Origin of the sequence: Arthrobacter sp. M4 (genome assembly GCF_020251205.1) — a bacterium.
Taxonomy (GTDB): Bacteria; Actinomycetota; Actinomycetes; order Actinomycetales; family Micrococcaceae; genus Arthrobacter.
In genome coordinates this window covers 113,356-169,739 of the sequence record NZ_JAIWYX010000005.1, presented here as the reverse complement: position 1 = coordinate 169,739, position 56,384 = coordinate 113,356, and the positions used below count along the sequence as shown (strand labels likewise).

Sequence of the window (56,384 nt, the reverse complement as noted above, 5' to 3'; positions counted from 1 at the left end):
CGGATGTTGCGGCACATACCGCTAGGCTACGCCGCGCTGACGGACGGGTCGACGGCGGCAGCGGGGCTCCGCCTGCCGCCGTCGGGACTAGGGTGGGGACATGTCCGACGTCGACATCACCTTGCGCCCGTGGCGCCGTGAAGATCTGGACCTCATCAAGCGGCTCAATGCGCCCGAAATGACCGAACACCTTGGTGGGCCCGAGCCCGATACCAAACTCAAGCAGCGATTAGAACGCTACGTTTCCGCCGCCTCCGGGAATACCAGGATGTTCGTCATCGAAGTTTCGGGAATTGCTGCGGGAAGCGTCGGTTATTGGCCGCGCGAATGGCAAGGTCAGCCGCAATTTGAAACAGGCTGGGGCGTATTCCCCGAGTATCAGGGCAAAGGTGTTGCCACGACGGCAATCCGGCTGCTCATGGACGAGGCTCGACGAAATGGCATAAATGCCCCCATTCACGCTTTTCCAGAAATTCATAATGTGGCATCGAATGCATTGTGCCGTAAGGCGGGCTTTAGGCTGCTCGGAACGGAAATTGTCGAATATCCGCCGGGGAACCCGATCACAGTCAATGACTGGGTCGTGGATAACCCCAAGACGTATAGCCCAAACAGGTAGTAACAGGTCCTCCCTGCCGTTCCGGGACGCGCGTAGCGTTGCAGCCAAACGCCAACTTATGGAGAGGACAGCATCATGGAGTACACCCGTCTTGGGGAATCCGGCCTTCGCGTCAGCAGGATCGCCCTGGGCTGTATGAGTTTCGGCGATACGTCCACCGGCTTCAACGAATGGGCGCTCGACGACGACGCGGCCGAGCCGATCTTCCGCCAGGCCGTAGAACTAGGCATCACGTTCTGGGATACGGCCAACGTCTACAGTTACGGAACGTCGGAGGAGATTGTTGGCCGCGCGATCAAGGCTTACACCCGCCGCGAGGACGTTGTGCTCGCCACCAAGGTCCGCTTCAAGATGCACGATGGACCGGGCGGATCCGGTTTGTCCCGGAAAGCAATCATGGAGCAAATCGATGCCTCACTGACCCGCCTCGGCACGGACTACGTGGACCTCTACCAGATCCACCGCTTCGACCCCGAGACGCCGGTTGAGGAGACGATGGAAGCACTGCATGACGTGGTCAAGGCCGGGAAGGCGCGCTACATCGGTGCATCCTCCATGTGGGCTTGGCAATTCGCCAAGATGCAATACACCGCAGACCTGAACGGCTGGACGCGCTTCGTATCGATGCAGAACCAATACAGCCTGATGCAGCGCGAAGAGGAGCGTGAGATGTTCCCGCTCCTGGCCGACCAGGGCGTAGGCAGTATCCCTTGGGCACCGCTCGCCAAGGGCCGCCTAACCCGCCCCTGGGACGACCAACACACACAACGCGCAGACACCGATCCTCTCCAGAGCCGCTATTCCGGCGAACAGGACAGGCCCATCACCGAAGCTGTTCAGCGTGTAGCTGAGGAAAGGGGCGTGCCGATGGCTCAGGTGGCGCTGGCTTGGGTACTGCGAAATCCCGTAGTGTCCGCTCCGATCGTGGGCGCGACCAAGCCGCATCACCTGCCGGATGCCGTTGCGGCCCTTGAACTCGAGTTGAACGAGGACGAGGCCATGACCCTGGAAGAGCCCTACACAACCAGGATGCCGGTCGGTTACTAAAAAGGACTAGCCCCTTCGATTCGACGGTTCCCTGCACGGTCGATGCCGCTCAACATCTGATGCTCAGGGAATCATCGGTCCGGGCGGAGCAGGGGCCGCTGGTACAGGTAATAGCAGGTCCTCCCTCATCATCCGGGGGAGCCGTAGCCTCGAAGTCTGCATCACTAGTGAGCCGACAAGCCAGGCTTGCTTCCGCCCTACAGGAGACTTCCTTGTCAACCGCTTCCGCAACCCAGAATGCCTCTCCCGGAACGTCCAAGAAGTTCCCGTTCACCTTGGCTACGTCCTTCCTGGGCGCCTTTGTTGTCACCCTCGACGCGCTGATCGTGAACGTGGCCCTGCCAGCCATGGGCCGCGAATTGGGCGGCGACATCACGGGGCTCCAGTGGGTGGTGGATGGCTACACGCTGGCGTTTGCCGCGCTTCTTCTGTCGGCCGGTGCCCTTGTTGACAGGCTTGGCGCCCGCCGCGCGTATGGCGTAGGGCTGATTCTGTTCGTGGTGGCGTCGGCTGCGTGTGGCTTCGCTCCGGACATGGGGTACCTCATCGCGGCGCGGATCGTGCAGGGAGCGGGTGCGGCGCTGATCATGCCTGCCTCGCTGGCCCTGATCCGCCAGGCTTACCCTGTGGCGGCGGAGCGGGCCCGTGCCATCGGATTCTGGGCGGTCGGGGCCGCTGTGGCCTCCGCTGCCGGACCCGTTCTGGGCGGATTCCTGACACTCGCAACCTGGCGGGCGATCTTCTGGATCAACCTTCCGGTTGGCGTGGTCGCCCTCGTCCTGCTCGCCCGAACCGCCCATTCGCCGCGCCACGCGGTTCCGTTCGACTGGGCAGGCCAGGCGACCGCCGTCGTCGGGCTTGGAACCCTGACCTTCGGGATCATCGAGGGCGGGGCGGCGGGCTTCGACACCCCGGCGGTTATTGCCTCGCTGGTTACCGCGGTAATTTCTCTCCCGCTGTTTTTCGTGATCCAGGCGCGGGGAAAACATCCCATGCTTCCGTTGGACCTGTTCCGCTCACGATCCGTCGCCGTCGCAGTGGGAGGCGGATTCTCCTTCACCGTTGGGTTCTACGGCATGGTGTTCCTCATCAGCTTGTACCTCCAACAAGCCAGGGGCCTGTCCGCAGTCGAAACGGGCCTGATCTTCTTGCCCATGACAGTGGTAGGGGCTTTCATGAATGTGGCGGCAGCAAGGATCGCTGTGCGGCTCGGACCCCAAAAGACAATCGCTGCTTCGCTGACGCTCATGGCCACCGCGCTGGTGATCCTGAGTCTTGCGGCCGAGGCCTCTCCCCTTGTCATCGCGGGCATCATGATCGTGGTGACCATTGGAGGTGCCATCGGCGTTCCGACCATGACGGCATTAATCCTCGACGGCGTTCCCGCCGAACGCGCCGGCACCGCCAGCGGTGCGCTCAACACCTCCCGCCAAGTAGGTGCGGCTCTTGCGGTTGCTGTCTTTGGCGCCCTTGTAGGGCATGGATCCGACTTCCTCGGTGGCATGCGGATGGGGCTGGTGATCGCTGCGGTTATCCTGCTGACGGCAGCGACGGCGGCAGTCGCCTTGCGCGGCGAGGCTCGGGGCTAACTTCGGAACGGATGGGCACCCCTGCATGGGGAGCCTTCCCCATCGACACCTTCTTTTGGGCCGGGATAGCTTGGAGTCAATGGATCTTCCGGAACCGACCGGAGGCCGCTGGGGACGCCGAACCGCTCGGGTCCGTGAAAGAAACTGAGGAGTAGAACAATGGCTATTTGGGGTGCAGACATTGCCCAGCTCAAGAACCTCGGCAGCAAGCTGCAGGCAGGTTCCAACGAAATCGAGAACCAGCGCAACACGCTGAACAAGGTCTTGGAGGCCACCGACTGGAAGGGCCCGGACGCTGACAAGTTCCGCAACGAATGGCGCGGGCAGCACATGACCGCCCTGAACAAGGTGGCCCAGGCTCTCCAGGAAGCCGGCCAGCGTGCCTCCAAAAACGCCGCGGAGCAGGAGCAGGCTTCCCGCTAAGCCACTCACGGCACTCTACGAAGGTCCGGGCGAATCACTCGTCCGGACCTTCCGGCGTTAAACCGAACCGCCCGACGTCGGACACTCACCGCCCGGCTTACCATCACGATTCGATAGTTCACTTTCACCTTTCCTTTACGGGAGCGCAACGTCCTGTCCCCCGACGGTTCAAGCCGCGGCAGAAGAGTGGTCGGTGCCCTGAACGGGCCCCCAACCACCTTTGGAGATTCAGATGAAGTACGCGAAGCTGCTGACCGCAGCGGCCATCTGTGCAGGCATGACGCTGGGAACATCCCTCCCTGCCTCGGCCGCAGATACCAACCCCAACGGAACCAGCAACCATTTCGACCTGGAGGCCCACCGCGGCGGCCTGGGACTCACGGTTGAGTCCACCCTGCCCGCCTTTGCAAAGGCACTCCGCGTAGGCGTGTCCACGCTGGAACTCGACCTCCAGATCACCCGCGACGGCCGGGAAGTGATCACGCACGACCGGAAGATCAGCGACAAGAAGTGCCGGGACACCGCGCCGGTAACTCCGGGCGACCCCGTGTTTCCTTATGTCGGCAAGTACATCAAGGACCTGACGTTCGACCAGGTGCGCAGCCTCGACTGCGGTTCGCTGCCGCAGGCCAATTTCCCGGGCCAGGAGACGTTCCCCGGCGAGAAGATGCCCACCCTTGCGGAAGTCTTCGAGCTGACCAAGCAGTACAACGCCAGCCAGGTTCGCTTCAACATCGAGACCAAGGTGGAGGCCGGCGCTCCGGAGCAGACCGCACCCCGCGAGGAGTTCGTGAAGGTCGCCCTGCGTGAAATCAACGCGGCCAACATGCTCCACCGCGTGTCCATCCAGAGCTTCGACTGGGGTTCGCTGCTGCTCGCCAAGGAACTCCAGCCCAACGTCCGGACAGTCGCCCTGACCAACAAGGACTTCCTGCAGGTCGGCAAGCCGGGAGCCTCCCCCTGGCTTGGCGGAATCGACGCGGACGACTTCGGCGGCGACCTGGTTAACGCTGCGTCCCACCTGGGCTTCGACGCGATCTCTCCCGTTCACGGCACGCCCCAGAACGGCAAAGTCACCGACCCGGGCTACGTTCCCTACGTGACGGCGGACATGGTCTCCCGCGCCCATGCGGCCGGCATGCAGGTAATCCCATGGACCGTGGACGACAAGCCCACCATGCGTGCCCTTATGGACGCCGGTGTAGACGGCATCATCACTGACTACCCGAACCGCCTGCGCGACGTGATGGCCAAGCGCGGGCTGAAGCTGCCCAAGGCATACACGCCTTAACTGGCCAAGAACAGCGGAAGGGGCCCGGACCACATTGTCCGGGCCCCGCCGTCGGGCCTTCATCGCCAGGCTCCGCCACCACACGTCACCCGGGTCGAAGGCCCTTCCGGGATGCCCCCTAGACCACGCAACCACCCAGCTCAATCTGGCTGTCGATGGCCTTGATCTGGTTCCGGACCGAACTCAGCTGCGCCTGAAGGTTGGTCACGGTAACACGCTGCGCTGCCACTGCATCCTTGTTCGCCTTCTTCTGTGCCTCGAGCGTTCGGAGCACGTTCTGGGCGTCAGTCAACTGCTTGTCGAGGGACGTGAGCTGTTCCTGCAGGGACTTCAACTGCGTCTCAGCAGCGTTGATCTCGCCGTTGAGGCTGTCCAGTTGCGCCAGGAGTGGAGCAACCCTGGTCTGCAGGGACAGGATCTCCGCTTCCTTGGCTGCGATCTGGGCGTTGAGCCCGGCAAGCGTGCCCACCAGCCCATCCATCTGTGCATTCAAGGCAGCAATCTCGGCCTTCTTCGCTGCGAGGGCCGCATCGGCCTGGGTGACCGCGTTCTGCAAGTCCGGTAGCTGTGCGTTCAGCGCAGCGATCTCGGCCTTCTTGTCGTCAACCGCCTTGTTGGCCGCCGCGAGCGCCGCTTCCGCCTGTGCCTGCGCAGCACGTTTCTGGTCCAGGACCACCTTCTGATCCGCTATGGCCTGCTGCGCGGCCTCGACTCCGGACTCGAGCCCTGGCAGGGCCGCCTCAAGGTCCGCAACCACCTTTTCCTGAGCGCTCACTGCTGCATTAGCAGCTGCCAGTGCGTCTTGGAGTGCGGGAAGTTGACCTTGGAGGGTCGCCAACTCGGCCTGCTTGGCGGAAGCAGCGTTATTGGCGGCAGTCACGGCCGCCTGCAATGAAGGCAGCTGCCCTTGAAGCGTGCTGATTTCCGCTTCCTTGGCCGCCACGGCGGCGTTGGCTGCGGTCAGGGACGCCTGGAGGGGCGCGGCTTGCTGCTGAAGGGCGCTGCTTTCCTGCTGCTTGGCAAGCAGCTGCGCGTTCAGCGCGCTTACCTGCGTCTGCAGTGTGTTCAGGTCGCCCGAAAGGCCTGCGATCAGGGTGTTCTTGTCCGCAATCTGGGCGTTGACGCTGTTGAGCTCAACCTGCTTGGCGTCGCGTTGGGCGATTAGGGCCCGTTTGGCGCTGGAGTTCGAATTCGGTGGGAACTGCGTGTTGATTTGATTGGTGAGCGCAGCGATCTCGCTCTCCAGCGTCGACTTTTGCGCTTGGAGCGCGGCGAGGTCACTTTGAGCCGTAGCCAATGCGGCCTGCTTGGCGGCGATCTGCGGGTTGAGCGTGCTGATCTGGTTCTGCAGCCCAACGATGGCGGCCGCCGCGGCATCAATAGCGGCAGTGTTGGCAGCCACAGCGTCCGCAGCGGCCTTCGCCTGCGCCTGCAAGGTGACAAGCTGCGCCTGCGCCTGACTGATCTCCGCGTTCTTGGCAGCCAAAGCGCCAGCGGCCTGCTGGGCAGCAGTTTGGAGAGCCGCGAGCTCACCCTGCGCCTGGCTGATCTGGGCATTCTTGGCCGCCACCGCATCTGCAGCCGCGGTTGCCTCGGACTGACGCTGAGCCAACACAGCCTGGGCATCAGCCACGCGCTGCCGTTGGGCAGCCAACTCAGCCTGAGCGGCCTCGCCCGCAGCTTCCAGCCGAGCCAGCTCAGTTTCTGCGTCGCTCACGGCCTGCTTGGCTACCGCGACATCGGCCGCTGCGGCTTGAGCCTGCGACTCCAAAGTAGCCAGCTCGCCCTCCGCGGTGGCAATCTCAGCCTGCTTCGCCGTAAGCGCATCGGCAGCGGACTTCGCCGCGGCCTCGAGCGTCACCTGCTCGGCCTGCGCTGCGCTGATGCGACCCGCCAAGTCCGAAATCTGGCCCTTGACCGCCTCCGCCTGGGTGCTTAGCTGTGCCGACGCCTGCTGTTCGGCGGTCAGCTGCTCCAGCAACGGCGTCAGCTGGGACTGCACGGCGTCCCGTTCGTGACTGAGGGATGCCAGTGCGGCCTCAGTGTCCGAAATGGAGGTTGCGACGCCCGCACGCGCCTTCTCCAAGGCCGCCAGGTCCGTCTGGGCCGTCGTGAGCTCGCTATTGAGGCGAGCCTCCTCGGCATCCAGAGCGGCGATGGCTTGGTTTGCCGCGTCGATGTCCCGCTGCAGACCATCCGCCGTGGCCTGCAGGCCAGTGCGTTGCGAAGTGAGGGAAGCGATGAGGTCGGCGTTCTTGCGCGCTGCGGCTTTCAGGAGATTCTCCTGAACGGTTCCGCGGTGGGCCATTTGGTTTACTACGCCATTGCAGATGGCGGAAGGTGACGTGGTTGCCGCGTTGGCTGGCTGGCTAAATATCAGCATTCCCGTCACGATGCCCGGAATGAGCACGGCAGCGGCAAGGCGGCGTGGACGTGCAGGGATAAAGGATGAACTGCGCATGATGACCCCCAGTGGCAGGATGCGAGACGGAGCGGTCATCGTTGACCGCTGAGGAATGCCACTGTAGCGACGCAACTACGCAGGTTGCACGGGTCCGGTGTACTCGATTTTGGCCCCCGGACTACTTGTTTTTTGGGCCCCGCAGCCCCGTCAGGAAGGGTTCACTGGGCAGTCACGGTACGGGTTCGACGTCGTTGGCATGGTCGAGCGCGGAACGGGTCAGTTCCGGTTTGTGTCCGCCGTCGGGAAAGTCACCAGCGGTGAGCCGATCGCGCTCCCCCGTACCGCCGTCGTTAATTTCGACGGCGAACGCCGCACGGGAGACGCGCAATTCGTCCACCCGCACCAGTATCACGCCGCCAACGATCAGCACTCCACCCAACAACTGAATTCCGCCCGGGAGTTCACCAAGAAGCAGCCATGCCCAAACCACCGCGAACAACACCTCGGTCAACGAGACGAAGGAGGCGACTTTGGAGCCCAGCGAGCGCGCTGCGACAACGCCGGCAACGTATGCAAGCACGGTGGACATAATCACCAGCCCGGCGAGCGATACCCACCATGGGACAGTCCAGGGACCAAGGCCGGCGTCGGCCGTGTTGAAAGCCATCGGTGCCAGGCCCGCAAACCCGGCAACCCACATGGCCACGGCCCCCACCAGCAGTCCTCCGGAGGCGAGGACGATGGGCGGGAGAGAATCGTTCTGTCGGGCGGTGATAAAGAAGTAGATGGCCAGGCACACAGCTGCGGCGATGCCCCAGATCACCCCCACGACGTCCACTTTGACCGCGCCGGTGAGGTCCAGGACCAGGACCAGTCCAGCCAAGGACAGCAGCGTGCCGGCAATGGTGAGCACGCGCGGGCGTCGGCGGCTCGAAATCCACAGCCACAGCACAATGAGCACCGGAGCTAGGTACTCAAGCAGGAGGGCCACGCCAACGGAGAGCCTGGCCACCGCGTTGAAATAGAAGAGCTGGCAGGCCGCCACTCCGATGAGGCCGAACAAAGTGATGGTCAGCCAGTTGTCCCTGAGCTGGTGCCAGCGGCCCCGGAGGGCAACGACGGCGGGAATGGCCAGTACCAGCGCGGCCCCTGCAAGGCGTGCACCTACGGCCGCCCCCGGCGTCCATCCTGTCTCCAGGAGCGACTTCCCAAAGGATCCAGACAGGCCAAAAACAGCCGAGGAGAACAGCGCTACGCCAAGGCCTGAAGCCATGAAGCCTGCCGCGTCAACCGGCTTCTTAACAGCTGACACTGCAGCCTCCTGTCAGGAGTAAAGTGGGGTAATGCTCATGACAATACGCCCGCGTCATGTAAGGAGTCAACATGATATTTGCCCCTGACACCGAGGTGGCTCTGCGTAGCGTGGTCAATCTCATCAACACTGCGGCCAACGGCGAGGACACACTGACCACCATGGCCGCCTTGGACGCCTTCCTCAAAGCCGAACAGTTCACCGGTTCCCGCACGCGGACGGACCAGGAACTGCAGAGCATCCGCCAACTCCGCAGCCGGCTTGCGACGCTGTGGACTGCCAATGAGGCGACGGCCGCCAAGACCGTGAACACGCTGTTGGCCGACGCCCACGCCCTGCCCCAACTGGTCAAGCACGACCAATGGGACTGGCACCTGCACGCTACGCCGCCGGAAGCTCCCTTGTCGGACCGCATGGGGACCGAGGCGGCAATGGCCTTGGTGGATGTGATCCGCAGCAAGGAACTCGAACGCCTCCGGATCTGTGCCGCGGAAGACTGCGACGCCGTAGTGCTGGACCTCAGCAAGAACCGTTCCAAGCTGTACTGCGACACCCGAAATTGTGCCAACCGCGCCCATGTGGCCGCGTATCGCGCGCGGAAGGCGGCAGCTGGGGACTGACCCGGAACTACCCGAAAATCTGCCGACCGCACTGATCCGCTCCATGTCCCCCACGCCTAGACTGGTGCAATGGAAGAGAACAGGGTTGAGCCGGATTTAAGCGCCAATGCGAACCTTGCCATTGAACCGAGCATCACAGAGGTCCTGCAAGATCTTGTGATCGACAGTGACGACGTCGCCAGCTTCTTGGAAGACCTTTGCCACATTGCGGCCGAGACAGTCAGCTCGTCAATGGAAGCCGCCGTGAATTGCGCCGTCACCCTGCGCCGCCACAGGAAAACCACCACCATCGCGTGGAGCACGCCCGACGCAAAGATTCTGGACGAGGTCCAGCACGCCTACGGCGAAGGACCCTGCCTCCATGCCATGCACACCGGCACCACTGTTCTGGTTTCTGATACTCGGACGGACACACGGTGGCCCGAATACTGCTCCGCTATCGCCACTGCCGGACAACTCAGCGTCCTTGGCGTGCCGCTCACCCTCGATGAAGGCGCCAAAGCCGCGCTGAACGTTTTTGCGCTGGACGCCGACGCCTTTGAACCCGCCATCATCCACAGCACAGAACTATTCGCAGCCCAGGCTGAACGTGCACTCCGCCTTGCAGTCCGGATTGCCGGCAAACAGGAACTTGCCAATGACCTCCGAGAAGCCATGAAGTCCCGGACGGCTATCGATCTGGCCTCGGGCATGATCATGGCGCAAAACCGTTGCTCCCAAAGTGAAGCATTTGAGATGCTCAGCCGGGCATCGAGCAACCGCAACGTCAAACTCCGAGTAGTGGCCGAAGAAATGATCGAGCGGCTAACGAACGCCAGCCCGACTAGTCACTTTGAGGGCTGAAGGGCTCTGGGCCGATACGTCGCAGCGGCCCCCAACAGGCACCGCTGCGACGTCCCTCGACTGCCCCCACAGTTACGCGACCCGTCGGACGGGACCCTCGCAGCATCCCGTAGGACAGCACAACAGAGGGGCACGGCCGGATGCCGCGTAAGAATTCGAGGACTGGTCACAATGGCTGTATCAGCACGCATGACATCCCTCATGCGGCCAGCTTCTTGACCAGGCTCCAATTCTAGGGTCCGGTTTCTTCGCTCCGCTATTTGTGACTTGCATGAGGACGTCATCCATGATCGGCGAGAGTGTGCCTGGCCAGTGTCTTATGTATAGTCGGAAACGCCGCCGCTCCCCTAGCCGGGACCGCGGGCCGGGTGTAGCAGAGCGCCTGGAGGACCCGCTGAAGGTCGATCGCGGCGCGAAGGATTCAAAATATGGCCACGTCGGACGCCCCCACACCCGCCCTCCGCGGCGACGACGGCGCCCTGTTGGGTGGGCGCTACCGGCTTCATGAATCCGTTGGCCATGGAGCTATGGCCACCGTGTACCGGGCAACCGATGAGACTCTGGGCCGCGACGTCGCGGTCAAGCTCTTCCTCCCCGGCTCCGGAGACGACGAATTCCGCATGCGGCAGGAAACGGAGATGCGGGTACTGGCCGGATTCGACCATCCCGGACTCGTCAGCCTCTACGACGCGGGCACGGATAACCGCGAGCCGGACGCACCCCGAGCCTACCTGGTCATGGAACTGGTCCATGGAACCAACCTGCGCCACAGGCTGGACAGCGGCCGCCTCACCCCAGCCGACACCGCCCGCATTGGCGAATGCCTGGCCAGTGCCCTGATCCAAGTACACTCGAACGACGTCATACACCGCGACATCAAACCTGCCAACATCCTGGTCCCGGACTCAATTACGGTAGCGGCAAAACTGGCAGACTTTGGCGTTGCGCGGATTGTGGACGGCAGCCGGCTCACCGCAACGGGAATGACGGTAGGGACCGCCAGCTACCTGAGTCCTGAACAGGCAATGGGTCGTGAACTGACGCCAGCCAGCGACATCTATTCCCTCGGACTGGTCCTCATCGAATGCTTGAGTGGGCTTCCTGAATACCCGGGCACGCCCATGGAATCCGCGGCCGCCAGGCTGCATCGTGCTCCACGGATTCCCGATTCGCTGTCGCCAGCCTTCGCCAGGTTGCTGGCCGAAATGACGGACCTCGATCCCGGCAGTCGTCCCAGCGCCACCGTAGTTGCGGGCATCCTGGGTGAGCTTATGGCATCGTTCGAAGCCTCCGCGCAGGCACCCACAAGCCTTGTGCCGCAGATGCCGGACCACGCACCGGCCCTGGGATCTCGTACCCAGGACGATTCCTCGGCTACGGCGTTCCTGCCGCTCGGACCAGGGGCTGAGGGTCGGGCAGGAGATTACGACGGCGGCACGCGCCTCGCGGGCGCAGCGGCGGATGGTGACGCCGATGCGGGGAATAGCGAGTTCGCGACCCGCCGCAGCCGAAGGCGGGCGGAGGAAGGCGCCAGGATCACTGAAACAGCCAATCTCGCCGATGTCGTCGAAGAACCCGCCCAAAATGATGCTGCCTCGGAAAGCGGCAGTGGGCGCGGACGCCGCGCAGCCACGCCTGCCCGGCATCCCGGGCGCCGTGTCGCCGTCCTGATGGCCCTGCTCCTTGCGGTGGCGGTTGGGGCACCAGTGATTGCAGCCGCCATATTCACAGCGCAGACGCCCCCCGGCACCAACGTCACCACTCCTACAAAAACGCCGGAACTGCTCAGCAACCCTATGAGCAGCCCGTCCCCGTCCAGCACCTCAGTGCCCACAGTGACGCCGACTCCGGCAACCACGCCCGCCGTCGTTCCCGCACAGGAACCGACAACCGTACCGGACCCAACAAGCGACCCGGCCACAAAGGGGCCCGGCAAGGGCACGGACAACGGCAAGGGAAAGAAGCCCACGCCGACTGCCGCACCATAAGGGTCGCAACAGTAAATACGGAATAAATGGTCTCGCTGGATGTGCAACTGGCCTAAGGAAGAGAACGCCGACGACGGGGGCCGGGGTCTGAGCGCCGAAATAGGCTCGGCCAAACCGCGCAGCCGCGGACGGTGCCTTTGAACCCATTACCAAAGAAGACGTGCCCTTGTAGTGTCGGACCATGAAGGGCGAGGAAGGGCCAAAGCGCTTGGCTCCGCGAATGACTCGCGGCAGCTTCCGTTTCTTCTTCATCATCTGGACGGGCATGGCGCTTTCGCAATTGACCATGCTGATCCTTAACCGGCCTCGTCGGTGCTGAACCAGTCCTGGAACGGCGCGAACGACCTCGGATAGTCCAACCTCCGCTCCCACGATGTCAATGGAGCAGCACGATCGGCGCCTCAGAAGTGATTCGTGTACGAGAGGAAGCGCCATCCGGCGGGTGTCGCGAGAACGTGATACGTCGTCAGCGTATCTCGCACTACATTCCCGTCTCCGTCCATCGCATGCCAGCGCACCGTGGTGAAAGCGGCCCGCTCGCCGAGTTGACGAGTATCGATCGCGACCGGAGAGAAGCTGGCATATCCGGCATCTCGATACGCGGCGATGACGGTCGCGAAGTGATCGCGCACAGCGCTGCCGTCAGCGAGATGGGTCGGAACCCCCTCACGGACTGCCAAGAACGGGCAGACGCACAATTCAGTTACGCCCGCTGCGTCGTGGGCGACATACCGGCGCGTGTACTCGTCGATGAGAGCGTTGATGGTGGCAGTCATCAGCCACGATTTTCCCGTGTGGCGCGAAGTCGGTCAATGCTGACGCGGGTCGCAATCGCGAGTGGGTACTTCAGCTAAGCAGATACCCAATATGTAGGAACATCTAATCCAACGCAAACCGTCAGGCCGTAGCTGGCCTGTTCCCCAAACCACCTTTCGAGCAGGCCCCCCACGCTGCCGGAGACCAAAGGGGCTAAAAATGTCAGTGCCTCTTCGTAGGGTGAAGGTACTTCGGGAAGGGGGGGTGGTTTGGATGGTTGTTGGGGCGTTCGTTGACGGCGATGACGCCTGGCCGGTCGAGTTGTTCACCGGCCAGGAGGACTCCCTGCTCTCCGGCACCGTCCGGCTGCCCTTGGCGTCCTGCCTCACCGCGGACGGCGCCCTGCACGTGGCCCTGGCCGCGGACCGGCTGATCGCCTGGGCCACCGCGATGAAACTGCGCGCCCTGGCCCGCGCGGAGGAAGCCATCACCGAGGAACTGAACACCGAGGAATTGTCCCGGCGGCGCGGATCCCAGCCGGTGCGGTTCGGCGGGAACGAGGCCCACGCCCTGGCCGTGTCCGAGGTCGCCACCGCCTGCGCCGTGTCCGAACACGCCGCCGCTCAGGCCCTGCACGACGCAGCGGACCTGGACGGTCCCCGGTGGGAAGTCCTCGAAGCCCTCGAAACCGGTGAAATCTCCCCCGAGCATGCCCGGGTGATCCTGGACCAGGCCCGCACCGTCCCGGACGACCACGCCGACATCTTCACCCGCAGGGCCCTGCACGCCACCCGGACCCGGCACGGCCGGATGCGCACCCCCGCGGAACTGCGGACCGTGCTGCGCCGGATGCGGGAGCGCCTCCACCCCGACACCATCCAGGCCCGCACCACCGCGGCGCGGCGGGAACGCAGCGTCTGGTTCACCCCCGAACCGGACGGCATGTGCACCCTGGGCGCCTACCTGCCCGCCGAAGCCGGCCTGGCCATCTACAACGGCCTGGACCACGACGCCCGCACCGCCAAAGCCCAGGCAGCACAGGCCAGCGCAGCAGAAGCCCAGGCCACCGAGGCCAGCATTACAGAGGGAGACGCGGCGAACACCCAACCCTCCGGCATGCTCACCGAGCCGCGCACGCTGGCAGAACACCGCACCCTGTCCGAGCTCCGCGCCGACGCCCTCATCCAACGCCTGCTCGGGATCCCAGGATTGGGTAATCCCGACGAGCCCGGCACCGCGCCGTTCCAGCCCACTGTCGTGCTCACCATCCCCATCGGACTCGCCCTAGGCGCCGCATCTACAGCCGAAACCGCCGCAGCGGAAGGCACCACCGCGACCGGTGGCACCGCGGCCGGAGGCACCGTGGCGGAAGGCACCGCGGCCGGAGCCAGAGGCACCGCAACGGACCTCACCGCCGCAGCTGAACTCGAGGGCTACGGCCCCATCGACGCGCACACTGCCCGCCGACTGGCCGCTCTCGCGCCCAGCTGGCACCGGCTCTTCACCGACCCCGTCACCGGAGAGGCCCTCGGCGTCGGACGCACCGCCTACCGGCCACCACAAGCACTCCGCAGATACCTCAACCACCGCGACAAAACCTGCCGCTTCCCCGGCTGCACCCGACGCGCCAGCACCTGCGAACCAGACCACACCCTCGAATGGCAAGACGGCGGGACAACAGACCCAGCCAACCTCGCCCTGCTCTGCAAAAAGCACCACGCGCTCAAATCCATCGGCGCGTGGAACTACAGACACACCTCCCCAACCGGCCACCTCAGCTGGACCTCACCCCTCGGCCGCACCTACACCACAGAACCAGCCAGCTTCAGCATGCCCGCCGATCCGCCCACGCTGCTCCAAAACCCGCGGCGGATTGGATTCGCAACAAAACCAACGCAGCCCTCACCCACGCCGCCGGACACCAGGCCACCAGATCACGATCCCTCGCCCGAACTGCCACCGCCGTTCTGATAAAACGGCGGAACTACGCCGACGATCAGCAGCGACCCGGTCTGAATGCACAAATGATCCTGCACCATCCGCCACGGACCCATGCTCACCTCTGGGCGGCAGGATGGATTCCGAAAAGCGAAGATTCCAGAGCAGATTCAGCTGTGCCCAGCAGCCAGAGGCAGGTTTCCGTGCGGCCTACGTGGACCAAGGCGATTCTGCGCCTACCGGCAATAGGCTACTTGTCCTCTTCCGGCTTGTCCTGGTCCAGCGTCACCCGGCGGGAGGGCTTCTTGGAGCTCAAGTTCACGCCGGAACCCTTACCGAGGTGTTCCGCATTCTCCTTGTGGCTCATGGAAAGCATGGCAGCAATCACCAGGCTCACGATGAACGCGATTCCGGCCGCAGTGAAGGCCAGGTCGAACCGAGGCGCGTGTGCGCTGCCGCCGGAAGCGAAAATCAGCACAGCGAAGAACGCCACAACGCCCCAGAAGGCGGAGAAAAGCAGCGGACCCTTGACCGAGGTCCGCAATCCGCGCGGAGCTTCTGGCTCGTGGTTTTCCACTATCAATCCTCCAAGCGCCGGCGACCAGATGCGCACGGCTTTTCAATCAATGTTCTACAAGGCGTAGAACGCACCGTTACTAGTTTACGGCCTCAGCCGGAGCCGGGCGTCCATCGTGTCGAAGGCTCAAGCCGGACAGGACCCAGAGGACACCGGTCAGTACCGCGCCGCCCCCGGCGACTCCCAGCAGGGCGTGCGCGCCAAGGTTGACGAAGAAGGGCAGCAATGCGGCCGTTCCGACCCCAATCACGCCGGAAATGAGCCAGTCCCTGGCAAGCGCGTTGCGCTTGCGGTTGCGAAGTCCCGCAACAATTTCCGTGGCGCCCAGCACCAGAAGTCCGGATGCCGCGGAAGCCGCCACACCGGCGTCGGACTGGGTGACAGCCGAAGCTACGCCGCAAAGACCAACGACGCCGGCAATCACCATCGGGACCGATCGCGCCGCCGCGAGGGTCACGGCCGTCGCCACCAGATAGGCCGCCATGGCCCACGCGAGCACCTGAACCGACGGCTGGAGCCAGAAGATGGTGAGTGCTCCGAACGCCAGGGCCACCACTGCCCGCAGCAGGATCGGCTGCCAGCGGACGTCACGCGATCCAGTGGCCTGCACGGGCAACGGACCCGGCGCACCCTCGGGTTGTGGTTTGGAGGAAAGACTCACCTATCCAGTTTAGTGCGAACCAAGAACCATCCATGAGTCCGTGCGGGCCCGCAACCCAAGCGTCACTCCCCTCGCCACCATGTAGCCGAGCGAAAATGCGACCCACAGCCAAACCAGCCCCGCCGCGCCGTCGGGCTGGACAAGATAGACAGCGGCCAGCATTGGCGCGTAGAAAACCACGTTTACTACGCCGGCAAGCGCCAAATACCGTGCGTCACCCGCCCCGATCAGGACGCCGTCCAGGACAAACACGACGCCGGCAAGGGGCTGGCTCGCGGCCAGCACCCATAGCGCCGGCGTCAATGCCGCATGGACGGCGGGATCCGACGTAAAGAGGATGCCAACAAACGGTGCCGCGGCTGCAAGGACGACGCCCGTCACCACGCCGAAGCCGGCACCCCAGCGCACCATGGTACGGGTCAGCGCCTTCACGCGTTCCGGGTTGCCCGCGCCCAACTCCTTGCCGACCAGGGCCTGGGCCGCGATTGCTATAGCGTCAAGCGCGAAGGCGAGGAAAGAAAAGATCGTCATGGCCAACTGATGGGCCGCCAGGTTCACTGCCCCTTGCGCGGTTACCACAACCACGGTGGCAAGAATGGCCAAGCGCAAGCTCAATGTACGGAGCATCAGCCAGGACCCAACCGACGTCATTCGCCGCACTCCGTGCCAGTCCGGCGCAAGGGGAACACTGTGTCGACGGGCGTTCCGGGCAACCATCACCACGTACACCAGCGCCATGGCCCACTGGGCAATGCTGGTACCGATGGCCGAGCCAGCCACGGACAGGTGGAGTCCGTACACCAGGAACCAGTTGAGGGCGATGTTCACGCCGAAGCCAGCGGTGGCAACAACCAAGGGAGTGCGCGTGTCCTGGAGTCCCCTCAGCACACCGGTGCCGGCAAACACCAGGAGCATGGCAACCAGCCCCGGCATGGACCAGCGCAGGTACTCCACCGCGTAGCCCCGGACGTCCCCGGCGGCTCCCATCAGTCCCGCCAAGGGATCGGCCGCGATCGCGCCGACCACAGCGAGGGCCACGCCCAACAACAAGGCCAGCCACACGCCGTCGCGCCCTGCAGCCAGCGCCTTGCCCAACTGGCCGTCACCGACGGCCCGGGCCACGGCGGGAGTGGTGGAATAGGCGAGGAACACCATCAGCCCCACAGCGGTGTGGAGAACTGTGGTAGCCAGTCCGACGCCGGCAAGTTGGGCCACCCCCAGATGTCCCACGATCGCCGAATCGGCGAGTAGGAACAGCGGCTCTGCCACCAAGGCGCCAAATGCTGGGACTGCGAGGCGGAGAATGTCCCGGGCGTCGGATCGGCGGTCGGAAGCGGTGGTGGTATGCACCCATTCAGCCTAGCGTCGAGGTAAGACACGCAAAGGAAAACTAAACCGGCGCTGCCGGCCACTGAGTACCTTCAGCGACGTGGCCGGCAGCGTGTAAATCCGACGGCCGGAGTGCGGTGCCGCCACAACCTCAAACAGGAAACTACTCGACTTCTTCGATGGCCGGCTCCCTGCGATCGAAGACCAGTCCGCCCGGGACCTGGAAGGTCGGCATAATTTCCAGCATGCCTACATTGACGTGGCGGGGCGTGTCGATGGCGTAGTCAAGCGCATTGACAATGTCTTCCGTGGTCAACGACTCGTAGCCTTCGTAGTACGTCTTCCAGGCTTCCTCCATGGCCTGGGGAGTGCCGCCCAGGTTCCGGCCGAAGATTTCGGTCTCCACACGGCCGGGGCAAATTTCGGTGACCCGGATGCGCTTCCCAACCGTGTCGTTCCTGAGCTGGCGCGAGATCTGGTGCACCGCGGCCTTGGTGGCGTGGTAGACCGTGTGGCCGTAGAAGTTGTAAACACCGGCGATTGAGCTGATGTTGACCACGTGGCCGCGGTCCCGGGCGACCATGCCGGGCAGCACCAACCTGGTGAGCTGCAGGAGTCCGCGGAGGTTCACGTCCACCAGCTCGTCAATGTCCTGCTCGGAGGAATCCAGGATGTTGCCCGGTCGGGACACACCTGCGCAGTTGATCAACACGTCGATTTCCAGGCCTTGGACGTGTTCAGCCAGCTCACGGATGTTGGTCAGGTCGACGGCGTGGGGGATGGCGCCGGTCTTGGCCGCCAGCTCAGCGAGGCGTTCCTCGTTACGGGCAACGGCGTGGACGGTAAGTCCCCGCTTGGCCATCCGTTCTGCAATGGCGGCACCCATGCCGGTGGACGCCCCGGTGACGAGGGCCGTGGAGTAATCGGAAAATGACATCGGTTCTCCAGATTGGGAGTTGGGTGGCACCGGGGCGGTGCCAGGGTCAGGTTAGGGAGGGTTTTCTAGGCGTCGCGCAGGGGCTCGTGTGCCCGGTCCTTGACGGTGCTGACTGCTGCCAGGGTCCCCAGCGCAGTGATGACTGCGTAGAAGGCAGGCATGTAGATGTTCCCGGTGCTGCTGATGAGCCAGGTCATCAGCAGGGGCGCCGTACCACCGAAGATTGCGGAGGAGATGTTGTAGCCAAGCCCGTAGGCGGAATAGCGGACGCGGGTGGGGAACAGCTCAACTATCAGGATGTGGATGACGGCGGTGTGTCCGGCGAAGACAACTGCCATGATGCTGGCGCCGAGGATGGCCAGGCCCATGTTGCCCGTGGCAATGAGTGCGTACGAGGGAATGCCCAGGATAGCCATGGCGATCGCGGAGCCAGCGATTACCTTCTTGCGACCCACCTTGTCGGACAGGGCACCCATGAACGGGATGGCAATGCAGATGGCCACCAGGCTGCAGGCGGTAACAAGCAGAGCCTCACCAATGGAGAAGTTCAACTGCTTGCCCTTGAGGAACGTGGGCATGTAGGAGAACAGGACGTAGTAGCCGGAGCCATTCATTAGGGGAATGAAGAGTGCAAGCAGCATGGCCCGACGGTGTTCAGCCGACTGGAAGGCTTCCTTGAGGGGGTTCTTGGACAGACCGCCCTCTTCCTTGAGCTTCTCGAAGTTCGGAGTATCGCTGATGGCCTTGCGAATGTACCAGCCGATTATGCCCATGGGGATGGCGACCAGGAACGGGATACGCCAGGCGAACGAGCCAAAGCCGCCGCCATCGATCGCTGCCTGGGTCAGCCACGGCGACATGGCGTATGCAACCAGCGTTCCGGTGAGCAGTGCTGCGAAGGAAGCGATCTGCGCGAAGGAAGTGATCACACCGCGCTTCCCCTCGGGAGCGTGCTCGGCGAGGAAGGTCATGGCGCCCGCGGCTTCGCCACCGACGGAGAAACCCTGAAGGAGCCGGAGGAACACAAGGAGGATCGGTGCGGCTATCCCGATGGCAGCGTAGGCCGGCAAAAGCCCGATGCCCGCCGTGGCAATGCTGATGAGCAGGATGACAAAGACAAGTAGCTTTTGCCTGCCGATCCGGTCTCCGAGGTACCCGCAGACCACAGCACCAAGCGGACGGACGAAGAAGGACACGGCATACCCGGCAAATACAAACAGGAGGGCATTGTCAGGGTTGCCCGGGGCGAGGAACACCAGGGCGAGCGTTCCTGCCATAAAGGCAAAGATGCCGTTGTCATAGAGTTCGACGAAGATGCCCACGCAACCCGCCGTGACAACCTTTCGCGTTTGGCGGCCGGTGAGCCGCTCATGCTGCTGCGATGCAGCCTGTGTGGTTGTGGTCATGAAGATTCCTTTACTGAATGGGGCGTCGTGACGCCTAGTGCCTGTGGCGGCAGGTTTTGTTTGGGTTTCAGCCGCAGGCGGCCGCTGCCAGGTCCTGCCAACCAGGTCGGCTTCCGATGCCGAGAAGGTCAAAGACGGTTTGGACGGATTCACGGAGTGTTTCAAGCTGCTGGCGGGACCGGCGATGGGCCGACGTCGCTTCAGCTACAGTGGTCCGCCTGAAGCGGACCTTGTCTCCCGGCCGCGCCTGTGCCAAGATGTCGAGTCCGGTGCTGGTGGCAACGGCCAGGACGGGATAGCCGGCAGTCACGCCGCGCCCCCTGTGAAGAACCAGCAGTTCCTCCCGTGATGGAACTTCGACGGCGCCAACCGGCACGCCGCGCGAAAGGACCTCACCCGTTGAGGTTCTTTCGGGCAGCTGGCCACCCAAACGGAGACCGATGTGGTTGCTCCTTCCGCTGACCGTGTACTCGGAGTTGAAGAGCAGGGCGGCTGAGTCGCCGAACTCCGCAAAGTCCGGACCGTCCGTGACATCAACCAGGAGTGCCGATCCCATGCCAGGGCGTTCCAAGCCCAGACGGAATAGCGGCAGGTCAAAGTACGGCTGCCGAACCGGGTGGACGCTCTTGCGGACGCTCAGCGAAGTCCCCTCGCTGAGCTGCAGGCCGAAACCGATGACCGTATCCGGGGCACAACTGCCAAGCAGGGTGGGCGCCTCAACGGAGCCGTGTATGGCCAGGTAGGCCCGGAGCCCGGTGTGAATGCCTCGAATGGTCACCGTTTCGCCAGCCGACACGGAGACCGGTTCCCATTGGCTACATGGGCGGCCGCCAACGGTAAGAGTCAGCGGAGCGCCAGTCACCGAGATCAGGATGTCCGTGTCCGGCCGCATCCTGAAGTCCAGGGCCGTGATCTCCACCAACGGATCATTGTCCGCGTTCCCCACCAGGATGTTCGCAGCCCGTGCCGAGTATTGGTCCAAGGCGCCGTTAACAGGAAGCCCGAACCGCGGTCCGCGAAAACGCCCAAGGTCCGTCACTACGGATTTGCCGGGCTGCTGGATAGCAATGTGCCCGGTCATGGCCTCGGCTCCAGTTCCCTGCCCGCATAGGCGGCGAAGTCGCCGGCCTCGATTGCGCGGAAGCGAAGGATGTCTCCGGGCTTGTACGGCACCAGCGGTTCCTTTCGCAGGTTGAGGACAGTCAACGGAGTCTGGCCGATGACGCACCAGCCTCCGGGCGCCGACGCCGGTGCGATGACAGCCTGCCGCCCTGCCACCGAAACTGCCCCGGCAGGCACGCTGAGACGCGGATCCTTGAGCCGGGGGACGGGCTTGGGAAACGCCGGACCATCCATCATGGGCGAACCGGCCGGAGCACCCAGGCAGCGAATGGTGTACGTCTTCTCAGAGTGGAGGCGAATCACGTCCGCGGGATCCAGGCCCTGGTATTCGGCAACACGCTCCAAATCCGGCCCATATTCACCGCCGTACACAACCGGAACGTCGAATTCGCGCTGTTCCGTGCTCGAGGCTCCGGTCGCGTCGAGCTCCCGCAGGCCAAGCTGGACGAATGCACGGACCTGGCGAGCCGACACCAGGTAAGGGTCAAACTCCACCAGTACGGAGTCGTACGTTGGAACGGCTCCGTGAATTCCTTCGGCGCCGCAGCCCTCCAGCCAGCCCGCGAGCCGATGGACGGTAAGCCAGTTTTCCTCGCGCTCGTCGGAGATGGCCACGACGCGCAGGGCGGAGTCGCCGGACTCGTAGGTCTCCGTGGAAGCCACGGACAGGGCAGGCATGTCAGGCTGCCTTCCGCTTTGCGTCAAGCACCTCGGCAAGCGGAGCTATGTGTACGCCGGCAGCCACCAGTTCACTCCGAATCAGCCGCGCCAGCTCAACTGCTCCGGGGTTGTCCCCGTGCAGGAGCACAGTGTCGGCAGTGATGTCGATGTCCGAGCCAGTGGCGGTTGCGATCTTCCCTTCGCACACCATACGAACCGTGCGGTCCACGATTTCCGAGGGATTGTGCAGGACAGCGCCGGGCTGGCTGCGGGGAACAAGGGTCCCATCCTCCTGGTAGGCGCGGTCCACGATGCCCACGATCGCGACATCAAGGCCGCGGGAACGGGCCGCACGAGCCAGTTCGCCTTCCTGGGCCACCACAATGAGGTTGGGATCGACGCCGGCGGCTGCTTCCGCTACGGCCTCGCCATAGTCGGCACGGGTGGCGACGAGGTTCCCTAGGCGCCCATGGGGCGCGATGTGTGAGACTTTCGCGCCGTGAAGGGCGGCGAAGGCTGAGAGGGCACCAAGCTGATAGACGACGTCGTTCCTCACCTCGTCCGCGGTGAGGTCCATTGCGCGGCGGCCAAAACCCCTCAGATCGGGGAAGCTGGGGTGGGCGCCGATCCCGACACCCCTGCGGACGCATTCGGCCACCGTCGCGTTCATGATGTCCGGATCGCCGGCGTGGAAACCGCAGGCAATATTGGCGCTAGAAACGATTTCCAGCAATTCACGGTCATCGCCGATGGTGTAGGTGCCGAATCCTTCCCCAAGATCTGCGACGAGATCAATTGTCGGGCTCACGTGCTTCTCTTTTCCTGCTCAGGGATAACGATCTTAAAAGGCACAAATACCAACCAGGGTTTTTGTCGGCAGGTTTTGATTTGCCTGATTTCTTCTACCGGCACTTCTGGCCTCTGTTCAGAATTCTTTCACCGGCCTCTGGCCGGGCACAAAGACCTATTGGATGTCCCGGGATAACCGGTTGTTATGACGTCCACCACGGTGGGCGCCGCCGTCGGGCCTGACCGCATGCCGAAACCCCGCCGGCGCACCCAAGGGCAGCCGGCGGGGCCTGATTCGACAGTTGCTTTAGCGGAGGGCCTTCCTCAGGCCCATGACCCGCTCAACGATCACTACAACCACCAACGAGAAGAGGATCAGGATCACGGACAGCGCGGCGACTGCGGCATCAGCCTGGTTTTCTACGTATCGGAGGACGTTCACAGGGAGCGTCGGCAGCCCTGATTCCGCGACGAACAGCGAGATCACTGCCTCGTCGAAGGAAACGATAAATGCGATGACACCACCGGCAATGACACCCGGCTGGATGATCGGAAGCGTAATCCGACGGAACACAGTCCAGGAATTCGCGCCAAGGATCCGTGCGGCAGCTTCACACGATGTGTCGCTGGTAGCCAGGCTCATCAGCGTGGTTCTAACTACAAACGGAAACGTTATGGCTACGTGTCCAATGACGATTCCAGCATAGGTATTGGTCAGGCGAAGCGGACTGAACAGCAACACGAGCCCAAGTGCCAGGACAATGCTCGGGATAAGCAAAGGCGACAGGAAGAACGACTGGAGGGCGCCCTTGGCCTTGAACTCGAACCGATCCAGCGCCAGCGCGGCGGGCACACCTATGAGCAGCACAATAAGCGTCACAATAGGAGCGACGATCAGGCTGATCCTCAGGCCGTTCATAAAGGTGGTTTCCTTGGGGAGCAATTCATACCACTTGAACGTGAAGCCCTGGGGTGGAAATGACAGGAATTGGTTCGAGTCAAAGGAAACGATAAAAACAATAAGCAGCGGCGCCGAAAGGAAAACGTACATCAGGAAAACGAGGATCCCAAATAGCGGTTTTCCAACCTTGAGTTTTGGCTTGAAAAGAGGTGCCTCAGCCATCACTACCCTCCAATCTTCTTCGTGATCCGCTGGTAAACGGCAATGACTGCGCCGAACAGCACCAGCAGGATCACCGATAGGGCGGCGGCGAAGGGCCAGTTCAGCAGGCCGGTGGTTTGGTCGTAGATCTCAGTGGCCAGTACCTGGACGCTGCCGCCGCCGAGGAGGCGGGGAGTGATGAAGGTGCTGATCGACAAAACAAAGACCATGAGGAACGCCGTCAGGATGCCCGGCAGGCTCAGCGGCAGCGTGACCTTGGTGAAAACCTTGAACTTGTTCGCGCCCAGGGAACCGGCAGCCTCCTCGAGTTGATAGCTCAGACGGCCAAACCCGGAAATCATGGCCAGGATGGCGTAAGGCATAAAGATCTCCACGAGGCCAATGGTCACACCGGTCATGTTGTTGGTCAGTTTGAGCGGTGTATCGATGATGCCCATGCCCTTGAGCGACGAGTTAACAAGCCCGTTGGTCCCCAGGATCACCATCCAGCCGTACGTGCGCACGACGGCCGAGGTCAGCAGCGGGGCAATTGCGATGGCTATGAGAAGGCCCTTGTACTTGCTGGTGGTCCTTGCAAGGAAGAGGGCAACCGGGTAGGAGACCAGCACGCAAAGGATTCCCACAATCACGCCCATCTGGAACGTATCCAGCGTGACGCGCCAGTAGAAGGGGTCGGTCAGGGGCTGGATATAGGTATCCAGCGTGAACGTCTCCACAATGACGCCGTCAGGAGCTCCCTGGTTGAAGGACATCCTGATCATGTACGCCAAAGGCAGGACGAAGCTCACAAAAAGCCCCAGGATGGCTGGCACCAGCAGCGCGATGTAGGTTCGGCGATCCCGTGCGACTTTCGCCTTCTCCAAGGCGCCCGGCTCATGCCCCGGGCGGTCCGCCTGACGTGGCTCGGTCTGGGTAATACTCACGACGCCGGCCCCTGGGGTGTTTTGGGGATGATGTACGCGTCCGCCGCCTCCCAGGACAGGTGCGCGGTATCCCCCTGCCGCGGCATATCAGCACTGGATGTCATCAGCTGGGCATGCAGGAGTCGTTCGCCCGCCCTGACCGAGAAACCAAGGGTGTCTCCGGTGTAGCTCACGCGCTCGATTGTTCCGGTGATGGAGTTGGCGCCAAGCGGGGCGTGCAGCGAGGCCTGCAGGCGCTGCGGCCGGATGACCAGCTCATGCGTTCCTGTAAGCCCCGGGTGGCCCACGGCCCCGAACGTACCAAGACCCTCGATATCTACCTTGTAGTAGCGTTCACCATCAGTCGCGGGACCGTTTTCAGACACAACGTTGGCCGTCAGGAAGTTGGCCTGGCCGATGAAGTTGGCCACGAAGTGGGTGTTCGGCCGTTCGTAGACCTCGGTCGGCGGGCCAAACTGTTCAATAAGCCCGCCGTTCATAACGGCGATCCGGTCCGCCATATCCAGGGCTTCGTCCTGGTCATGGGTCACGAACAGCGTGGTGGCGCCGGTCCGCTGCTGGATGGAGCGAATCTCGGTGCGCATGGTTTCACGAAGCTTCGCGTCCAGGTTGGACAGCGGTTCGTCCAGGAGCAGGAGCGTGGGCTCCACCACCAGGGCGCGGGCCAAGGCGATGCGCTGCTGCTGGCCGCCGGAAAGTTCTCTGACTTTCCGCTTGGCCAGGTGGCCCAGTTGGACCATGTCCAGCGCGGCGGCTACCCGCTTTGCCTGTTCCTTGGCCGGAACCTTCCGCATCTGGAGACCGAAGGCAACGTTCTGCGCAACGTCCATGTGGGGGAAGAGCGCGTAGGACTGGAAGACCATACCCATACCGCGCTTATTCACGGGAGTGTGGGTGATGTCCTTGCCGTCCACAACAATGGAGCCGGAGGTAGGGTCCATGAGCCCCGCCACCATCCTGAGCGTGGTGGTCTTTCCACAGCCCGAGGGGCCGAGGAGGGCCACCAGGTGGCCCTCCTCCACACTCATGTTGAGGCGGTCTACCGCAGGCTCAAGGCCAGGCGCGTAGCGTTTGGTGAGGTCGACAATCGACAACTTTGTGGAATTCACGATGTTAGTTCTCCTGCGGGGACCGCGATGAAAGAGGAGCTACTTGTTGATGATTTGGCGCTTCCAGGTGTCGGTCCACTTGTCGCGCACCGAGGCAAGGAAGGAAACATCCAGCGGGATGATGTTCAGCGAACCATCTGTGGGAACAACGCGGGACTTGACTTCAGCCGGCAGATTCACGTTGGTGACTGAGGGAGCGTAGAAGAGGGCCTTGGCGAAGGCTGTCTGGGCCTCTGCGGATAGCGCGTAGTTGGCGAACGTCTTGGCCGCTGCGGCATTGGGGGCGTTCTTCACCACGTTGACCGTGTTGATCTGGTAGGCCGTGCCCTCCTTGGGGAAGGCAACCCCAATCTTCTTGTTCGTTTGGTCGCTGTAGTACTGGCCGCGGGCGTTCTGGCCCAGGCCCAGGACGGTCTGCCCCGTGATGACGTTCTGGTACTCGTCAGGGTTCGGAGCGAACGTCTGGACGTTCGGTGACAGTTCCTTGAGGCGAGCCGTTGCAGCGTCGATGCTCTTGGTGTAGTCCTCACCCTGCATCTTCGAAGTGATGGCAGTCAGGGTGATGCCAAGCAGCGAAGGCGGGGCGACGACGTTGACCTTGCCGGCATACTGCTTGTCCCACAGGGCGTTCCAGCTCTCGGGAGCCTTCGGGAAGGTAGCAGTGTCATAGACGAGTCCCACGGCGTCAACCATTACAACCGGGCCGTAGCCGTCCTTGTTTTTGAACTTGTCCGGGACGTTCGCCAGATTGGGGATTGCCGTAGCGTCCACCTTGTCGAACAGTCCCTGGTTGTTTCCAGACTCAGAAACAGATTGGTCCATGATGGCGACATCGGTATTCGGGTTGCTCTTCTGTCCCTGCAGTGCACTCAGCATTTCGGCAGAGGAGCGCTTCGAAACGAAGTTGATCTTGATGTCCGGGTACTTCGCCTTGAACGGTTCGATGACGGCCTTGGTGTACTGGTCCTGCCAGACACCCGAATAGGCGATCAGGTTCACTTCACCCGACGTTGCCGCGCCAGTACCCTGAGGAGCGGGGCTGCCGCCACCACAAGCGGTGAGGCCGAGGATTGATGCGGTCACCACCGCAGTGGCTGCGATGCCGGACCGGAGGGAGAATCTCATGGAGCACTCTTTCCTGACTATGAACTAACCGGCTAATCCGCCGGACGGAAATTAGAGTTATTAGTCCAAGAATCTTCAAATGGTCCTTTGGCAGATTATCCATGCCGCTTGATTAATGAAGGTTCGGGATATTCCCAACCAGAAGACTCTTGGCCTCCGGACCCACTAGAATTGCTTGACCAGTAGTGTCCAGAACCTCAAATTATCTGGTGAGTGACCCGCCACACAAAGACGAGTTCTGTGTCCCTACATAGAGTTTGGTTATGGCCCACCGGCACTTCGCACTGTGAGCCGTGAAAGGTAAGGCCTTGGACACACGAAAGCTCGAATACTTCGTGAAAATCGTCGATGCCGGGAGCATCACAAAGGCAGCGGCGGCACTCCACGTCGCACAGCCGGCCCTCAGCCAGCAGGTCTCAGCCTTGGAAAAGGACCTCAAGCAAAGACTGCTCATTCGTAGCAAACAGGGGGTCGAGCCAACGGCCGCCGGCAATACCCTCTATCGCCATGCACAAAGTATCCTCCGCCTTGTAGAACAGGCCCGTCAAGACGTTGCAACGTCTGGTGCCGCACCCTCCGGCCGGGTCTCCATAGCCATTGCGCCGTACAGCATGGCCTCCAGTCTGGCACCGCAGATCGTCCAGGAAGTCGCCAAGAGATACCCTGACATCGTCCTCCACCTGACCGAAATCTTTGGTGGCGTACTCAGCGAATCCATCAAGAACGGCAAGCTGGACATGGCCCTGATCTACGAGCCTGGAGAGATCCGCGGAGTCCGATTCACAACGATGATCGTGGAGGATCTGCACCTCGTAACCCACCCGGACGTGCAAGTCGGGAATGGCCAAACGGTCACCCTGGAGGAAGCGTCAACCCTGGGCTTGTTCCTGCCGGAACGAATTCATACGCTGCGGCAAATCGTGGAGAAGGGATTCCACGACAAGGAGCTGAGCCTGAAGCTTGTCAGCGAAGTTGAATCTGTTCCGTCGCTGATTCGGCTGATCGGGGAGAACCTGGGCGCGGCCATCCTCCCCAAATCCGCAGCTGACGCGCTGTTCCCTGACCAGAATTTCAAGGTGCTGAAGATCGTTGAGCCTGCCTTGCAGAGCAAGATCGCCCTGTGCACGGCCGAGCACGAACCGCTCTCCGAGGCCGCGTCTGCGGTACTGATCCTGATGCGGGAGATGATCAAGAGCCGGCTGCTGACTACATATGGCGGGGCTCCGAAGTAGCTCTGCCCTGAGCCCTGGCATCCATATGATCCGCTTATCCTGGCACGCGACTTTGGTCTTATTCAGCACTGAATTTCGAACCTACCATCGAACTATTAGGTCAATTCGTAAGTTCCACTATTTGTGGGTACGGCATAAGGAAAAGCTGAAAATGAAAAGGATCAATCAGTCCAGCTGGCAGCTGAATGAATCGCGAGGGTCCGTCACCGCCCGGACGGGATTTCACTGCCCTGTGAATGGGCTGTGGAAACCGGTCGAAACAGCTGCCGAACCCCTGTTTGTTTTCGAAGGCAGCATTATGCCGAGCTACGGAGGCAACAGCACGGAGTGGACACTGGTGGCTTCGGGGAGCGGCGCGGCCGCATCGGCCAGCGCTTTGACGTGAACAAGCTATGAAATAGCGTGAACAAGCTATGAAATGACGAGGAAGGGGACCTGGCCGTTAGGCAGGGTCCCTTCCTCGTTCTCCCGGTTCCTGGTGTTCTCCCGGTCCCTGGTTCGGAATAAGCACACCGAAATAAACAGGCCTGAATAAACAGGCCGCAATAAAAGAGGAAGGCGCCCCCTCGAGGGGGCGCCTTCCTCTTTGCTCTTATTCCTCGACCAGGAGTCCCTTGGCCTTCAGCACATCCGTGAGCTTGCAGAGCTCGATGGTTGTACCGCCTGCGTGGTAGGCCTTGATCAGTTCACGCTCTGCGTCATCGCGGGCCTGGCACAGGGCGATGACGTCCTCCGCCTCCTCCTGCCGAACCACCACTACGCCATCTGCGTCCCCGCGCAGGATGTCACCCGGGTACACGATCTCGTCGCCAAAAACGAGCGGGTGGTTGATGGGTCCCAACGTTTCCTTGACCGTGCCCTTGATGCAGATACTTCCGGAGAACACGGGAAGTCCCAGTTCGATCAGGTCCTGTGTGTCGCGCACACCGGAATCGGTGACCATGGCCGCGATCCCCTTGGCGACCATCGCGTTACCAAGGACATCTCCGAAAGTGCCTGCATCGGTGTATTCACCCGCCCCAACCAATACAACGTCACCGCTTTGTGCGTAGTGAATTGCCACCTGCAGCATAAGGTTGTCCTGCGGTGCACACTTGACCGTGACGGCGGGACCGCAGAAGGACATCGAGCGGTCAATCGGCTTGATCCGCGGGCTCAGGGCGCCTTTTCGTCCTTGTGCCTCATGAATGGTTGCCGACGAAAAGGCACCCAGGCGACGGACGACGTCGGGATCTGGGCGGTCAAACTTGGTTTTGACGTGAATCATTTTCTGCATCTTTCTTTCCTGCTTTTTGATCAGAAGGCGGTTAGGACAGGGCGCGAACGGCCTTGTCGATCGCCTCAACTCCGGCGTTGATGGTTTCCAGTGAAGTGGCGAAGGAGATTCGGAAGTAGGGTGCCAGGCCGTACGCGGAGCCAGGAATGACGGCGACGGAAGCCGCATCGAGAAGGTAAAGGACAAAGTCCTGGTCGCTCTGGATCTTGGAGCCACTCGGCGTCGTTTTCCCGATGGCCCCGGAGCAATTCACGTAGGCGTAAAAGGCACCCTCCGGGGTCCTGCAGGACAGGCCGTCAATGGCGTTGAGTCCCGCGACGGCGGCGTCACGCCTGGAGCGGTAAACCTCCACCGACTCGGTGATGAAGCTTTGGTCGCCGGACAGCGCCGCGGCGGCGGCCGCCTGGCTGACCGAAGAAGGGCAAGACGAGATTTGGGACTGGAGTTTGTTGATTGAGGCCACCACGGCGGCCGGGCCCACGGCATAGCCGAGCCGCCAGCCCGTCATGGCATAGGCCTTGGACACGCCATTGACAATCAGGATCCGATCCCGCAGAGCCGGAACGGCGGTGGCGAGGCTTGTGATTCGGCCTTCACCGAAATAGATCTCGTCATAGATCTCGTCAGTGAGTGTGTAAACGTTGGGGTGTTCAAGGAGGACAGCGCCCAACTCTTCAAGCTCCGCGCGGGAGTACACGGCTCCAGTCGGGTTGGAAGGAGCATTCAGGATCAGCCACCTGGTGGCGGGTGTGATCGCGGCTCGCAGCGCCTCAGGGGTGAGTTTGAAGCCTGATTCCTCGCCGCAGGGAACAATCACGGGCGTGCCGTCATTCGCGAGCACCATGTCCGGGTAGGAGACCCAGTAGGGTGCCGGGATGATGACCTCGTCCCCCTCGTTCAGGGAGGCCATAAGCGCCGTATAGATCACCTGCTTGGCACCGCCACCGATGGTGAGTTCCTTGGGCGTGTAACGCAGGCCCGTGCGGCTTTCCACGTAGCTGAGGATGGCTGCCTGCAGCTTGGGGGTTCCGGTGACGGACGTGTACTTCGTTTCACCGGCTTCAATGGCCTCGATCGCCGCCTGCTTGATGTGCTCCGGGGTGTCGAAGTCCGGTTCGCCAACCGTGAGGTCGACGATCTGCCTGCCCTCCGCCTTGAGTTCGCGGACCCGCGCAGCAGCCTGGACGCTGGCTGATTCCTTGATTCGGGTCACTCGCGACGCCGGCTGGTACTCGGGCATGGTCTCCTCCAAGAGCAAGGGCTGTGGGAATTGGGTGGCTTCTCTGAGCCTATGGAAGCAGCCCCCGTCTTGGATAAGACATATTGTGAGTGGACAGATAAGTGCCGCTTATGACACCCCTGACAAAGCATCTGCTTATGGATTCACCGTCATTTGGTATTACCGCGAATCGATGCGGAGGTGAATTAATTCAGGTGGGGAACCATCAACCGTCAGCCAAGCCAAGCCAAGCCAAAAGGAGCGTTGCTATGTACAGCTACCGATCCAGCGCCGGTGGGTCGGAGCTGCGCCGCGGGTCGCGCTTACATTCCGCCTCGCAGCCGGGGAAGGACTCGGAACCCCAGAAGGAAAAGGACAAGCTCTTCAAGGGCCTGGCTCTCCGAAGGCAGTTGATTTCCCAAGTCTCCAGTACGGTGCGAACCCTAACGGCCAGAAGGAACGAGCAGATTGCCCAGGCCCTGGAAGACGGACTGACAGTCGCAAAAATAGCTGCCCTCACCGGAGAGAGCGCGTGGACTATTAGAACAATTGGGCTGTCTTATGAAGGGCTCTTCCCTAGCCGTACCACACGGGACGCGCACCTTAGCGCCATTCAAGCGAGTACAGCCGAACTCTCGGCCGCCGATCGCAAAAGGAAGCTTCTGGAGACACAGCGCGAACGACTGATTGCCAGGGCCTACCAGCTTACCGACGCAGACGTCCTTGATCTGGCAATTGCCAGCGGAATGACTTTAGAGAACGTGCAGAAGACAACGCGCCGGCGCGCCGCGGGGTAGTAGCAATGAAGCGTGCATTGAACATCTCGGACGGAACAGAATGGGACGCCAAGGACTTGGCGGGGGAGGAAGGTCAGTTGCTCAGGCGGCAGAAACCAAGCCTCGTCTGCCTGGGTTGTGGACGGCCGGTTTCCCTCCGCGTGGGCCAGGGTCTTCGCAACCCCTGCTTTGCCGCCCGGCACACAAGCGATTGCGCGCTGGTGAAAGGTTCGTGGACCGCTTTCCGCTACCTGCAATAGACAAGATGACACAAACGCCGAAACACTCGAATGAAAGCAAAACAATGCAAATAGTGCGAACCGTCAGCCTCCCAGATCCAGAACTCCTGGCCAAGCTCCAGCCGATTCCAGAGAACCTGGAAGCCGTTGTGTGGGACATGGTTTCAGAGCCCGGGGACGTGGCACCGGACGGCATTGACGCCGTCGTCCTTCCCTACCTGAACGCGGGCGCCTATATGGGGGCCTTGGCCAAGGTCAAGGACCTGAAGTTCGTGCAGACACAGTCCACCGGCTACGACGGTGTCGCCGAGGCGGCCGGGCCCCACGCGGCGGTGGCAAACGCCGCCGGTGTCCATGCGGCAGCGACGGCGGAGCTCGCCGTCGGGCTTATCCTCGCCAAGCTGCGCGGCATCGATCAGGCGGTCCGCGACCAGCAGCTTCGCTCCTGGCGGCCGGAAAGGCGCCGGTCACTTGCCGACCGGCGTGTGCTGTTGCTGGGAGTCGGTGGGATTGGGCACGAAATCTACCGCCGCCTGGAGCCATTCGAAGTAACCATCACCCGCGTGGGCAGCTCGGCCCGCGAGGACGCCTACGGTACCGTTCACTCCGTTTCAGAGCTTGCAGCCTTGGCGGCAGACCACGATGTGCTGGTCACGGTCCTCCCACTCAGTGACAGCACCAACCAGCTGATCGATGAAAAGATCCTGGCTGCCCTGCCGGACGCTGCCCTGGTGGTCAACGTGGGCCGCGGAGCTGTGGTGGACACCGATGCCTTGACCCGCGAAGTGGTTTCCGGCCGTTTGCACTGCGCCTTGGATGTCGTGGACCCCGAGCCCCTCCCCGAGGACCACGCTCTCTGGGCGGCCAGCAATGCCCTCATTACTCCGCACATCGGAGGTAACGCCTCGGCATTCGAGCCACGAATCATCAAGCTCCTGAAGGAACAGCTGGAAGCCTTGGCCAAGGGACAGACCCCCAAGAACCTGGTGCAGCAGGGGCCTTTCGCATGAGCGCACTCTTTGACCTCACCGGCCGGGTGGCATTGGTGACGGGCTCCAGCCGGGGAATCGGCAACGCCCTTGCCCGTGCCCTTGCAGAGGCGGGAGCCACGGTAGTCCTGAATGGGCTGTCGACCGAAAGGCTGGCGAAAGCTGAGCAGCTGATGTCTGCTGATTTTCCGGAGGGCCGGATCCGCAGCTGCGCATTTGATGTCACTGACGACGAGGCAGCTGCCTACGGGGTCCGCTGGGTGGAGGAGAACGTCGGGCCACTGGATATTTTGGTCAACAACGCCGGAATCCAGCATCGAGTGCCAATGCTGGAACTGGACGTCAAGGACTGGGAACGCGTGGTTTCCACAGACCTCACAAGCGCCTTCCTGGTTGGCCGTGAAGCAGCCCGCCACATGATTCCCCGGGGCCGAGGCAAAATTATCAACATCGCCTCAGTCCAGGCGGATCTGGCCCGCCCAACCATCGCCCCGTATGTTGCGGCCAAGGGTGGGCTCCGAAACCTGACGCGGGCCATGACGGCTGAATGGGCATCTTCCGGTCTGCAGATCAATGCGATCGCTCCGGGATACATCCACACGGAAATGACCCAAAACCTGGTGGACGACGAGGCTTTCAACTCCTGGATCCTGGGCAGGACCCCCGCCAATCGCTGGGGCACCGTCCAGGACCTTGCCGGCCCTGCGGTCTGGCTTGCGTCCAGCGCTTCGGATTTTGTTAACGGCCAGACCATATTCATCGACGGCGGAATGACGGTGGTTGTCTAATGAGCACTACAACGATCCCTACCACTGGACGCGCAGTGGTGGCCCACGGTGCGGGGGATGTTCGCCTTGACGAGGTTCCGCTGCGTCAAGCTGCGGCGGACGAGGTAATCGTAGAAGTGGCCTATGGCGGGATTTGCGGCTCTGACCTCCACTATTGGCTCCATGGCGCCGCCGGGGAGTCCATCCTGAAGGCTCCCATGGTGCTGGGCCACGAGATTTCAGGCGTTGTGGTCCGCGCCGCGGACAATGGCGCGGGTCCCAAAGTGGGTACCGCCGTCGCCGTCCATCCGGCCACACCTGCTCCAGGTGCGGCGAAGTATCCCTTGGACCGTCCGAACCTCTCGCCCGGCTGCACGTATCTGGGCAGCGCAGCACAGTTCCCGCACACTGACGGCGCTTTTAGCCGCTACGTCATCCTTCCGGTTCGTATGCTCCGTGCCCTTCCGGACCAGATCGACCTGCGGACAGCGGCCCTCATCGAGCCAACGAGTGTCGCGTGGCATGCCGTGTCCCGCGCGGGGGACGTGGAGGGCAAGACGGCCCTGGTGATCGGCTGCGGACCCATTGGTGCGCTGACAGTCGCAGTGCTGAAGCGGGCCGGCGCGGCGCGCATTGTGGCGGTTGACATGCATGCAAAGCCCCTGGAAATTGCCAAGGCGGTTGGCGCGGACGAAGTTCTCATGGCCGGCGACGCGGAAGCGATCAAGGCGGTCGAAGCCGATATCGTGGTCGAGTCCTCGGGAAACCACCACGGCCTGGCGTCCGCCATCAGCGGCGCTGCCCGCGGCGGGACGGTTGTCATGGTGGGCCTTCTACCCACCGGACCGCAGCCGGTCCTGATTTCGCTCGCAATCACGCGCGAACTCGAGCTCCGGGGCTCGTTCCGGTTCAACGATGAAATCGACGAAGTCATCTCCGCGCTGGCCGACGGCAGCCTCAACGTGTCCCCGGTGATTACCCACGAGTTCCCGCTGGAACGCGCGATGGAAGGCTTCGAAGTGGCCCGCAATTCGGCGGAGTCCGGAAAGGTGCTCCTCAATTTCGCGTCGGAGGCTTAGGAAGAATTTCATGGGTTGAGCCACGTCACATTACTTGACAGGTCAACTAGTGCTTGGAAAGACTGGGTTTATTGAAGCTTCAATGAATCCAGTCTTTTTGGGCTTCTTAGACCACTGTCCTCAAACGAACGGCGCTTCCATGAACACGTCCACCCTGACCACCACAGCCCTCACCGTCCTGCGCGTCATCGTCGGATTCATTTTCGCAGCGCATGGCTGGCAGAAGATCAACGAATTCACCATCGCGGGTACCCAGGCTGCCTTCACCAAGATGGGAGTCCCGGCCGCGCAACTCGTGGCGCCTATTGTGGCGTTCCTTGAATTGGCCGGCGGCATCGCGCTGATCGCCGGAATCCTGGTCCGCGTCTTCGCCGCCCTGCTGGCCCTGGATATGCTCGGCGCCCTGTTCCTGGTGCACGCTCCCGCTGGCGTTTTCGTGAACGACGGCGGCTACGAATTGGTCCTGCTGCTCGCCGGTGGTGCCGCTGCCCTCGCGCTGACCGGCGCCGGAGCCTTCTCAGCAGACCGGGCCCTCTTCGGACGGACTGCCTCGCCGCTCAAGGTCCTGGCCTAATTCCCAGTCGCTGTATTTTCCCCCACGTGAATACACGAAATTGGCGGGCTGCGCACTGTGAGAATTCCCATGGTGCCCCGCCTTTTGGGCCGTGGATATGATCGCCTCATGAGCGAGCGCCCCTCCCATTCCGTGACCCTTCGCTTCCTGGCAGCCCCCACCGATGTGGGCCACAGCGGATCCGTCGACGCCGGCACCGTCCTTGAGTGGGTGGACAAGGCCGCCTATGCAGCAGCAGTTGGGTGGGCACAGTCGTACTGCGTCACTGCCTACGTGGGAAATATCCACTTTGCAGATCCCGTGAACAGCGGGGACATGGTGGAAGTCGAAGCCACCATCGTCTACACGGGCCGATCCTCGATGCACATCCGCTGCGTTGTTTCTTCCGGTGATCCGAAGGGCGGCGAGGCGACTATGCGCAGCCAGTGCATGGTGATCTTCGTGGCCGTGGGACCCGACGGCAAGCCAATCCCGGTGCCACAATTCGAGCCTTCCACGCCGGACGAGATCGAACAGCGAGAGCATGCATTGGCGCGTATTGAGGTCCGCGACCAAATCGTAAAAGCCATGAAGGAACAGGAATACACGGACGCGGGAACGGCAGAGCGTATAGTCCTGCGCTTTATGGCCGCCCCAACAGACGTGAATTGGGGAGGGAAGGTCCACGGCGGGATTGTGATGAAGTGGATCGACGAGGCCGCGTACGTTTGCGCCTCGCGGTACTGCGGACGGGACACCGTGGCGGTATTCTCGGGCGGCGTCCGCTTCTATAGACCACTCCTGATCGGCCATTTGGTGGAGGTGGAGGCTCGGCTGGTGTACACAGGCCGGAAAGGCATGCACATTGCCGTGCACGTGCGCTCAGGTGACCCTAAGGGGCACCAGATGAACCTGACCACCTACTGCCTCACCGTGATGGTTGCCCGGGATGCGACAGGGACTTCGGTTCCCATCCCACCGTGGACTCCAGTGTCCGATGAAGACCGCCGGCTCCACGCCCATGCCCGCGATCTTCTGGAAATCCGCGGACGCGCCCCGGGCAACCGGCTCCCGGACCACCTGCTTCGCACGGGCGCCAGCGCGGAAGGCTAGGCCGGATCGACCGGGCCCTCATCCAGCAGGGGCCCTCATCCGACGTCGGTCTCTCAGGGCCGCGCTAGAAGCCGCCGCCGCCCGAATCGCCCGCCATATTCGCAAAGCGAGAATAGTGGCCCTGGAACGCCACCACGATGTCCTTGGTGGGGCCGTTACGGTGCTTGGCCACCAGGATGTCCGCCTCCCCGGCACGCGGGGATTCCTTGTCGTAGACGTCTTCGCGGTGCAGCAGGATAACCATGTCCGCGTCCTGCTCGATGGAGCCCGATTCGCGGAGGTCCGAGACCATCGGGCGCTTGTCCTGGCGCTGTTCGGAGCCACGGTTCAGCTGGGAGAGGGCGATCACGGGAACCTGGAGTTCCTTGGCCAGCAGCTTCAAGGCACGGGAGAACTCCGACACTTCCTGCTGGCGTGACTCGACCTTCTTGCCGGAGCTCATCAGCTGCAGGTAGTCCAGCACAACAAGCTTCAAGTCGTGCTGCTGCTTGAGCCGCCTGCACTTGGCCCTGATCTCCATCAGCGACATGTTAGGGCTGTCATCGATGAATAGCGGGGCGTCGTTCATCCGGCCCATGGTGGTGGCGATCTTGGACCACTGCTCGTCCTTGATGGTGCCCTTGCGAAGGTCCTGGAGGCTGATGGTTGCCTCGGCCGACAGCAAGCGCATGGCGATCTCGTTGCGGCCCATTTCCAGGGAGAACATCACGGTGGTGAGATTGTGTTTGATGGCTGCTGAGCGGGCGAAGTCCAAGGCGAACGTCGACTTACCAACGGCCGGGCGGGCCGCAATAACGATCATCTGGCCAGGGTGCAGGCCATGCGTCAGCTCGTCCAGTTCATAGAAGCCCGTCGGCACGCCCACCATGCCTTCACCGCGGTGCCCGGACGCCTCGATTTCGTCGACGGTGGACTCCATAACGTCCTTCAGCGCTACGTAGTCCTCAGCCGTGCGGCGCTCGGCCACAGCGTAGACCTCTGCCTGGGCCTGGTTGACGAGGTCCTCCACCTCGCCGTCCTGGCCGTAGCCGAGCTGGACGATCTTCGTCCCGGCATTAACCAGGCGGCGGAGCACAGCCCGTTCGGCAACGATCTCCGCGTAGTAGCCTGCGTTCGCTGCCGTGGGTACGGTCTGGATCAATTCATGGAGGTAAGCCGGACCACCGATGCGATTGATATCGCCACGCTTGGTCAGTTCATCCGAGACGGTGACGGCGTCCGCTGGTTCGCCCCGGCCGTAGAGGTCTATGATGGCCTCGTAGATGGTTTCATGCGCGGGCCGGTAAAAGTCGTGTCCGCGGACAATCTCCACTACGTCCGCAATGGCGTCCTTGGACAGCATCATGCCGCCCAGGACCGACTGTTCGGCGGCAACGTCTTGGGGAGGCTTTCGGCTGCCTTCCGAGCTGCGAGTCCCCTCGATCGCATCCAGGTGCGTTACTGACAAAGCCGTCCTCCAAGGTCTACCTCAATGCCTCCAGGCAGGGGAGGCCGAAGCCACCTGCCGGGGTGCCGTGCCGTCCACACGTGGCCCGAATACGGCGGAGCGCCGCCGATGCTCAAGGAGTACCAGCAGCCACCCACATTTTTGGGTTCACACAGTTTCCACATGTTATCCACAGGCACACTTATTAGGTGGCTGATGGAGAGGTGATTGCTACGCAAATTGCCCTTTGGGGGGCTCCCAAAAATTGGTTCTCAGCAACGGTAGCGCCCCTTTTCAGCCCTGCAAAGCTGAGTTCCCACGGCCCATGTGGATAAGCTGTGGAATACATGCCCCACCTTGTGCACAGCCTGTGGGCAAATCTGTGGAAACAAAAAATCTTTGCTTCAGAAGTAGCCTATGACCTGCGAAAACGTTATTCACGAGCTGTGAATTAAAGAAACTTTTCCACAGCGATCATCCACAGCCGGGCTCGTCAGCCAAGTCCCAGGAAGCTCTCGGGTGGGCTCCAATGGGGATAAAACATGCCCATTTTGTGATGTGCGCCACGATAAGTATTCCGAACTGGCAGTCTGCTCTCGCAGAGACATGGAGCCGTCGGAATATGCTGTGGATAACTTCGATCTGGATTAAGCTCTAGTCATAGGGCTAAAACGTCCGCCACCTTCACCTAGATCGGCTCAGAAAATGGAAAGCCTCCTGGTCCCATTCGTCATCCTGCTTGTGGTGATTGTGGGCGTGCTGCTGATCAGCAGGACCCTTAGCCGCAGGATCGCCGCCACCAAGGACAAACCAACTGCGTCGTCCCAGGGCAAGGACCCGGCAGAACTGGCGCGCGATTCCGCTGCCAAGCTCAGTGAAGATCAACACCGTCAGCTCTATTCCCTCATTGCCCAGGGTCAGGCGATGGCCGCGATCAAGCTGTACCTGCAGGCAACAGGAGAAGGACTTCGCGCTTCGCGGGATGCCGTGGCAGCGCTGGCAGCCCATCCACAGCCATTCAAGGAGCCAGAGCCGTCCCCCCAGGATCTTTTGGATGACGATGACGAACCCGAACACTTTCCATATCGCTACCGCGCAATTGTCAGCAAAGGCGATGTCACACGGGAAGTCAGCAGCAACATGCTGAACGACGAAATCTATGGACGAATCAGGACCTTGGCCAAGAGTGGAGACATAGAAGGTGCCGCGCTGGCACTGACCAAACATTCCGACATCACCATGAAGCAGGCCCGCGAATTCCTCGAATTGCTTGAGGACTAAGCCAGCGGGCCCTTGGCCGGGATTAGCGGCCCCCTGAAATCCCGGCCAGCAGCTGTTCGAACGGCAACGAAACCTCGGGAGCCTTTCGACCAGGCTGTGGGCCGTCCAGCAGTTGCACCAGTTCGCCGGCTGCTTGGTCGACGCGGGCAGACAGCGAGGTGCCGCCGTCGCCATTTCCCCAGTCCTGGGGACCAGCGAAAACAGCGGTGGACGTCATCCTGGTGCGCAGATAGCTGAAAAGGGGTCGCATAGCGTGGTCAAGCATCAGTTGGTGCCTGTCCGAACCGCCTGTTGCCCCCAGAAGGACGGCTTTGCCGTCCAATGACTTGGGATCCAGCACGTCGATGAAGGACTTGAACAGTCCGCTATAAGAGGCGCTGAAGACCGGGGTCACGGCAATGATGCCGTCTGACTGCTCGACGTCGGAAATCACCTCAGCGAGCCGGGGAGCCGCATAGCCGGTAACGAAGTTATTGGCAATGTCGACCGCCAGGTCGCGCAGCTCTACGACCTCGACCACCGCGTTATAGCCGGCTGCCGTTAGTTCCCGTTCGGTGGCGGCGGCCAGCTGGTCTGCAAGCAGCCGGCTCGACGACGGCACGCCCAGTCCTGCTGAGAGTACGGTGATGCGGCGGGTTTCCATTACGGGCTCCTCGGTTCCTCTGGTCGAATCCAGTTTTACATGCATTTGCATCTATTCGAACGGCGGAGTGCGTCCGTTTATTCCGCGCTGTGGCTCTGCCACACTACGGATATGGCCGAGAACAAAACCGTGCCCACAGGCGCCAGCGTCGAGGAGTTCCTGTCCAGCGTCGAACATCCTGGTCGCAAGGCGGACAGCTTTGAGCTGCTTCGCCTGATGACCGACACCACGGGCCAGACCGCTGTTATGTGGGGCCCCAGCATCGTTGGCTTTGGGAGTTATCACTACAAGGGCGCCAGCGGCCGGGAGGGTGACTATCTCGCCGTCGGATTTTCCCCACGCAAGGGCGAGCTGGCCCTCTATGGCCTGATCTACGGCCCCGATGCTGAACGGCTGCTGCCCGAACTCGGGAAGCATAAGACCGGCGTCGGCTGCCTGTATATCAAAAGGCTCGACGACGTCGATCCGGCCGTTTTGGAGCAACTGGTCCGCACCGGCTACAACTACATCATGCAGGAACTCGACACCACCAAAGACTGAGCGCTCTAAGCATCCAGTCCCTGCATTATGGGCAGAGCAAAGGCCCCCGATTCCGGCAACAGAATCGGGGGCCTTTGACGCAGCTGGAGGCTACTTGCTGGCGACGACCTCGAGGTCGATCACAGCGGTAACGTCCTCGTGCAGGCGCACGCTGGCCTGGTAGGAACCCAGAGCCTTGATGTGGCCCGGCAGTTCGATGCTGCGCTTGTCGATGGCGCCGAGACCGGCAGCCTCAACAGCAGCAGCAACGTCGGCCGGCTTGACCGTGCCGAAGAGACGACCGGACTCGCCGGCCTTCACCTCGAGCTTGACAGCCTTGGAGGACAGTGCAGCAGCCTGGGCCTGGGCAGCTTCGACAGAGGCGTGAGCACGGGCAGCCTTGGCAGCCTTGATGGACTCAACCTGCTTCTCGCCACCACGGGTCCAGGTCAAGGCGAAACCGCGGGGCAGCAGGAAGTTACGGGCGTAACCGTCCTTGACCTCGACAACATCGCCAGCGGTACCGAGACCGCTAACCTCTTGGGTCAGAATGAGCTTTGCCATGTTCGTTTATCCCTTCCTTAGCCGCGGCCAGCGCCGGAGTAAGGCAGCAGGGCAACTTCGCGGGCGTTCTTGATTGCCTGCGCGATCTTGCGCTGTTCCTGCACGGTAACGCCGGTGACGCGACGTGCACGGATCTTTCCGCGGTCGGAGATGAACTTGCGCAGCAGCGCTACGTCCTTGTAGTCGATGACGGTGATGTCAGCGGCCTTCAAGGGGTTGGATTTTGGTTTGGGCTTACGGAGTTCAGCCTTAGCCATCGTGGAGCTCCTTTTCTATGGAGCCCGTGGAATGGATCCACGGGATGGTGGTGTTCGACGGCGTCTGTCGCCTAGGTGCCTCGCGGCGCCAAGTGCGTTGTCCGGCGTCGAACGTGAATGTTTGGGTTAGAAGGGAGGTTCGGAGTCGGGGCCGTTGCCCCAGCCGCCCGCGTTGCTGACCCCCGGGGTAGCCCAAGGGTCTTCCTGCGGCGCAGACTGGCCACCGCCCCATCCGCCGGCGTTGCCGCCCTGGTTTCCACCAGGACCGCCGCCGAAGCCACCGCTGTTGCCGCCAAAGCCGCCGCTGTTGCCACCGAACCCACCGGCTGCGCGCTGGGTGCGGTTGACCTTGGCGGAGGCATAGCGCAGGCTGGGGCCGATTTCGTCGACCTCGAGCTCAATAACGGTGCGCTTCTCGCCTTCCTTGGTCTCGTAGGAACGGCTCTTCAGGCGACCCGAGACGATAACGCGCATCCCCTTCGTAAGGGACTCGGCAACGTTCTCAGCAGCCTCCCGCCACACCGATGCGCGGAGGAACAGGGTTTCCCCGTCCTTCCATTCATTGCTTTGGCGGTCGAAGGTCCGGGGAGTAGACGCGATGGTGAAGTTTGCTACGGCCGAGCCTGACGGTGTGAACCGCAGTTCCGGGTCATTGGTGAGATTGCCAATGACGGTGATAGTGGTTTCGCCTGCCATCTACTGCCTCCTTGTGCGTTTCCTGCGAATTAAAGATGCGAAAGTGGCTGATTACTCAGCAGCAACCTTCTGGTCTTCGGGGCGGATGATCTTGGTGCGCATGATGGTCTCGTTCAGACCAAGCTGGCGGTCAAGCTCCTTGGCGGCAGCAGGCGATGCGGTGAAGTTCACCACAGCGTAGATGCCTTCGGACTTCTTCTTGATGTCGTAGGCCAGGCGACGACGGCCCCAGATGTCAACCTTTTCGATGGTTCCACCATCGGCGGTGATGACATTCAGGAACTTCTGAAGCGACGGCTCAACGGTACGCTCGTCGACCTCGGGGTCGATGATCACCATCAGTTCATAAGGACGCATATGTGAACCCACCTCCTTTGGGCTAAGCGGCTACGGTATTTCCGTAACAGGAGGTTCATTTGCGAATGTTTGCGCTTCCCCCAGGCCGCCAAAAACGGCATCGGGGCGCAGCACAGACTTCACAATCTTAGTGCATGTCCCGCACCCAAAGCTATTCGAGACGACACTCGAACGGAATGGGTGCGGGAGCGCTATGTGGAAAACAGTCTCGTCCTCCACTGTGAATGCGGATCCTAGAAGTACGACATGGTGAACTCAGCCGAAAGGTCGCCGAAGTGGGCCATTGCCATCAGTTGGGCGCCGAATTGACCGAGCATCGATCCGGCGTCGGCGAGCTCCGTGTCTGTGATACGCAGGGGTCCGCTCGGCAGGCGGCTATGGCCCATCGCCACCGATCCGACTGCTGCGATCATGATGAGCAACAGGGTGATGACGTAGACCACCAGATAGGAGCCGATTGCCGTCACGGCGCCGGTCCAAAGTTTGGATACGTCGACGTCGGCAAGCCACCGCTTGGCGGCTGCCTGCAGTGGCAGCTGAGGAGCGGAGGGATGCTCCTGCGGCGGAAGCTAGGAAGAATAAGCGCAGCGCGCCAGTCAAACGACGGCGGTTGTGGATAACGGGCCGCCACGGAATGGCTGACTTCCCCGAACGGACTTAGTTCGCTGATTAGGGTTGGACCATGGATGCACTCAGGCGGCCCCGACGGCGGCGCAGCCGCTTGCGCTTTTTTGTCATGGTGGTGTTGGGAGCCCTTGCCTCCCTAACGGCCGCCCTACAAGGCAACGTCCTAGCGGCGCCGGCAGTCGGCTGGGCCACAGCTGCCCTTGTTTACGTGGTCTGGGTCTGGCTGGTGGTCGGGCCCATGGGTCCGGTGGAGACGCGAGCACACGCCACCGCCGAGGATCCTTCGCGCACGGCCACAGATATCCTGATTCTTACGGCCAATCTGGGAAGCTTGGCCGCGGTGGGCATGGTAGTGGTGGCTTCCCACATACCCGGACAATCGCCCGGCAGCGCCTTGGGAGCCGCCGCCCTGGCCCTTGCCAGCACGGCACTGTCTTGGATGCTGGTCCAGACGTTGTTCACACTTCGCTACGCGGAGCTGTACTACGGGTCCGGAACCGACGGCGACGCCGGTGAAGTTGGCGGCATCAATTTCAACGACCCGCGCCCACCCCAGTACACGGACTTTGCCTACCTGGCTACAAGCCTGGGCATGACCTATCAGGTATCAGATACCGCCATCGAGAACCATCGCATCCGATCTGAGGCCCTCAAACACAGCCTGTTGTCGTACCTCTTCGGTACCGTCATCTTGGCTGCCACCATCAACTTGGTCCTCGGCGTCGCCGGGTAGTGAGCCCTTTATCGAGTCAGAGGTTGGGAAGTTCCCTGGGCAGTACCAAAGAACCGTTCGGCAACGGTGGCCAAGCGGTACGGGTCTTCCACGCCACACAGCTCGCGGGCCGAGTGCATGGACAGCAGGGGGATGCCAACATCCACAGTCCGGATGCCCAGGCGGGTAGCCGTGAGGGGTCCGATGGTGGAGCCACAGGGAATGGCGTTGTTTGAGACGAATTCCTGGTATGGAACATCGCTCGCCCTGCACAGGCCGGCCCACAACGCGGCGCCAGTGGCGTCGGTGGCGTAACGCTGGTTTGCATTGATCTTCAGCAGCGGTCCGCCGTTGAGGACCGGCCGGTTGGCGGGGTCGTGGCGTTCGGGATAGTTGGGGTGAACCGCGTGGCCTGCGTCCGCGGACACACAGAACGACGCAGCCAGGGCCTGCCGACGTTCGCTCACCGTTGCGCCGAGGCCGTCAGAGATGCGGACCAGGATGTCCTCCAGCACCGGACCGGACGCGCCGGACCGCGACGACGAACCGATCTCCTCGTGGTCAAAGGCGGCGAGCAGCGCGATGGGCGCCGAGCCGCCCACCGGCTTGCCTGAACTGGCGGAGCCGAACAGCGCCTCCGCATGGCGGATCAAGGCAACGAGGCCGGCGTGTGTGGAGGACAGGTTGTCGAGGCGGCCGGATGCGAAGAACTCGTCGTTGGCGCCGAAGACCGCAGGTGGCTGAGTGTCTGCCACAACCACGTCGTAACCGCCTATCTGGGCCGGATCAAGGGTGGCCGTATCGGATCTGGCGGCGAGCAGTCCCAGCAAGTCCTGCTGCGCGGGATCTCCCAGGCCAAATACTGGGTTCATATGCTGCTGCTTGTCGAGCGTGAGTCCCTCGTTCACGGCGCGGTCCAAGTGGATCGCCAACTGGGGAAAGCGGAGGAGCGGGCCAGTCGCGGTCAGGTGCTCGGTGCCGTCAAGCGTCACGAGTCGACCGGCGAGCTGGAGTTCACGGTCCAACCAGGAATTCAGCAAGGGTCCGCCGTAGATTTCGACCCCCGCCTGGAGCCAACCTAACTTGCCCGTGGTGGGCTTCGGCTTGAGCTTGAACGACGGCGAATCAGTGTGTGTGCCGATGATGTGGAACCCCGTGGATGGCCCGGCGCCTTCGGGAAGCACCCAAGCGATCAAGGCACCGTCGCGGATAATGTAGCTGCCGCCCGGCGTCGGGTTGTCCCAGGACTGGAGTTCGTCCAGCCGCTTGAAGCCGGCTGCGTCCAACCGCCGGGCCGCCTCATGTACCGCGTGGTAGCTCGACGGCGACGCGCTGACGTAGGCGCCCAGGTCCTGGATGTGGTCGAGTGCAGCGGGGTTTGAAGGCATGGCACCGAGTCTAGTCCGGTGGTCAGGGCCCCTTGGCGAGCACGGCCAATGCCGGTGTGGGACTCAGGTGAACCAACGCCGCGGACACTCAATTTCGGCCGAATCTCCACTCAGTTAGCGGCAAAACACCACTCAGTGCCGATTTCCGTGCCCTAGCCTTCGGGTTATGAGCCAGCCACCGTCACAACCTCCTGCCTCCCCGCCGCCGTTCCCCGAAGGTTCCGCCTATCCGCCGCAGCAGCCACCGTACAGTCCGGCTTCCGCTCCCTGGGTGGTGGTGCCGAGCCAGCCCAAAGGTTTCTCCGTGGCCTCCATGGTGCTCGGCTTGTGCAGCATCTTCCTCGGCTGGACGTTCATTGCCCCCTGCATCGGTCTCATCCTGGGAATTGTTGGCCTCCGCAGGGAACCCGCAGGAAAGGGCATGGCGGTTACAGGCGTGATCCTCAACGGAATCATGCTGCTCGGCTGGGTTGTCCTCGTACTCATAGTGGTCAGCGTGGGAATGATGGGAGTCATGTCAGGATCCAGCGTCAGCGCGCACTCCCTCACACAGTAACGTTGAGCGTTGCCGTGTAGCCGCCGGAGGCGGAGCCGGTCATCGTTGCCAGCTGGTAGATGCCGCCGTCGTTTCCAAAGACGTTGTCCCTGGTCAGGGGCGTGTTGGGGAAATTTCGGGCACTGGTTTCGTAACCGGCGCTTGCGTAGACGTCCTTGCAGGCGGCCTCCGTGAGGGCAATCTGGGAAACACGCAGGACCCTGCCGGCGTCAGTGGCGTTGCTCATCGATTCGAACACCTCGAAATGGATGTGCGGCCATCGCCCGTTGTAAGCACCGGGGAAAATTGTGGTGAAGCTGAGCTGCCCGTTGGCGTCAGCTTCCTGGACTCCGCGCAGGTAGTTTTCATTCTCCAGGTCGTTGTCGTACATGGAGTACTTCCCGTCCCTGTCGCAATGCCAGGCGTAGACGGCGGCTCCGGCCAGCGGTTTGCAGCCGTTCGAGTTGTTCAACAGGGTCAGGGTGACCTTGAGCGGCACACCCGGGGCCTTTGTGTTGGACGTGCCGAAGCTGGTGGTGATGTCCTGTCGTACGACGCCGGAAGCCTCCAGGACGTTGGGACCGTTTGAGCCGTCGCCTGGAAAGGGGCCGGATGTCTCCTGCGGGATCTCCACGCCGCACTCCGCAATCGCCCGGGTGACCGTTGCGGAAGCTGACGCTGGCGCACTGGAGGCCGGTGCCGTCGTCGAACTGGCTGTTGCGCCAGGGCTTGCCGCGGCAGTTGAGGTGCCCGACGCCGTCGAACTGGTACCGCTGCCAGCTCCCGGAGTGCAGGCGGCGAGGGCAACGGCGGCACCGCCGCCGATCAGGACACCCAGTGTCCGTCGGCGGCTGAGGAGGACCGAGAGGTCGAACTCGAGCCCACGGTCATGGTAGGGGTGCGGGCCACGGCTATCTTGGTTCTTCGTCATGCATCCATGGAACAGCGGTGGCCTATGGAGTGAACATACCTATGCTGTGTGCCTGCTGTGAGCTCAGTAGTCGGGATTGCTCGGCACTACCAGACCGGTTTCATAGGCATACACCACGGCCTGGACCCTGTCGCGCAGTTGCAACTTGCTGAGGATCCTGCGGACGTGCGTTTTGACAGTGGCCTCGGACAGGAAGAACTTCTGCGCGATTTCAGCGTTGGACAGTCCGGCGGCAATGGTTTCCAGGACCTCGGTCTCGCGCCGCGTGAGTTCGGCCAACAACGGGTCCGGCGCTGGCTGCGCTGGCGTCCGGTGGCCGCGCACGTACGTTTCGAGCAGTCTTTGTGTTACTCGCGGCGCCACCACGGCGTCTCCGCTGGCCACCAGTCGAACTGCCTGGACAAGCTCCGCTGGCGCCACATCCTTCAGCAGGAAGGCGGAGGCACCGGCCTGAAGCCCTGAGAAGGCATACTCGTCCAGGTCGAAAGTGGTGAGGATGATGACCCTCGCGGGGGAGCCGGATTCAGTAATCCTTCGCGTGGCTTCGATTCCGTCCAGGATGGGCATTCGGATATCCATGAGGACTACGTCAGGCCGTGCAGCGTCCACGGTGCGGACAGCCTCTGCCCCGTCAGAGGCCTCGCCGACGATCTCCAGGTCCTCTTCGCCCTCGAGGATCAGCCTGAAACCCATCCGCAACAGCGGCTGGTCGTCCACCAGCAGGACCTTGATCTTGCCTTCTTCACTCATGATTTCCCCCGATCTGAGTTCCAATAAAGCTCCGTATGGACGCGCCAACCCCCTCGCGGACCATGCCCGGCGTCGACGCTGCCAGAGAAGATCCTTGCACGTTCGCGCATCCCGTTGATGCCCTGTCCTGTGCCGAGGCCCGAAGGGAGGGGTCCAGGTCCGGCATGGCCTGCCCCCAACCCGCTGGGGGAGCCGCCGCTGTGGGGGCCGCCGCTGCCGGAAGCAGCTAACTGCCCCACCCCGAGAGTTTCGACGGCGGCACGCGCCCCACTTGCGGTGGTGCCCGCTGGTACCCGGTCATCAAAAGCTGCCCGGCCGTCGTCGGACACGTCAATGGTGACCGCATCGCCGTCGCGCGCGATCTCAACGTCCACCCTGCTCAAGCCGCGGGCGTAACGCAGAACATTGGTGAGCGACTCCTGCAGGATGCGGTATACAGTCAGGCCAAAAGCCGGATCATCCGGCAGCGCGGGACCACTGTACTGGACATGCAGCGGCAGCCCGGCCGTGCGGAAGCCGTCAAGGAGCGCGGAAAGGTCGTTTCCTGCGGCGACCGGCTGCAGCGGCGGATATTCCCTCGACTCGTCCCTGAGGACGCCCAGGACGCGCCGCATGTCCGCAAGCGCCGTGCGGCCTGTGCGTGACAGTTCGCCCAGCACCTCGCCGGCACGCTCGGGATCCTTCCGGACCACCACAGCGGCGCCGTCGGAGAGACTGATCATCACTGTCAGGGAGTGCGCCACGACGTCGTGCATTTCCCGGGCGATGCGCGTGCGTTCGTTGACCGAACCTAGCTGAGCCGTCCGCGCTGCCCACGCAGCTACTTCCTGTTCGTGCTCGCGGCGCTGGCGGACCGAGATACCAATGCCAAGGGCGATCAAGTTTGAAAGCACAATTGAGACCGATGCGGCGATGTTGCTGACCAGATGGAAGTTCTCCGGCATTCCCTCGGCGTTGGGCCGCAACGTATCGGGGCTCATAAAGAGGTACAACAGGGACAACGGCAGGCTTGCCAGCGCGAAAATAACGAGTGCCCGGCCACGTGGCCGGCTGACGCCCACAGCATAGAGGGCGAACCACAGCCCTGCGGAAACGTTGGAGCCCCAAGGGTTTAGGAGCGTCGCCAGGACTTCCAGGACAGCGACGACGGCGGCCACCGTCACCGCATACCGGCGCCTGGCCATGAGGACCGCCGCAATTGCGGACAGAACGACGGCGGCGAGCCACTTTCCCTCCACAACGGAACCGATCAAGGTCGGCGCCGCGAGCACGAGGTAAATGAGAACCACAACAACGTCCATCGCCAGCGGACGGTCGTAGAAGAAGCGCCTAATGCGGCCACGTCGCCGTGCCGCAATCTCGGCAAAGGACGCATCAGCCGGGAAGGCTGACGCGTCCTTTGCCAGATTGGCCGATGTGGCCTGGGGTTTAGACATCCCGCTTCTTGATGGCGATAAGTGCCGGCACGAGGAACAGGATGACGTAGCCGAGGAAGATCAGCCCACCCATTGCCGGATCGAGGATCCCCTCTGCCCTGCCGATGGCTAGGAATCGGCCGGCGGCTTCGCTGGGCAGGTACTGGGGCACGTACTTCCAGAACTCGCCAGGGGCGAACTGCAGGAAGTTGGCAGCAAAGGGCAGGACGAACATAATGCCCACCAGGACGGTGATACCGCCCGCGGAATTCTTCAATAGCGTGCCAAGGGAAAGTCCGATCAGTGCGACACCGGAGACGTACAGGCCGCCGGTGAGCAGGCTGTACAGCACTCCGTCTGTACCCCAGTTGAGTTTCAGGCCAAGGCCCTCAAACATCGGCTGGGACAGTGCGAACGTGATGAGTCCACCGATGATGGAAAGTACGTAGGAGATCAGCACCAGCACGATGGCCTTGGCCACGAACGTGGAGATCCGGCCCGGGGCGGCGTTCATGGTGGAACGGATCATCCCGGTGGCGTACTCCGAAGCGATGAACAGGACGGCCAGTGAACCGAGGACCAGGATACCGATGTTCAGCCCAGCATTGGGCAGGTTGTAGAGGTCAAACCCCTGGCCGGGAGGGAAGGACTGCACGGCCTGCTCGGCAGTCAACTTCTGGCCGCCAGGACCGCCGTTCCGGCCTAGGCCCTTCACCATGCTGTCGATGATGTTCCACCGGACCAGGGCCGAAAGCCACCCGACCCCAACAATCGCCACGAGCGTCAGCACCACCAGAAGCTTGGTGCTCATAAGGGTCCGGAACTTCAGGAACTCGGAGTTCAGTACGCGAAGAAGGTTGACGCCGTGGTTACCCGCAGCTGAGGCAAGCGGTGAGGGGCTGTTGGTGGCCGGCGTACCGGCGGCGTGCCGGGCGGACGTTGTGGCGCTCATGACTGTGTTCCTCCCGTGGTTGCTTCCGGCGCGGGGATGTTGCCGGCTGGTTGCGGGGCTTGGTGCGGGCTGAGGTGGGAGTGGTACTCCACCTCGTCCCTGGTGAGCTGGAAGTAGGCTTCCTCCAGCGATGAGTTCAGAGGGGTCAATTCGTACACAAGCACACGGTGGTCAAGGGCCAGGCGGGCGATATCGTGCGGATCCAGTCCCGAGACTTCAAGTGTCTCCGGCTCATCCTGGGCCACCTTGACGCCGTCGCCTGCCAAAAGTCCAGCGAGACGCGTTGTTTCGGCGGTGCGGACCCGCGTGCGCTTGCGGGACTGGCTTTCGATCAGCTCTTCCACGCTGGTGTCGGCGATGATCCTTCCGCGGCCAATCACAATCAGGTGATCTGCGGTTTGGGACATTTCCGACATGAGGTGGCTGGAAATGAACACCGTCTTGCCCTCGCGTGCCAGGTAGCGGGCAAGGTTGCGGACCCACAGGACACCTTCCGGATCCAGGCCGTTGACGGGCTCGTCCAGGATGAGCGTCTGGGGGTCCCCAAGCAAGGCATTCGCGATGCCCAGCCTTTGTCCCATACCCAATGAAAAGCCGCCTGCCTTCTTTTTGGCGACGGCGGAAAGGCCGGTCATGTCGATGACCTCATCCACGCGGGACTTCGGGATGCCGTGGGTAGCCGCCATGGCCCGCAGGTGGTTGTAGGCTGAGCGGCTTGTGTGGAAAGCCTTGGCATCCAGCAGCGCGCCCACCTGGTGTAGCGGGGCCTTGTGCTGCGCGTAGTGCTTGCCGTTGACGGTAACGTCACCCGCCGTCGGCCGGTCAAGTCCCATGATCATCCGCATGGTGGTGGACTTTCCGGCTCCGTTCGGGCCTAGGAACCCGGTTACCTTACCGGGCTGGACAGTGAAGTTGATGCCATCGACGGCGGTTTTGTCGCCGTAGACCTTCTTGAGGCCTCTTGCCTCGATCATGGAAGCGATCCCTTCGCTCGGGTGGGGCGGTGGATGTTGGGGACTGTGCTTTCAACGCTAGTCACGCATGGCACGGAAATCGCCTATCCCAGGGATGATTCAGGGTGCGATCAGGGTACTCCCCATGGATGATCCGGAGATTCGGTATTCACCTTGAGGGGCAGTTCACCTTGAGGCGCATCACACACGCTGGGGACTGCTGCGGTTCAGAGGACGCTGTGTGGCGCATAGCACACCAGCGCACTGCGGCGGACAGTGAACTCTGCCCGACGAACGCCCGGGAGAGGCTCCCCGTCAACGGCCAGTACAAGCGATTGGTTGTCGGCTTCCACCACCAGGCTGTCCGCCTCACGTAGGTGGGTGACTTTGGATGACCCGGCCGTTCCAGTGAGGACCGCCCAGAGCAGCCGCACCCGGGCAAATGGCTCGTCCGCGGTGACCATCCGGATGTCCAAAAGGCCGTCATCAAGAACCGGGCGGACCAGCGGCGCAAGGTCCCGCGGGTAGTAGCGTCCACGGCCAAGGTACAGAATCCATATCTTGTGCCGGACGCCGTTGATCTTGACGTGCGTTGGGGTTGAAGCGCCAAACGTCCGCAGTCCCGCCACTACGCCGGCCAAGGGCTTGCCGAGGGCGGCCGTCAGATGCTCACGCCGACGAACCAGGTTCGGGTACACCCCAATGCTGGCAGTGTTCAGCATGGTCAGGCTGAGACTCTCGGGGCTGTCGACGAGACCGCGCTCTACCAGAACATGGCCCAGGTCCAATTGCACGGCCTGGCCCAGGGCAGCAACGGTTGCTGCCGTCTCCACCGAGTCAATCGATACGTCGCGGGCAAAATGGTTCAGGGTGCCGCCCGGCAGTACCAAAAGAGGGAGGGAATGTTCGACGGCGGCAGCCGCCGCGGTGCCAACGGTTCCGTCTCCGCCCCACACACCCAGAGCCCGGGCACCTGAGCCAGCCGCTTTGCCGATTTCGGCGGCAACATCCTGTCCGTCCGAGATTTCAAAAATATGCGCCTTGGGGAATGCTTCTTGCAAGGTGGTGGTTGTTTCCGGCGTATAGGACCCGCCCTTCTCGTTCACGACGATGGCCAGCCCGGCTCCATCTGGGAGTTCCGGGGCGCGTGCCGGAGTCCTCCTTGGTTCTGGAACCTCCGGTTTTACTGGCCACCAGTGGCGGGTTAGGAGCGCCGCTGATGCACCGATCGCTGAACCGAAGAGGACGTCCGAGGGCCAATGGGCTCCTGTGTGCACACGAGAGTATGCAACTCCGGCCGCGACTGGTGCCAAGGCCAGGCCAACACCGGGATGCACCATTCCAGCACCCAAGGCAAACGCCACCGCCGACGCAGAGTGCCCGGATGGCAAGGACGAACTGGTGGGCTGGGGGTGCACAAACCTGAACACGGGCAAATGTTCCGGCAACGGTCTGGCGCGGGGGAGAAGCGTCTTGAAAACGATGTTTGTCACTGCGGATGCCACACCTAGCGCCAGCACGCCGTGGAGAGCCGCCCGGCGTGGCCTGCCTGGGATGACGGCCAATAGGCCTGCGGCGGCAAACCACAGCTTGCCCTTGGTGGCCGCAGCCGATAACTCCCGGAAGAATCCGTCGTGGGCACCATGTGGCAATCGGGAAACAACCCTCACCAGGGTCCGGTCCATTGCGGCGATCCTGCCCGGTCCTTTGTGCCACAGCAAACGCCGGAACTGGCGGCTGGACATGGAGCCTCGGTCGAGAGCACGTCGGTAGATGCGGCTGGAGATTTCCTGCACAGGCCCACCTTAGCGCGGTGGTCCGCCGGCTCCCATGGGTATCTGTCCGGACCCAGAGCCTGGACACCGTGAGATCAGGACCGTGATCCCATGGGTCTCAAACGGTCACATGGCTAGGATTGGGCCATGGCGAGGCTCTTCGATCCCCGTCCCCTGCCAGTCGGCGCCACGGTGGCCGTCGGAAGCACGCTCTTGCTCGCTTTGGCTGTGCCTGGGTTCCTGCTTGCTGCGGATCCGCTCAACGTGCCGTTCATTGGCTTGGACTCCGATTGGCACCAATGGGTGGAAGACCTCCGCACTCCTTTCTGGGACGGAGTGAATGCCGTGTTGAATTGGCTAGGGTACACCGGTGCCTTCGCGGCCCACGTATTACTGTCTGTGTTCCTGATGCTCCGCCGACGGCCCTTTGCAGCCGCATTTGTAGCCACTGCCGGATTTGCCGCCCTCGGGCTGACCCAACTGGCCAAGTGGTTGGTGGGGCGCCCAAGGCCTGCCGATGCCGTGGTTCTGACAGACACTGGTTCATACCCGTCAGGGCATGTATCAGCCACTACTGCGTTCGTTGTAGTCCTGGCACTTATGGTTGCCCGGGCTTGGCTGTGGATCCTCTCCACCATAGGCGTGCTGGCAATGATGTTCAGTCGCACTTATCTAGCCGCTCACTGGCTCACCGACACGTTCGCAGGAGCGGCGATTGCCGCCGTCGTTGTTTTGCTTATCTGGCTGGCCTTCCAAAAAGTATGCGTCAGGGAGAATACTGACGCTCGGCGGATGCTGACTTGGCTTTCAAGGGCCGGGCGGCGCCGGCGAGCAGCAGCGCAAGGAGAATCGGCGCCCCAATAGCCAACAGTGCCCGGTGAATGCCTGTGAGGTCGCCAAGGTAACCAAGCAGGGGAGGGCCTGCGAGGAACGCGATGTAGCCGATGGTCGAGACCACGGAAACCCTTGCTGCCGCGTGCTTGGGGTCGTCCGCTGCGGCCGACATGCCCATGGGGAAAGTCAACGCCGCGCCAACGCCCCAAAGAACGGCCCCTATCCCCGCAAGGATGATGTTGTTGGCAAACACAAACAGGGCCAAGCCCGCCGCAGCGGCTGCCATGCTGGCACGCAGCACGGGCACGCGACCGAAGCGGTCTATCACGGATCCACCGAGGAAGCGCATCAGGGTCATTCCGGCAACAAACACAGCAAACAAGATGGCTCCGACGGATTCTGAAGCGTGGAGGCCGTCCACCGTTGCCTTGGAGATCCAGTCGTTGCCGGCGCCTTCCGTGAGTGTGGCACCGAGGACCACCACGCCGATCAGCAGAGTGCGGCCATCGCGCCACGCTGCCCCGGGCTTGGCCCGTTCGCCGTCCACCTCCGCGGCCTCGGCCGGGGCAGCGTGCGGAATGAAGAAGCGGGGAGCAATAAGGCCGGTTAGAAGAACAAGGGCCACGATGGCAATCAGGTGGGCCGGGAGCCCAACGCCTAGCTGGGACAGACCAGCTCCAAGGAGCGCTCCGATGAAGGCTCCACCGCTAAAAGCTGCGTGGAACTGCGGCATGATGGTGCGCTTCATCCGGTGTTCCACATCCGCACCTTCGATGTTCTGGGCAACATCCCACAGGCCAATCGCAATGCCGAAGAAAAACAGGCCGACTGCGGTCAGGATGACCGATCCCACCTTGAGGGCCAAGGCGATGCCCAGGCCAGCGACGGCGACCACCACGCCGGCGCCGCGGACGGTGTTCCCGGTTCCGATCCTGTTGATAACCCAGCCTGCGGATGGAAGTGCAATCAGCGAACCAACGGCGATGCATAGCAGCAGGGTTCCCATCTGGCCGGATGTGAGGCTCAAGGCCTCCGTCACAGCGGGAATTCGGGCAGCCCAGCTGGCAAAGACCAGTCCGTTCATGGCGAAGACGACGAACGTGGCCACGGCTGCCGCCTGGACGTTGATCTCTTTGTTCGCGGTCATACGGTGACAACTTCCACGGAAAGCCTTTCAAGTTGGTCAAGTTCGTTGGGGTCTGGCTGCCGGTCGGTTACGAGGACATCCACCGATTCCATGGCCGCCACAAGGGCGACCGCATTCGCGTTCCATTTGCTTCCGCTGCAGGCGGCGACAACCCGGGCTGCGGACTCGATGCCAGCCCGCTTGATCGCAGCGTCCTCCAGGTCGTGGGCAAGTAGTCCGTCCTTCAAGGACACTGCACAGGGCGTCACGACGGCGACGTCGAAGCGCAGTGATCGAATATTTGATTCGGCCATGGGGCCACGAAAGGAGAGTTCGCCGGGGACGAGGCTCCCACCGGGCATAAGCAAGTTCGGGCTGCTCCCGGACTGAGGTTCCGCCAGGATTTGAACCGAGCGGAGGGACATCGGCATGATTGTCATCTCCCGACGCGCCAACTTCCGCGCAATTTCCGTGGCAGTTGAGCCGCTGTCCAGCCATACGTACTGACGGTCACCCAAGAGTTCGGCTACAGCTGACGCGATCCTGACCTTGGCACCCTGATCCTCCAGCTCCCGCTGGCCGTAACCAGGAGTGTCACCTCGAGCCACCAGGCTTCTGGCTCCGCCGTGGATTCGTCGAAGGACTCCGTGGCTGGCAAGCACGTCAAGGTCGCGTCGGATGGTGGCCCCGGAAGCGCCGCATTCTGCAATGAGCTCGTCAACGGTGATTTCCTCCCGCTTACGCAGGAGGTCTCCAATCAACCGGTGCCGGTCTTCCGTCTTCACTAGTCAAAGTTAGCAGACAATGATCATTTAATCATCAATCATGATCATTTGATGTGAATTCGGTTTCATACCGCCGAAGAACGGCGTGGGTCACTCCTTGACCTTCCAGGTTGGCCGTACAGCACCAGCGCGTTCAGCCATGCGGCGTCGCCGTCTGGCCAGCTCCCGTTCCCGGTCCAGCACCGGGCTAATGCCCAACGCCAGCCGGTTCCCGACGTGCAAAGTCAGGGGCATGCTCCGGCCGTGGACCAAAGCCAATCATGAGTGCAGGCAGCTTGCGGAACCAGGGCACGTGGCGGGCCATGAACAGCACAGGGCTTGGGGGACCGGCCAATTGTCCGCGCACTGCGGGGCCGAAAATGGCCTCCTGAAGAAGCAACTGCACGTTCTGTATTACTACTGTGGGGAACCAGCGGCGCTTTTGGACTGAGGCCAGGTCCGCTTCACCGATATTCCCACGGAGGAGCGGCTCTGCGATCCGTTTCGCCGCCGCCACGGCGTCCTGAATGGCCAGGTTGATGCCAACTCCTCCGGCCGGGGACATGGCATGTGCGGCATCGCCGATCAGGAGAAGTCCGGGTTTGTGCCAACGCTCTATTCTGTTGAGCCTAACGTCCAGCAGGTGCAGATCATCCATGGAGCGGATCTCGTCCACGCGGTCGGCGAAGTCTGGCCGCAAGCGGGATACGCGCCCGCGAAAACGCTCAACACCCTCGGCGCGTAGCTGCGGGTCCATTCCCTTCCTCGCTATGTAGGCAATTTGGTAGTAGTCCCTCCGAGTCAGGCTCAACAACACCTCGTTGCCCGCGAAACGGGGTGTAAGGCTTGCAATCTCCTGTTTGTCCGGATTGCGGGAGAGTCGGAACCACCACGTGTCGAAGGGAACCGGGAACTCCCGGGGGAGCATCCCTGCCTTCTGCCGCAATACCGACCCCCGTCCATCGCACGCCACCGTAAGGTCGGAACGGATTTCACCAGTTCCGGTCTCCCCGCCGGAGGTCTCCCGGGTGCGGTAGGCCACTCCTGTGACTTTTCCACGGTCGTCGTACAGCAAGTCTGTGGCCTCGGTGTTCAGCCGGATCGTGAAAGTCGGCTCTTTTTGGGCGGCTTCCACCAAGAAGGTCAGGAAGTCCCACTGCGGCACCATTGCGATGTAGTTGTACGGAGACCGTAGCCTCCCGAAGTCGGCAAGGGTGACGTCGCCCCCGCCCTTGGGAAGCCGGAAGCTGCCAAGCTTGCTTTGCGGGAGTGCACGGAAGCCTTCACCCAAACCGAGCTCGTCGAGCAATCTAATCGTGGAGGGGTGCACCGTGTCGCCCCGAAAGTCCCTAAGGAAGTCGGCATGCTTCTCCAGGACCGTGACTTGGACCCCAGCGCGGGCCAACAACAGTCCCAACATGATCCCAGCGGGCCCTCCACCCACCACCAGACACGTCGTTCGCTGATTCCCCTCCATAACTCAACTATCCCGAGTTTGGATACGGATATCACCCCTTTGGTGCCTAACCGCGTGGAACCATGGAGCCCTAGGGACACCAGGCGCAAGCAGCGCCGTGGCCAAGACGCTACCCAGCGGCCGTGAGGAACTGCTTCAGGAGCGGGCCGCTGGTTGTCGCGCCCAGTCCGCCATCCTCAACAAACACGGCCACGGCAAGGTCCCCGTGAACAGCAACGATCCACGCATGTGTCTTCGGTGGGTTCTCCTTGCCGTACTCGGCGGTACCGGTCTTGGCGCCCACAGGAGCTCCCCGGACCTCAGTCAGGAAGCCTGCATGGCCGGAGGTGACCACTGCGCGCATCATGTCGGATAGTTGGGCAGCCTCCTGCTTGGTGACGGGAGTAGCCGGCGCGGTTGCTTGGGCACTCGGCGCAGAACCGGATGGCACCGCTGAACCTGACCCGGCAGCGGATCCAGTCGGAACAGCCGACGGCGACGCTCCCCCCGAAGGCTGCGGCACGGCGTCGGGGTTTAGGACAAGCTGGGGCGAGACTGGAGATCCCTGGGCGACCGACGCGGCCATCAC

57 protein-coding genes (2 of these 57 only partly in view) are annotated in these 56,384 nt (G+C 62.4%); 21 read left to right on the top strand and 36 right to left on the bottom strand.

Annotation, left to right across the window (positions count from 1 at the left end):
• Positions 1-17, bottom strand: the 5' portion of a protein-coding gene (locus tag LD110_RS10870) for a DUF2277 domain-containing protein (RefSeq protein WP_225498818.1). The gene continues 256 nt to the left of window position 1, outside the view; 17 of the gene's 273 nt are visible here — the first part of the coding sequence; it begins with the start codon at positions 15-17; the stop codon falls past the left edge of the window.
• Between the two features lie 83 nt (positions 18-100).
• Between LD110_RS10870 and LD110_RS10865 the strand changes: the two genes are divergently transcribed.
• The 5 genes from LD110_RS10865 (at position 101) to LD110_RS10845 (ending at position 4,969) form a co-directional block, all read left to right on the top strand.
• Positions 101-619 carry a GNAT family N-acetyltransferase gene (locus LD110_RS10865; RefSeq protein WP_225498817.1) on the top strand — a complete coding sequence of 173 codons (519 nt, stop codon included), beginning with the start codon at positions 101-103 and terminating at the stop codon, positions 617-619.
• Positions 620-694: 75 nt separating this feature from the next.
• Positions 695-1,666 (top strand): aldo/keto reductase, encoded by a 972-nt coding sequence (locus LD110_RS10860; RefSeq protein ID WP_225498816.1) that lies wholly within the window; start codon positions 695-697, stop codon positions 1,664-1,666.
• A 212-nt stretch (positions 1,667-1,878) separates the two neighbouring features.
• Positions 1,879-3,255 (top strand): MFS transporter, encoded by a 1,377-nt coding sequence (locus LD110_RS10855; protein WP_225498815.1) that lies wholly within the window; start codon positions 1,879-1,881, stop codon positions 3,253-3,255.
• A 159-nt stretch (positions 3,256-3,414) separates the two neighbouring features.
• The gene (locus tag LD110_RS10850; protein WP_225498814.1) at positions 3,415-3,678 is read left to right on the top strand and encodes a WXG100 family type VII secretion target; all 264 of its coding nucleotides are present in this window, start codon (positions 3,415-3,417) and stop codon (positions 3,676-3,678) included.
• A gap of 232 nt (positions 3,679-3,910) precedes the next feature.
• The gene (locus tag LD110_RS10845; RefSeq protein ID WP_225498813.1) at positions 3,911-4,969 is read left to right on the top strand and encodes a glycerophosphodiester phosphodiesterase; all 1,059 of its coding nucleotides are present in this window, start codon (positions 3,911-3,913) and stop codon (positions 4,967-4,969) included.
• Positions 4,970-5,087: 118 nt separating this feature from the next.
• Here the strand turns inward: LD110_RS10845 and LD110_RS10840 are convergent, their stop codons facing one another.
• Positions 5,088-7,469: a chromosome segregation ATPase gene (locus tag LD110_RS10840; protein ID WP_225498812.1), complete on the bottom strand. Its 2,382-nt coding sequence runs from the start codon at positions 7,467-7,469 to the stop codon at positions 5,088-5,090.
• Positions 7,470-7,602: 133 nt separating this feature from the next.
• Positions 7,603-8,646, bottom strand: coding sequence for a DMT family transporter (locus LD110_RS10835; protein ID WP_225498994.1), 1,044 nt, complete (start codon positions 8,644-8,646; stop codon positions 7,603-7,605).
• 110 nt (positions 8,647-8,756) lie between these two features.
• Between LD110_RS10835 and LD110_RS10830 the strand changes: the two genes are divergently transcribed.
• The 3 genes from LD110_RS10830 to LD110_RS10820 all read left to right on the top strand — a co-directional run bounded on the left by LD110_RS10830 (position 8,757) and on the right by LD110_RS10820 (position 12,136).
• The gene (locus LD110_RS10830; protein WP_225498811.1) at positions 8,757-9,305 is read left to right on the top strand and encodes a CGNR zinc finger domain-containing protein; all 549 of its coding nucleotides are present in this window, start codon (positions 8,757-8,759) and stop codon (positions 9,303-9,305) included.
• A 69-nt stretch (positions 9,306-9,374) separates the two neighbouring features.
• Complete coding sequence (locus LD110_RS10825) at positions 9,375-10,148, top strand: GAF and ANTAR domain-containing protein (protein ID WP_225498810.1); 774 nt, start codon at positions 9,375-9,377, stop codon at positions 10,146-10,148.
• A 428-nt stretch (positions 10,149-10,576) separates the two neighbouring features.
• Entirely contained in the window at positions 10,577-12,136 is a 1,560-nt protein-coding gene (locus tag LD110_RS10820) for a serine/threonine-protein kinase (protein WP_225498809.1), read from the top strand.
• Between the two features lie 401 nt (positions 12,137-12,537).
• Here the strand turns inward: LD110_RS10820 and LD110_RS10815 are convergent, their stop codons facing one another.
• A complete protein-coding gene (locus tag LD110_RS10815; protein ID WP_225498808.1) occupies positions 12,538-12,912 on the bottom strand; it encodes a nuclear transport factor 2 family protein in 375 nt (124 codons plus the stop codon).
• 253 nt (positions 12,913-13,165) lie between these two features.
• Between LD110_RS10815 and LD110_RS10810 the strand changes: the two genes are divergently transcribed.
• Entirely contained in the window at positions 13,166-14,863 is a 1,698-nt protein-coding gene (locus LD110_RS10810; RefSeq protein WP_225498807.1) for an HNH endonuclease signature motif containing protein, read from the top strand.
• A gap of 217 nt (positions 14,864-15,080) precedes the next feature.
• Here the strand turns inward: LD110_RS10810 and LD110_RS10805 are convergent, their stop codons facing one another.
• From LD110_RS10805 to LD110_RS10750, 12 genes are all read right to left on the bottom strand, one after another.
• Positions 15,081-15,407 (bottom strand): hypothetical protein, encoded by a 327-nt coding sequence (locus LD110_RS10805; RefSeq protein ID WP_374200328.1) that lies wholly within the window; start codon positions 15,405-15,407, stop codon positions 15,081-15,083.
• 79 nt (positions 15,408-15,486) lie between these two features.
• Positions 15,487-15,978: a hypothetical protein gene (locus LD110_RS10800; RefSeq protein ID WP_225498992.1), complete on the bottom strand. Its 492-nt coding sequence runs from the start codon at positions 15,976-15,978 to the stop codon at positions 15,487-15,489.
• Between the two features lie 99 nt (positions 15,979-16,077).
• Positions 16,078-17,418 carry an MATE family efflux transporter gene (locus LD110_RS10795; RefSeq protein WP_225498806.1) on the bottom strand — a complete coding sequence of 447 codons (1,341 nt, stop codon included), beginning with the start codon at positions 17,416-17,418 and terminating at the stop codon, positions 16,078-16,080.
• Positions 17,419-17,560: 142 nt separating this feature from the next.
• Entirely contained in the window at positions 17,561-18,334 is a 774-nt protein-coding gene (locus LD110_RS10790; RefSeq protein WP_225498805.1) for an SDR family oxidoreductase, read from the bottom strand.
• A gap of 65 nt (positions 18,335-18,399) precedes the next feature.
• Complete coding sequence (locus LD110_RS10785) at positions 18,400-19,740, bottom strand: MFS transporter (protein WP_225498804.1); 1,341 nt, start codon at positions 19,738-19,740, stop codon at positions 18,400-18,402.
• Positions 19,741-19,807: 67 nt separating this feature from the next.
• Positions 19,808-20,821, bottom strand: coding sequence for a biotin-dependent carboxyltransferase family protein (locus LD110_RS10780; RefSeq protein WP_225498803.1), 1,014 nt, complete (start codon positions 20,819-20,821; stop codon positions 19,808-19,810).
• The gene (locus LD110_RS10775; protein ID WP_225498802.1) at positions 20,818-21,540 is read right to left on the bottom strand and encodes an allophanate hydrolase subunit 1; all 723 of its coding nucleotides are present in this window, start codon (positions 21,538-21,540) and stop codon (positions 20,818-20,820) included. The genes LD110_RS10780 and LD110_RS10775 overlap by 4 nt, the downstream gene beginning before the upstream one ends.
• A gap of 1 nt (position 21,541) precedes the next feature.
• Complete coding sequence (locus LD110_RS10770) at positions 21,542-22,330, bottom strand: LamB/YcsF family protein (RefSeq protein WP_225498801.1); 789 nt, start codon at positions 22,328-22,330, stop codon at positions 21,542-21,544.
• A gap of 288 nt (positions 22,331-22,618) precedes the next feature.
• Positions 22,619-23,434: an ABC transporter permease gene (locus LD110_RS10765; RefSeq protein ID WP_225498800.1), complete on the bottom strand. Its 816-nt coding sequence runs from the start codon at positions 23,432-23,434 to the stop codon at positions 22,619-22,621.
• A 2-nt stretch (positions 23,435-23,436) separates the two neighbouring features.
• Complete coding sequence (locus LD110_RS10760) at positions 23,437-24,357, bottom strand: ABC transporter permease (protein WP_225498799.1); 921 nt, start codon at positions 24,355-24,357, stop codon at positions 23,437-23,439.
• Positions 24,354-25,466 (bottom strand): ABC transporter ATP-binding protein, encoded by a 1,113-nt coding sequence (locus LD110_RS10755; RefSeq protein WP_225498798.1) that lies wholly within the window; start codon positions 25,464-25,466, stop codon positions 24,354-24,356. Before LD110_RS10755 ends, LD110_RS10760 begins: the two co-directional genes overlap by 4 nt.
• Before the next feature lie 39 nt (positions 25,467-25,505).
• Positions 25,506-26,591, bottom strand: coding sequence for an extracellular solute-binding protein (locus LD110_RS10750; RefSeq protein WP_225498797.1), 1,086 nt, complete (start codon positions 26,589-26,591; stop codon positions 25,506-25,508).
• 308 nt (positions 26,592-26,899) lie between these two features.
• Here LD110_RS10750 and LD110_RS10745 point away from each other — a divergent pair, with 308 nt between their 5' ends.
• A complete protein-coding gene (locus LD110_RS10745) occupies positions 26,900-27,823 on the top strand; it encodes a LysR substrate-binding domain-containing protein (RefSeq protein WP_225498796.1) in 924 nt (307 codons plus the stop codon).
• Positions 27,824-28,415: 592 nt separating this feature from the next.
• Here the strand turns inward: LD110_RS10745 and LD110_RS10740 are convergent.
• Both LD110_RS10740 and LD110_RS10735 read right to left on the bottom strand, forming a co-directional pair.
• The gene (locus tag LD110_RS10740; protein ID WP_263855121.1) at positions 28,416-29,099 is read right to left on the bottom strand and encodes a 4-carboxy-4-hydroxy-2-oxoadipate aldolase/oxaloacetate decarboxylase; all 684 of its coding nucleotides are present in this window, start codon (positions 29,097-29,099) and stop codon (positions 28,416-28,418) included.
• A gap of 31 nt (positions 29,100-29,130) precedes the next feature.
• Entirely contained in the window at positions 29,131-30,339 is a 1,209-nt protein-coding gene (locus LD110_RS10735) for an aspartate transaminase (RefSeq protein WP_225498795.1), read from the bottom strand.
• Positions 30,340-30,587: 248 nt separating this feature from the next.
• On the opposite strand from LD110_RS10735, the gene LD110_RS10730 reads away from it, so the two are divergent.
• The 6 genes from LD110_RS10730 to LD110_RS10705 all read left to right on the top strand — a co-directional run bounded on the left by LD110_RS10730 (position 30,588) and on the right by LD110_RS10705 (position 35,834).
• The gene (locus tag LD110_RS10730) at positions 30,588-31,115 is read left to right on the top strand and encodes a hypothetical protein (RefSeq protein WP_225498794.1); all 528 of its coding nucleotides are present in this window, start codon (positions 30,588-30,590) and stop codon (positions 31,113-31,115) included.
• A gap of 283 nt (positions 31,116-31,398) precedes the next feature.
• Entirely contained in the window at positions 31,399-32,343 is a 945-nt protein-coding gene (locus LD110_RS10725; RefSeq protein ID WP_225498793.1) for a 2-hydroxyacid dehydrogenase, read from the top strand.
• A complete protein-coding gene (locus LD110_RS10720) occupies positions 32,340-33,110 on the top strand; it encodes an SDR family oxidoreductase (protein ID WP_225498792.1) in 771 nt (256 codons plus the stop codon). Before LD110_RS10725 ends, LD110_RS10720 begins: the two co-directional genes overlap by 4 nt.
• Entirely contained in the window at positions 33,110-34,168 is a 1,059-nt protein-coding gene (locus tag LD110_RS10715) for an L-idonate 5-dehydrogenase (RefSeq protein WP_225498791.1), read from the top strand. The genes LD110_RS10720 and LD110_RS10715 overlap by 1 nt, the downstream gene beginning before the upstream one ends.
• Before the next feature lie 139 nt (positions 34,169-34,307).
• Positions 34,308-34,742: a DoxX family protein gene (locus LD110_RS10710; protein ID WP_225498790.1), complete on the top strand. Its 435-nt coding sequence runs from the start codon at positions 34,308-34,310 to the stop codon at positions 34,740-34,742.
• Positions 34,743-34,850: 108 nt separating this feature from the next.
• Positions 34,851-35,834: an acyl-CoA thioesterase gene (locus LD110_RS10705; protein ID WP_225498789.1), complete on the top strand. Its 984-nt coding sequence runs from the start codon at positions 34,851-34,853 to the stop codon at positions 35,832-35,834.
• Positions 35,835-35,898: 64 nt separating this feature from the next.
• Here LD110_RS10705 and dnaB read toward each other — a convergent pair whose 3' ends face one another.
• Positions 35,899-37,281, bottom strand: a complete 1,383-nt coding sequence (gene dnaB, locus LD110_RS10700) for a replicative DNA helicase (protein ID WP_225498788.1) — start codon at positions 37,279-37,281, stop codon at positions 35,899-35,901.
• A 684-nt stretch (positions 37,282-37,965) separates the two neighbouring features.
• Between dnaB and LD110_RS10695 the strand changes: the two genes are divergently transcribed.
• A complete protein-coding gene (locus LD110_RS10695; RefSeq protein WP_225498787.1) occupies positions 37,966-38,541 on the top strand; it encodes a hypothetical protein in 576 nt (191 codons plus the stop codon).
• A 22-nt stretch (positions 38,542-38,563) separates the two neighbouring features.
• On the opposite strand, the gene LD110_RS10690 is transcribed toward LD110_RS10695, so the two are convergent.
• Positions 38,564-39,184 (bottom strand): FMN reductase, encoded by a 621-nt coding sequence (locus LD110_RS10690; protein WP_225498786.1) that lies wholly within the window; start codon positions 39,182-39,184, stop codon positions 38,564-38,566.
• A 111-nt stretch (positions 39,185-39,295) separates the two neighbouring features.
• Here LD110_RS10690 and LD110_RS10685 point away from each other — a divergent pair, with 111 nt between their 5' ends.
• Positions 39,296-39,724, top strand: a complete 429-nt coding sequence (locus LD110_RS10685) for a DUF1801 domain-containing protein (RefSeq protein WP_225498785.1) — start codon at positions 39,296-39,298, stop codon at positions 39,722-39,724.
• A 90-nt stretch (positions 39,725-39,814) separates the two neighbouring features.
• Here the strand turns inward: LD110_RS10685 and rplI are convergent, their stop codons facing one another.
• The 5 genes from rplI to LD110_RS10660 all read right to left on the bottom strand — a co-directional run bounded on the left by rplI (position 39,815) and on the right by LD110_RS10660 (position 42,044).
• Complete coding sequence (rplI, locus tag LD110_RS10680; protein WP_225498784.1) at positions 39,815-40,267, bottom strand: 50S ribosomal protein L9; 453 nt, start codon at positions 40,265-40,267, stop codon at positions 39,815-39,817.
• 17 nt (positions 40,268-40,284) lie between these two features.
• Positions 40,285-40,524, bottom strand: coding sequence for a 30S ribosomal protein S18 (gene rpsR / locus LD110_RS10675; RefSeq protein ID WP_003800144.1), 240 nt, complete (start codon positions 40,522-40,524; stop codon positions 40,285-40,287).
• A gap of 126 nt (positions 40,525-40,650) precedes the next feature.
• A complete protein-coding gene (locus LD110_RS10670; RefSeq protein WP_225498783.1) occupies positions 40,651-41,220 on the bottom strand; it encodes a single-stranded DNA-binding protein in 570 nt (189 codons plus the stop codon).
• A gap of 51 nt (positions 41,221-41,271) precedes the next feature.
• On the bottom strand, positions 41,272-41,577 hold the full coding sequence (gene rpsF / locus LD110_RS10665; RefSeq protein WP_225498782.1) for a 30S ribosomal protein S6: 306 nt from the start codon (positions 41,575-41,577) through the stop codon (positions 41,272-41,274).
• Between the two features lie 233 nt (positions 41,578-41,810).
• The gene (locus tag LD110_RS10660; protein WP_225498781.1) at positions 41,811-42,044 is read right to left on the bottom strand and encodes a hypothetical protein; all 234 of its coding nucleotides are present in this window, start codon (positions 42,042-42,044) and stop codon (positions 41,811-41,813) included.
• 215 nt (positions 42,045-42,259) lie between these two features.
• Here LD110_RS10660 and LD110_RS10655 point away from each other — a divergent pair, with 215 nt between their 5' ends.
• Positions 42,260-42,937, top strand: a complete 678-nt coding sequence (locus tag LD110_RS10655; protein WP_225498780.1) for a DUF1345 domain-containing protein — start codon at positions 42,260-42,262, stop codon at positions 42,935-42,937.
• 8 nt (positions 42,938-42,945) lie between these two features.
• Here LD110_RS10655 and LD110_RS10650 read toward each other — a convergent pair whose 3' ends face one another.
• Positions 42,946-44,304, bottom strand: a complete 1,359-nt coding sequence (locus LD110_RS10650; RefSeq protein WP_225498779.1) for a M18 family aminopeptidase — start codon at positions 44,302-44,304, stop codon at positions 42,946-42,948.
• Positions 44,305-44,470: 166 nt separating this feature from the next.
• Here LD110_RS10650 and LD110_RS10645 point away from each other — a divergent pair, with 166 nt between their 5' ends.
• The gene (locus LD110_RS10645; RefSeq protein ID WP_225498778.1) at positions 44,471-44,860 is read left to right on the top strand and encodes a DUF4190 domain-containing protein; all 390 of its coding nucleotides are present in this window, start codon (positions 44,471-44,473) and stop codon (positions 44,858-44,860) included.
• Here the strand turns inward: LD110_RS10645 and LD110_RS10640 are convergent.
• The 6 genes from LD110_RS10640 to LD110_RS10615 all read right to left on the bottom strand — a co-directional run bounded on the left by LD110_RS10640 (position 44,850) and on the right by LD110_RS10615 (position 51,585).
• Complete coding sequence (locus LD110_RS10640; protein ID WP_225498777.1) at positions 44,850-45,770, bottom strand: intradiol ring-cleavage dioxygenase; 921 nt, start codon at positions 45,768-45,770, stop codon at positions 44,850-44,852. The two genes, LD110_RS10645 and LD110_RS10640, sit on opposite strands and share 11 nt — an antisense overlap.
• Positions 45,771-45,833: 63 nt before the next feature.
• On the bottom strand, positions 45,834-46,520 hold the full coding sequence (locus LD110_RS10635; RefSeq protein ID WP_225498776.1) for a response regulator transcription factor: 687 nt from the start codon (positions 46,518-46,520) through the stop codon (positions 45,834-45,836).
• A complete protein-coding gene (locus LD110_RS10630; protein WP_225498775.1) occupies positions 46,517-47,956 on the bottom strand; it encodes a sensor histidine kinase in 1,440 nt (479 codons plus the stop codon). The genes LD110_RS10635 and LD110_RS10630 overlap by 4 nt, the downstream gene beginning before the upstream one ends.
• Positions 47,949-48,887: an ABC transporter permease gene (locus LD110_RS10625; protein ID WP_225498774.1), complete on the bottom strand. Its 939-nt coding sequence runs from the start codon at positions 48,885-48,887 to the stop codon at positions 47,949-47,951. Before LD110_RS10625 ends, LD110_RS10630 begins: the two co-directional genes overlap by 8 nt.
• Positions 48,884-49,861 carry an ABC transporter ATP-binding protein gene (locus LD110_RS10620; RefSeq protein WP_225498773.1) on the bottom strand — a complete coding sequence of 326 codons (978 nt, stop codon included), beginning with the start codon at positions 49,859-49,861 and terminating at the stop codon, positions 48,884-48,886. The genes LD110_RS10625 and LD110_RS10620 overlap by 4 nt, the downstream gene beginning before the upstream one ends.
• Positions 49,862-50,067: 206 nt before the next feature.
• Positions 50,068-51,585, bottom strand: coding sequence for a bifunctional phosphatase PAP2/diacylglycerol kinase family protein (locus tag LD110_RS10615; protein ID WP_225498990.1), 1,518 nt, complete (start codon positions 51,583-51,585; stop codon positions 50,068-50,070).
• A gap of 177 nt (positions 51,586-51,762) precedes the next feature.
• Between LD110_RS10615 and LD110_RS10610 the strand changes: the two genes are divergently transcribed.
• Positions 51,763-52,479 (top strand): phosphatase PAP2 family protein, encoded by a 717-nt coding sequence (locus LD110_RS10610; protein ID WP_225498772.1) that lies wholly within the window; start codon positions 51,763-51,765, stop codon positions 52,477-52,479.
• Here LD110_RS10610 and LD110_RS10605 read toward each other — a convergent pair.
• The 4 genes from LD110_RS10605 to LD110_RS10590 form a co-directional block, all read right to left on the bottom strand.
• Positions 52,382-53,596: an MFS transporter gene (locus tag LD110_RS10605; RefSeq protein ID WP_225498771.1), complete on the bottom strand. Its 1,215-nt coding sequence runs from the start codon at positions 53,594-53,596 to the stop codon at positions 52,382-52,384. The genes LD110_RS10610 and LD110_RS10605 overlap by 98 nt on opposite strands.
• Positions 53,593-54,360: a DeoR/GlpR family DNA-binding transcription regulator gene (locus tag LD110_RS10600; RefSeq protein ID WP_225498770.1), complete on the bottom strand. Its 768-nt coding sequence runs from the start codon at positions 54,358-54,360 to the stop codon at positions 53,593-53,595. The genes LD110_RS10605 and LD110_RS10600 overlap by 4 nt, the downstream gene beginning before the upstream one ends.
• A 187-nt stretch (positions 54,361-54,547) precedes the next feature.
• Complete coding sequence (locus LD110_RS10595; protein WP_225498769.1) at positions 54,548-55,816, bottom strand: FAD-dependent oxidoreductase; 1,269 nt, start codon at positions 55,814-55,816, stop codon at positions 54,548-54,550.
• A gap of 109 nt (positions 55,817-55,925) precedes the next feature.
• Positions 55,926-56,384, bottom strand: partial view of a penicillin-binding transpeptidase domain-containing protein gene (locus LD110_RS10590; protein ID WP_374200327.1) — the end only. The gene runs 1,536 nt beyond the window's last position; only the last 459 of its 1,995 coding nucleotides appear in the window; the start codon falls outside the window, past its right edge; the stop codon is at positions 55,926-55,928.

Bases quoted from the DNA above. Each gene is read 5' to 3' on its own strand.
- LD110_RS10685 (WP_225498785.1), top strand. From the start codon at position 39,296: ATGGCCGAGAACAAAACCGTGCCCACAGGCGCCAGCGTCGAGGAGTTC.
- LD110_RS10845 (WP_225498813.1), top strand. From the start codon at position 3,911: ATGAAGTACGCGAAGCTGCTGACCGCAGCGGCCATCTGTGCAGGCATG.
- LD110_RS10610 (WP_225498772.1), top strand. From the start codon at position 51,763: ATGGCGAGGCTCTTCGATCCCCGTCCCCTGCCAGTCGGCGCCACGGTG.
- LD110_RS10730 (WP_225498794.1), top strand. From the start codon at position 30,588: ATGTACAGCTACCGATCCAGCGCCGGTGGGTCGGAGCTGCGCCGCGGG.
- LD110_RS10650 (WP_225498779.1), bottom strand. From the start codon at position 44,304: ATGCCTTCAAACCCCGCTGCACTCGACCACATCCAGGACCTGGGCGCC.
- LD110_RS10645 (WP_225498778.1), top strand. From the start codon at position 44,471: ATGAGCCAGCCACCGTCACAACCTCCTGCCTCCCCGCCGCCGTTCCCC.
- LD110_RS10690 (WP_225498786.1), bottom strand. From the start codon at position 39,184: ATGGAAACCCGCCGCATCACCGTACTCTCAGCAGGACTGGGCGTGCCG.
- LD110_RS10810 (WP_225498807.1), top strand. From the start codon at position 13,166: ATGGTTGTTGGGGCGTTCGTTGACGGCGATGACGCCTGGCCGGTCGAG.
- LD110_RS10775 (WP_225498802.1), bottom strand. From the start codon at position 21,540: ATGCCTGCCCTGTCCGTGGCTTCCACGGAGACCTACGAGTCCGGCGAC.
- LD110_RS10850 (WP_225498814.1), top strand. From the start codon at position 3,415: ATGGCTATTTGGGGTGCAGACATTGCCCAGCTCAAGAACCTCGGCAGC.
- LD110_RS10780 (WP_225498803.1), bottom strand. From the start codon at position 20,821: ATGACCGGGCACATTGCTATCCAGCAGCCCGGCAAATCCGTAGTGACG.
- LD110_RS10625 (WP_225498774.1), bottom strand. From the start codon at position 48,887: ATGAGCGCCACAACGTCCGCCCGGCACGCCGCCGGTACGCCGGCCACC.
- LD110_RS10655 (WP_225498780.1), top strand. From the start codon at position 42,260: ATGGATGCACTCAGGCGGCCCCGACGGCGGCGCAGCCGCTTGCGCTTT.
- rplI (WP_225498784.1), bottom strand. From the start codon at position 40,267: ATGGCAAAGCTCATTCTGACCCAAGAGGTTAGCGGTCTCGGTACCGCT.
- LD110_RS10840 (WP_225498812.1), bottom strand. From the start codon at position 7,469: ATGACCGCTCCGTCTCGCATCCTGCCACTGGGGGTCATCATGCGCAGT.
- LD110_RS10825 (WP_225498810.1), top strand. From the start codon at position 9,375: ATGGAAGAGAACAGGGTTGAGCCGGATTTAAGCGCCAATGCGAACCTT.
- LD110_RS10695 (WP_225498787.1), top strand. From the start codon at position 37,966: ATGGAAAGCCTCCTGGTCCCATTCGTCATCCTGCTTGTGGTGATTGTG.
- LD110_RS10640 (WP_225498777.1), bottom strand. From the start codon at position 45,770: ATGACGAAGAACCAAGATAGCCGTGGCCCGCACCCCTACCATGACCGT.
- LD110_RS10815 (WP_225498808.1), bottom strand. From the start codon at position 12,912: ATGACTGCCACCATCAACGCTCTCATCGACGAGTACACGCGCCGGTAT.
- LD110_RS10735 (WP_225498795.1), bottom strand. From the start codon at position 30,339: ATGCCCGAGTACCAGCCGGCGTCGCGAGTGACCCGAATCAAGGAATCA.
- LD110_RS10865 (WP_225498817.1), top strand. From the start codon at position 101: ATGTCCGACGTCGACATCACCTTGCGCCCGTGGCGCCGTGAAGATCTG.
- LD110_RS10705 (WP_225498789.1), top strand. From the start codon at position 34,851: ATGAGCGAGCGCCCCTCCCATTCCGTGACCCTTCGCTTCCTGGCAGCC.
- LD110_RS10790 (WP_225498805.1), bottom strand. From the start codon at position 18,334: ATGTCATTTTCCGATTACTCCACGGCCCTCGTCACCGGGGCGTCCACC.
- LD110_RS10785 (WP_225498804.1), bottom strand. From the start codon at position 19,740: ATGACCACAACCACACAGGCTGCATCGCAGCAGCATGAGCGGCTCACC.
- LD110_RS10740 (WP_263855121.1), bottom strand. From the start codon at position 29,099: ATGCAGAAAATGATTCACGTCAAAACCAAGTTTGACCGCCCAGATCCC.
- LD110_RS10720 (WP_225498792.1), top strand. From the start codon at position 32,340: ATGAGCGCACTCTTTGACCTCACCGGCCGGGTGGCATTGGTGACGGGC.
- LD110_RS10725 (WP_225498793.1), top strand. From the start codon at position 31,399: ATGCAAATAGTGCGAACCGTCAGCCTCCCAGATCCAGAACTCCTGGCC.
- LD110_RS10710 (WP_225498790.1), top strand. From the start codon at position 34,308: ATGAACACGTCCACCCTGACCACCACAGCCCTCACCGTCCTGCGCGTC.
- LD110_RS10615 (WP_225498990.1), bottom strand. From the start codon at position 51,585: ATGTCCAGCCGCCAGTTCCGGCGTTTGCTGTGGCACAAAGGACCGGGC.
- LD110_RS10830 (WP_225498811.1), top strand. From the start codon at position 8,757: ATGATATTTGCCCCTGACACCGAGGTGGCTCTGCGTAGCGTGGTCAAT.
- LD110_RS10860 (WP_225498816.1), top strand. From the start codon at position 695: ATGGAGTACACCCGTCTTGGGGAATCCGGCCTTCGCGTCAGCAGGATC.
- rpsF (WP_225498782.1), bottom strand. From the start codon at position 41,577: ATGCGTCCTTATGAACTGATGGTGATCATCGACCCCGAGGTCGACGAG.
- LD110_RS10835 (WP_225498994.1), bottom strand. From the start codon at position 8,646: ATGGCTTCAGGCCTTGGCGTAGCGCTGTTCTCCTCGGCTGTTTTTGGC.
- LD110_RS10820 (WP_225498809.1), top strand. From the start codon at position 10,577: ATGGCCACGTCGGACGCCCCCACACCCGCCCTCCGCGGCGACGACGGC.
- LD110_RS10630 (WP_225498775.1), bottom strand. From the start codon at position 47,956: ATGTCTAAACCCCAGGCCACATCGGCCAATCTGGCAAAGGACGCGTCA.
- LD110_RS10750 (WP_225498797.1), bottom strand. From the start codon at position 26,591: ATGAGATTCTCCCTCCGGTCCGGCATCGCAGCCACTGCGGTGGTGACC.
- LD110_RS10670 (WP_225498783.1), bottom strand. From the start codon at position 41,220: ATGGCAGGCGAAACCACTATCACCGTCATTGGCAATCTCACCAATGAC.
- LD110_RS10715 (WP_225498791.1), top strand. From the start codon at position 33,110: ATGAGCACTACAACGATCCCTACCACTGGACGCGCAGTGGTGGCCCAC.
- rpsR (WP_003800144.1), bottom strand. From the start codon at position 40,524: ATGGCTAAGGCTGAACTCCGTAAGCCCAAACCAAAATCCAACCCCTTG.
- LD110_RS10595 (WP_225498769.1), bottom strand. From the start codon at position 55,816: ATGGAGGGGAATCAGCGAACGACGTGTCTGGTGGTGGGTGGAGGGCCC.
- LD110_RS10620 (WP_225498773.1), bottom strand. From the start codon at position 49,861: ATGATCGAGGCAAGAGGCCTCAAGAAGGTCTACGGCGACAAAACCGCC.
- LD110_RS10605 (WP_225498771.1), bottom strand. From the start codon at position 53,596: ATGACCGCGAACAAAGAGATCAACGTCCAGGCGGCAGCCGTGGCCACG.
- LD110_RS10765 (WP_225498800.1), bottom strand. From the start codon at position 23,434: ATGGCTGAGGCACCTCTTTTCAAGCCAAAACTCAAGGTTGGAAAACCG.
- LD110_RS10635 (WP_225498776.1), bottom strand. From the start codon at position 46,520: ATGAGTGAAGAAGGCAAGATCAAGGTCCTGCTGGTGGACGACCAGCCG.